Here is a 53,081-nt window from a genome sequence, read left to right on the forward strand (position 1 = left end):
CCAGGACGATGAGCACGGTCATCTTCTCGTCGAACCGGCTCCGGGACTCGGTACGCCGGCGCAGCCGCAGGACAACGACGATCACCAGCAGTACTGCCACGTTGATGGTCAGCAAACGCCCAGCCTCCCCGCCAGAACCGGGGCAGCGGACGACAGCCCCCGGCCTCCTGTGTAGCGGGAGGCCGGCGGCGGTGTGGCTGGATTGTCAGGGAATGGCGGCAATACGGCGTGCTGGCCGAATCCATGCCTCCACCGGTCGGCCCTCCAGCCGTCGGCCGGGGCCTTGGCGAAGCACCGCGGTGGTTGGGTCAGCGGACCAGGCCGTTTGAGTAGGTGTACCCATGTGCTCGCGCGCACCAGGCAGTGCAATGAGTCCATGAACGCGACTCCTCCCCTCGTACCTCCGGCCGTCCGGCGCCCCGCCCCGCAGTGGTGGCTGGCCCCGGCCCTGTTCACGGTGGCGGCGGTGCTGGGCGGTGTCTGGGGATACCGGTCCTCCCCGATCCTTCACGGCACGCCGTGGCTGGCCCTGCCGTACGCCGTACCCCTGGCCCTCGTGGCAGCCTCCTGGCGGCCGCCCTCCCGGCCGGGCGCCAGGACCCGCGGCATGGTCCTGGGCGGGGCCGGCGCCTTTGCGGCCCTGCTCTACGCACACCTGGCGACCTTCGTGCTGTACACAACTGCCCTCCTGTCGTGGGCCTTCCAGGGCGGTGGCTGAGGCCGACCGGGCCACACTGCCTTCTGCCATCGCCGGATGCCGCCCTACAGGTCAGCGAGCGGCCGCGAGTTCCCCGGTCCTCGCCGCGCCCACACCGTTCGTAGACCAATCGCTCCGGCCGTGGGAGTGGGAAACCCGCATGTCCAGGCATCCCGTCTGTCTAGCGGGCGAGGGGACCGCCCGGCCCGCGCACTGTCAGAGCGAGCACAGTGGCTGGGACCGGAAGGGGCGCGGAGTACTGCCCCGCGGGCCGGGACTTGGCCGCGGGCATCGCGTGGGCGCACCTTCTGTGGCCGCGGTCCAAGACGTTTGGGTCGCTCGGTGTTTTAAGACCCAGATCGAGACGCGGCGCACAGCACGGTCAGGGAGTAGGTCGTGGATCCGCCGTTGATGACGATGATCGGACGGCCTTCCCGAGATGCACCAGAATTGCCGTAGTGGGACTCTGATGATAGTGGGACTACATCGAAATCTCTCGCCAGCGACGGGTGTCCACGTAGTCGGCTCCAAGATCCGCGAGGTTCCAAGATGAAACTTGCATATCTCACGGCGGCTGCGGTTCTGCTGGCCCCTATCGCGTTTGTGGCGCAGCCCGCACAGGCATTTAACACTCACACCGTAATCCTCACAGGGACTCTAGAGGTGTACGATCATGGTGGACTCTTTGGGGGCAGTGCCACCAGCACTGATGCCTTCGACAGACGAGTCACGCTTACGCACAATCGTCCGCGAGCAAGTGTGTTGGTCGTGGAGTGCGCAGGTGGTGAGACCAGGGCCGAGCTGCGTGTCACGCTGATGCTGCTTGGCTCCGAAGTGGTTTCCAGCGGGCCAAGGCTGAGGCTGTACGAAGAGTCGCGCTGCGACAACAACGATCTTGACGATGAGAACTGGCCCGTAGCCAAGAACGTCGCTCTCAATACTTCGCGGGGCTGGCGTCTTTATGTGTCTAATGACGAGTGGGGCTCGTATTATGATTCGGCCGATGCCGCCTTTGCTGTGACCAATTGGCCAGGAGCTGGGCCGTGAGGCCGGTGAGGCCGCACGTTGAGGTGCCGCATATTCATTGCTGACCACGACATCTCCGTAAGGGGGGCCGGTCTGAAGGATGTCTTGGCCCGCTGCACCGAAGTGGACACGGCAGCCGGACATGTCCGCGACTTCGGCGAGATACTCACCGACCGCCTCGGCTCCACACTTCCCGCCTGGATCGACGCGGTCGATGCCAGCCAGTTACCCGGCCTCACCGGCTTCGCACTCCACCTGCTCCGAGATCTCGACGCCGTGACAGCTGGGCTCACCCTGGACTGGAGCTCTGGCAGCATCGAGGGCGCCGTGAACCGCATCAAGAAGATCAAGCGGCAGCTCTACGGTCGGGCCGGATTCGAACTGCTCCGCAAAATGATCTTGCTCCAGTAGCTTCTCGCGCCGGTGTTGTTCCGTCGCTGGCGGCACGGGGTCAGAGTTCGGTCGTCCAAATCCCGACAGGGTGCTCACGCGGTGGCAGCCACAGCTGAGGCTGTGACTCCCGATGCCTCACCTCAGCCTGTTCGTCCCAGTGAAATCGTTCATGCGCGTCGGGCCACGCAACTTGCAGCACAGGGAAAGGAGGCCGCCGGTAGAACCCGATGGCCTGTCCGAAGAAGGTCCGGTACCAGCGCAGATCAACCTGCCTGAGCGCGACTTGGCGACCGTCGACAACGTCAGGATGTCTCTGGCCGTCGGCCAGTACACCGCCCGCGGCGGACTTCTCTCCGAGCCTGTTGAGAATGCGGTGCATGACGTGGATATCGAGTCCGAACATGGCGAGCTCAGGTGCGTTGTGAGCGTGCGCGAGGCCGATCGTGTAGGCGAATCCAGGACCGATGTCGTCCTCGGGAACCATCACGACGTGCCATCCGTGCCGCTGCACGTTCTCGATGATCGTCAGATCCATGCGGTCCGCTTCGGCTCGGTCACCGTAGTCATGGCAGAGGACGCAGCGGCACTGGAACGGATCGGCAGTCATACGCGGAGGCTACGAGGTGAGTGTTTGAGCCGGCCAGCTGGGCTCGTGATCACCCTTTGATCGAACGACACTGTCACCCTCTGCGATCGGTCCCCAAGATCTGTGCCAGAACCTGAAACTCATCGACACGCATCAGGACCGCTTCGGGGCCGAGCCCGTCCTCCGGGAACTGCATATCCCCGCCTCGACCTACTACCGCTGGCGCCGCGGTGATCCCTGCCACCACAAGCTCCGGGACGCCGAGCTCACCGAGCAGATCCGCCGCGTCCATGCCGAATCCGACGGCTCCTACGGATCCCCGCGCGTCCATGCAGTCCTCAAACGCGAGGGCGTCAGCACCGGCCGCAAGCGGGTCGAGCGCCTGATGCGCCAGGCCGGGCTCCAGGGCGTCAGCCCCCGCCGGCCCCCCAGCTTCCCAGCTTCACCCGCCGGGATCCGGCCGCCGAGACCGCTGCGGACCTGGCCGAGCGCGAGTTCACCGCGGATGCCCCGAACCGGCTGTGGGTCGCCGACATCACCCTGATCCCCACCGGTGAAGGGCCGTGGTGGCTCCCTTCCATCGGCGACGCCTTCTCCCGCCGGATCGTGGGCTGGCACACCTCCGAGCGGGCGGACGCCGACCTCGCCCTGACCGCCCTGGAATACGCCCTCCAAGGCCGGCCCGTCGAGCCCGGACAGCTGGTCCACCACAGCGACCACGGCTACCAGTACACCTCGATCAAACTGACAACCCGCCTGCTCAAAGCCGGAATCGAGCCGAGCATGGGCAGCGTCGGCGACTCCTTCGACAACGCTCTCGCGGAGAACTTCTGGAGCGTCATCAAGACGGAGTGCGTACGCCGCACCACCTTCGCCACCCGCACCGACGCCGACCTGGCCCTGTTCGCCCACATCGACGGCTGGTACAACACCCGCCGCATCCAGAAACGTCTCGGCCGGCCCGAGCCCGGCGTCGTGCTGGTTGTCTCGTCTCATGGCTCCGGTGTGCGGCCGGCGAGGAGGCGTCGGCCGGCTCTGGGACTCGGCGTCCCGGACGGTGACGCCACGACCTTGGGAGCCGTCCCGCCACGCGATGCGGACGCTGGGCAAGTCCTCCGTGCCGAGTGCTTGCCCAGCGGAACCCGTGCCCGATCGGCGGGCTCCGGAACACCGCGCCGGCCGGACGAGAAGAGCGGCGTGGAGTCCGGCGCGGTGGGGTGCGGCGGTCCGGTCACGCATCGGGCTTCTTCAGCAGCTCGACCACGGAGGAGAAGCTGTCCGTGGCGTGGCCGGCGTCCATGCCGCGCCGGAAGAGCTCGGCAACGGCGGCCGGGAGGGCGGTGTCGACCCCCGCGTCGGCGTTGGTGTGCAGGACGTGCTCGACGCTGGCCAGGCCCATGGCGAGGCGGTCGACGTCGCCGGTGTGCACGCCGGCGTCGATGCGCTCGGCATAGAAGGCGAAGAAGCCGGGCAGCGAGTTCGCGGTCTCCACGGCGTGCGGCAGGATGTCAGCCGCCTTCAGACCGTTGGCGTCGGCGAGGGCGACGGCCTGCCAGTAGCTCAGCATGGAGGTCCAGAACATGACCATGCCGATCTGGTACATGAGCGCGGCGAGCCCCGCGTCCTCGCCGCGGTAGTCGCTCCGTCCCGTGATGGCCCGGAGGGCGGGCCGGTGCCGGTCGTAGACCTCGCGCGGGCCGCTGTAGAAGGTCGAGGACTCGGGCCGTCCGATCCCGGAGGGCGGCACCGTGACGCCGCCGGTCAGCTGGACGGCGCCCCGCTCTGCCGCCCAGCGGGCCGCGGCCCGGGCCTTCTCGGGCGTGTCCGAGCTCAGGTTGACCAGGACCCGGCCGGCCAGCGCGGCCTCGGCGGGCTCCAGGAGGGCGTATACGGCGTCGTAGTCGGTGAGGCTGAGGACTACCAGTTCGTTGGCGGCGAGGGCCTTCTCCACGGTGGGCGCGAGCATCGCGCCGCGGGCGACCAGGTCGTCGGCGCGGGAAGCGGTGCGGTTCCAGAGGGTGACCTCGTAGCCGCGGTCGAGGAAGGCGCCGGCCATGGCCTGCCCCATGGGGCCGAGGCCGATGACGGTGACGGGCTGAGTGGTGCTGTGCATGGGAGCTCTCCGTTTCCTCACTAAAACGAGCGCTCTATTTAGCGCGTGGTGAGAACGTACTACAGCTCTAGAACGAACGCTCTACCCAATGGGTCGGTACGGTGGCCCCATGCAGACCAGTACACGGGACCGGATCGTCGTCGCCGCCGCGCGCCTCCTCCAGCGGCAGGGCTACGTCGGTACGGGAATCAAGCAGATCGCCCAGGAGGCCCAGGCCACCCTGGGCTCCGTCTACCACTTCTTCCCGGGCGGCAAGGAGACCGTCGCCGTCGCCGCGATCCAGCACGGCGCCGCGGAGTTCGGGGCGCTCCTGCGGGAGTCGCTGGACAGCGAGGACGACGCGGCGGAGGCGGTACTGGCCTGCTCCCGCCGGCTCGCCGACGAGCTGCGCACGTCGGGCTGGACCGACGGCTGCCCGGTCACCGCGGCGGCCCTGGAGACGCTCGGCACCGACTCGGAGATCCAGCGGGCCTGCGCCGCCGCGCTACGCGACTGGGAGGGGCTGGTCCGCGACAAGCTGCTGCGCGGCGGCTTCCCCGCCGAGGACGCCCGCGAGGTGGCGACCACCGTCATCTCCACCCTGGAGGGCGCCGAGGTCACCGCCCAGGTCAACCGCAGTGAGGACCCCCTCCTGACGGCCGGGCGCCAACTCGCCCGCCTGGTGCGCTCGTACTAGGCCGTGTTCGAAAGTGGTGCACGATGGGGTCGACCGTGTGGGACCTCCCGGGAGTCTCAAGGGGCGCGGGGTGAGAGCGTGGCACGGGTCTCGGCGGCTGGGCGGCTGTCTGCCGTCTTCGGATTGAGTGATGCAGCTTGTCAACGCGCGGCAGTGGCGACCGGTCTGCTGGGTGGCCCTCGTTCACACGGTGCGGGTGACCGTGACGAGGACGGTGACCGGTGCGGTTGTGCCGTGCTGGGCCAGGAGGGCGGTGACGGCGGTCCGGACGTGTTCGCGGACCTGCTGGGCGACGTGGAGAACGCGGTGGTCTTCGTGCACGACGCAGCGTACTTCCACGTGCCAGTCGCCTTCGGGTGTGTGTTCGGCCCGGATGCCGGCCTCGCCAGGTAGGGAGGCGGCCTGTGCGCGGGAGGCCACGGCGGCCAGCCGGTCAGCAAGGCCCGGCTGGAGTGCGGACACACCGGGAACGCCGAGGGCAGCCAGGGCAGCGGTCTGGTGGACGTCTCGGTTTCTCGTGGAGGTCATCGCTGTCCGCCCCGTTCAGCCGGCCCGCCACCGGACGCGTCGAGGGGGTCCAGCACGGCGTCGATCTCCAGGTCAACATCGGCGAGGGCCAGACCCAGCACGAGGTCCGCGGCATGGAGGACTGCTCGACGTACCTGGGCGGCCTGCTCGGGCAGCGGCTGATCGAGGGCGGTGGCCAGGGTCATGGCGACGTGCACGGCAGGACCGTTTCCGGTGGGGGTGAGGCGGCAGCTGGCGGCGCGGGAGCCGGGCACGGTGTCGGCAGCCTTGCGCAGGACTTTCGCTGCGGCACTCTCGGCGATCCGCAGGTCACGGGCGGGGTCGTCCAGCGGCAGCATCGCGCCGAGCCGCACCTCGGCCCGGACCGCGCTGATCACTCGGTCGGCGAGGCCGTGTCCACCGGGCCGCGCTTGGGCACGCAGGGCGCGGGTGGCTTCATCCAGTGCCGTGAGCCCTTCGACGGCCTGTCGGCAGGAGGGGCAGGAGGCGGTGTGCGGGTCTGGCGTGGCGGCCGTGTCGCGTGCCTGCTCCCAGGCGCGGCTGAGCGGGCGTCCGCAGGGCAGCAGCTCATCGCCGGCGAGTAGCTCCGCTTCAGGGAACACAGGAGCGCCTGCTGCATCGCTGTCTGCGGCCGGCGGCTCGCCGCCAGAGGTGGGGTGCGGCCGGTCTAGCGCCATGGGCGCATCGCCTCCTGCAGAGCGTGCCGTGCCCGAAAGAGTCTGCCTCGCACCGTTTGTTCGCTGGTACCGGTCACGTGTGCGATCTCCTCGTAGTGGAGGCCGTGCAGTTCCCGCAGGACCCAGCAGGCCCGCTGCTCGGGGTTGAGTTCGCCAAGTGCCGCCGCCAGGGCGGCCGTGGCCGCGTCCGTCTCGGCGACGCGCGGTGGTGAGCTTCCCGGATCGTGGGCAGCGGGCTCGGGAACGGTGTCCAGGGGGAGAGCACGGGGGCGGCGGCGCAGGGTGCTGAGGCAGCGGTTGGTGACGATGCGGTACATCCAGGTGCCGAAGGAGGCGCCGTGGCGGAACTCCGGCAGCTGTCGCCAGGCGGCGAGAAATGCGTCCTGGACGGCGTCCTCGGCATCCGCCCGGTTGCCGAGGAGGTGGTGGGCGAGCGCGAGCAGCGGGCTGCTGTGACGGCGGACCAGGACGGCGAATGCGTCGTCATCGCCTTCGCAGGCCCGTACGGTCAGCAGCCCGTCTGTCAGATCGGTGAAAGTGCCCGGCCCGGCTGAGGCGGCGGTATGCGGCGGGGCAGGACCCTCCTGCGGCCGGTCGGTAGCCGGTGGGGGCAGGGGCCCGGTCCGGTCGCGCATCCACCGCTCGCTTCCTTCCGGGACGGTCGTCCCGGCGTTCGCACGCACCCTTCGATTCTATGTGATGCCCATCACGCCAGCGGTGTGAGGATTGCGGCCGTGGTGCGTCTAATCCTTCGACGAGCACCGCACCGGTACCCGCCTGGACATCCTCGGGAGGTCCTCATGTCGGAAACCACCAGCCGCCCCACACCAGGTGAGAGCCAGCCCAGCACCACAGGCAAGACGCTGCAGGGCCGCACCGGCGCCGGGGCCCCGCCCGAAACGCGCGGGCGGACCACCATCGCCGACAGCGTGGTGGAGAAGATCGCAGGAATGGCCACCCGCGAGGTGCCGGGCATCCACAGCCTCGGCGCCGGAATGGCCCGCACCTTCGGCGCCGTCCGCGACCGGGTCCCCGGCGGACATGCCAGCGTGACCCGCGGAGTGAAGGTCGAGGTGGGCGAGCGCCAGACAGCCGTCGACCTCGACGTGGTCGTCGAGTACGGCGTGTCCATCGTGGACGTCGCGGGCGACGTCCGCACCAACGTCATCACGGCCGTGGAACGCATGACCGGCCTGGAAGTCGTCGAGGTGAACATCACCGTCGACGATGTCCACCTGCCCAATGAGGAGGACGAGCAGGAAGAGACCGAGGGCCGCGTGCAGTGACCCCCTCGCATCCTGCCCCGGTGCGGGCACCGCAAGGGGCAGGCAAAGCCGATCGACGTGAAACACGGGTGAGTGAGATGAGCACAGCCACGGTGGGCCTGCTGGCAGGTATGGCCCTGGGCTTCGCCGGCTACTTCGGCGGTTTCTGGGCCTTCCTGCTCGTGGCGGCCCTGGGCGCGGTGGGCCTGGTCGTCGGCCGCATCCTGCAGGGTGACGTCGACGTGTCCGACTTCGTCCGGCCCCGGGACCGGCGGTGACCAGGCAGCCCGCTGCTTCCGCCCGCCCGCCGGGCTCTGTACCCGGGGAAGCCGGGGAGGCAGCCCTGGCCCGTGTGCCGGCGGCCGAGCGCGGCGCGACCGTGATCCCCGACAAGGTGGTGGCCCGCATCGCGGCCCGCGCCGCGCGGGAGGCACTGGCCGGGCAGACGGGCGCGACCCCCGCACGCCTGGGGCTCGCCGCCCCCCGCTCGACGGTCGCGGTCAGTGGCGGATCGGCTCGGCTGGGCCTGTCGCTGGACCTGCCTTACCCGATCGACATCGCCGGCGCATCCCGCGAGGTACAGCACTATGTCGGCGAGCGCGTGGCCCAGCTGACGGGGATGCGCATCACCGAGGTCACCGTGACCATTCAGCAGCTGGTTCCCTCCGGCGGCCTGGAGCACAGACGCATCCAATGAACCAGGACAGCACCCCCACCGGGAAGGAGAGCGGGCATGACACGGGACCAAGAGCCCCCCGCTGAGACGGAGCAATCCGCCCCCACCCGAGAGGCCACCCCGCTGACGGTGTCGCTGCTGGCCAAACAACCGCCGGACGCCGCCCCACCCGAGGCAAGCAGCACGGCGGGGGCCGGCGGGCGCCGGACGCGTCGCCTGTGGTCCGAACGCCGGATACCCGCCGCGCTGACTGCCCTCGCCATCGCCGCCGGCACCGGGATCCTGCTGTTCGACATCTCCATGGTGCGGGCCGGTCACCACGGTGCCGCCTGGCGCACCCGCCTCGCCCACGACCTGGCCACCCGTCCCCTGGACGACATCTGGATGCTCACCGGCGGCGCCCTCACCGCAGCCCTCGGGCTCTGGCTGATCGTCCTGGCGCTCACCCCCGGCCTGCGCCACCAACTGCCACTCAACGCCCCCGCCGGCCAGTGCAAGGTGCGGGCCGTGCTGGAACGCGACGCCGCCGCCCTGATGCTGCGCGATGCCGCTCTGCGCGTCCCCGGCGTCAGCCGGGCCAGGATCCGGGTTCGGCGACACCGCATCAAGGCCCGCGCAGACATACGCTTCCGCGACCCCGGCGAGGTCAAGACCGACCTCACCGCCGTTCTGCACGAGCAACGCGACCGGCTGGCCCTGGCCCACCCGCCCCGGATCACCGTCCGCGTACGCCAGCGCCGCAACTCGCGGGAGACGAAGCCATGAAGAGGCAATCCGTGATCAACCGGATCCTGCTGGCGTCGGCTGGCATCGTCCTGCTCGCAGGCGGCCTCCTCGTCCTCGCCGGTGGCCTCGATCTCTACCGGAGCCGGCACCTGACGCCACCCGACCGATGGCCACTGGTCACCCCGGACGCCGTCCTGCTCAGCGCCGCCGACCGTACCCGCTGGACCGATGAGGGCTGGTGGTGGGCCGTGGTGATCGCTGCCCTGGCCGTCATTGTCCTGCTCGCCCTGTGGTGGCTGCTGGAGCAACTGCGCCGGACCCGCCCAGGACGCATGTCCATCGGCACACCCCCGACAGACGGTGTGGAACTGCACGACCACGCCCTCAGTGACGCGATCGCCGCCGATGCGCGCCAACTGCCCGGCGTCCAGCAAGCACGGGCGCAGATGACCGGCCGGGCCAACCATCCCGAGGCCCGCATCACTCTGATGCTCACCCCGGGCACCGAGCCCGGCTCCGTCCTGCACGCCCTGTGCCACGGCCCCCTGGAACGCGCCCGCCAATCCACCGGCTGGGCCCACCTCCCCACTCAGGTACGGCTGCAGGTCACCATCCACAAACCCCACCGCGCCGAATAGCAGACCGGCCCCAACGCCTCCGCACCGACGTCGGACGGGATGCCCTGGGTGGCGGGGCGGGCTACGGCGAGCCGCCCGGGCCGCAGGTGGGGCTGCGGGCATTCTGGCGGCTGTTCAGCATCCCGGGGCGCGGGTCAGCTGAGTGGGGGGTCCCGGGCTGTCGTCTTCCGGGGCCCCCGCCATGTCTGCCGCTGTCCGGGCCGTCCGCATGGGTTTCGCCGGCGGAGGAAGCCCGGCTGAACCGGTGTGCGTCCGCGCTTGCGGAACGCCCACGGCGGGCACAGCGGCGGCAGGGCAGGTCGTGGGCGCGGGGCGCGACAGAGGCCGGCCGGGTGATGGTGGGCCTCGGCCGGGCTCTGCCTGCGGGTGCTCTATCCAGGAGTCTTCGTCGCGTAGGTCGCGCTTTCGTGGAGCGGGGCTTCCTCGCAGCGCCGCGTGTTCTCCGTCCGGGTCCTTGCCGCGGGAGGGCTGGGCGTGGACCGGGCCCGGGTGTCTGGGGGACAGGTGCCTGTCGCTCCTGAGGTCACACCGTCAGGCGGCCGATGTCCTGGGGATCGAGGCCGGTCAGCTGGGCGATCCGCGGTGCGGGGATTCCGGCGGTCAGGGCACGGTGAACAAGGCCTTCCCAGTCCTGGGTCATGTCCCGGAATTGCAGGAGCTCGGTCTCCATGTCTGTGACGGACTGGGGAGCGCACTCCTGCTGTACTCGAAGCGCTTCCTCTTCACTCAACGGCAGCGGCAGACGCTCGGCACCACTGGGGATGAACGCCTGCGCGTCCGCAGGAAGGATTCTGACCTGCTCCGAGGAAGCCGAGGCCCCGTGTGCCTGAAGCCACCCCTGGACTGCTGGCGTTGCAGCGCACTCCAGGGGGGAGACGGCAGCAAGAGCAGTTCCCAGCCGAGGATGCCGGTCGGGGAGGAGAAACAGGTATGCGTCATCGGCCATGCGCGAGAGCCTTCCCTATCGGGCGGGTAAGACGGCTGATGCTAGCGCCCGGCAGGGGTGTCGCGTTCGCCATCGTAACGAGCCCCATACCCTCTGTTCGGTCTCAGAAATGTCGGGGCGCTGCCGCTGCGGCCGGTCAGGGAGACATCAGACAACGGAGCCTCCTGGGAGGGGACCGCGTTGACGGTCTGCATCAGGTGCTGGGCGACCGCGGTGTCGAGCCGTCGTGGGCGCAGCCGGTGCGCTGTCCTTCGCCACCTACGTCGACGGACGCGAGGAGATCATCCGCAGGCAGAGCCGCCAGCTGCTGGAGGTGTCGACGCCGGTGGTACGACTGTGGCATCACATCCTTGCCGTCCCGCTGATCGGCACCCTGGACACGGCGCGCACCCAGGTGGTGATGGAGAACCTGCTCCAGGCCATCGCGGAGCATGAAGCGCAGGTCGCCATCATCGACATCACCGGCGTGCCGACGGTCGACACCGCGGTCGCCCAGCACCTGATGCAGACCGTCAACGCGGTGCGGCTCATGGGAGCGGACTGCGTCATCAGCGGCATCCGGCCGACAATCGCGCAGACCATCGCCCAGCTGGGAATCGACTTGTCCACCATCCTCACCAGGGCCACCCTCGCCGACGCCCTTTCCGAGGCCGTGAAGATCACCACCGGTGCCGGGCCGGACACCCGCACCCTCGCACCCCGGTGACGGCCCGCCCCGCCGTCGCGGTTCCCATCCTGCGCCTGGGTGACGTTCTGGTCACCAGCCTGCTCAACGAACTCGACGACAAGGCCGCTGTGGCATTCGCCCAGGAGCTCACCGAACGCATCGCGGACGACCGGGCCCGCGGTGTGCTCATCGACATCTCCCGGCTCGAGGTCATCGACTCCTTCGTGGCACGCGCCCTCATGGAAGTCACCACCATGGCCCGGCTGCTGGGAGCCCGGGTGATCGTGGCCGGCATGCGGCCCCCGGTAGCCATCACCCTGGTCGAACTGGGCCTGGAACTCGCCGGTGTCGAAACCGCGCTCCACGCGGAACAGGGTATGACCGCTCTGGGATGGCACCAGGGCCAGCAGCCCCGAAAGGGGCCCTAGATGACACAACTCGCTGACAGCTCCCGCACCCTCACCACCGGCGCTGCCGCGCCTGCCTTTCTGTCCGAGCCCGTACGCCTTGCCCTGCGCAGCGAGGAGGACCTGCTGTCGGTACGCCACGCCGTACGCACCGCAACCCTCAAGGTCGCCTTCGGGATCGTGGACCAGACGCGGGTGGTCACCGCTGCCAGCGAACTGGCCCGCAACGCCTACATCCACGGCGGAGGAGGGACGCTGCTCATCGAATACCCGCACCAGGACGGCAGGGAAGGGCTGCGGCTGACGATAAGCGACGACGGCCCCGGAATCGCCAATCTGGAGGAAGCCCTCAATGACGGGTTCACCACCGGGGGCGGGCTTGGGCACGGGCTGGGCGGTGCCCGGCGCCTGATGGACGACTTCGAGATCCACAGCACGGTGGGCGGGGGGACGACAGTGACCGTCACCCGGGGGGCACGCACGTGACGCCCTACTTCACGGCCCCGACCACACGCGTCCCCATCGATCACTACAGTGCCGTCCATCTGGCGGCGGAGACAGCTCGATCGGTCGCGGTGGAGTGCGGCCTGCCCGGAGCCATGCCTGATCAGGCAGCGGTCGTGGCCTCCGAACTGGCGAGCAATATAGACAAGCACGCCAGCGACGGTGCCCTGTACATCCAGCCACTGCCTCTCGGCGGCGGCCTGGAGATTCTTGCCGCCGATCACGGCCCCGGCATGCCCGAACTTCAACTGTGCCTCAGCGACGGCTACAGCACCACCAACACCCTCGGCGCCGGCCTGGGGGCGGTCAGGCGCATCGACACCGCCTTCACGATCGACACCCGGGCCGGCACCGGGACCCTGGCCTGTGCCAGGCTCGCCCTCCCCGACGATCCCCAAGCATCCCGTCAGGACGTAGGGCTCGTCTGCCTGCCCGCCGAGAACGAACTGCACAGCGGGGACGCCGCCGCGGTCCTGGACACCGGCGCCGTCCGCACCGCCGCCGTCATCGACGGCCTGGGCCACGGCCCCGACGCAGCCGAAGCCGCCCAGACGGCCCTGCGCTCATTCCGCACGACCGTCGAGCGGCCTCTTCCCGACATCGTGACAGCCATGCACCGCGCCCTGCGCCACACCCGAGGCGCCGCGGTCGGCCTCGTGCGCCTGCATGCGGAGCGAGCCGAATACTGCGGCATCGGCAACGTGCGCATGGTGGCCCTTTCCCCGGGCACCGTGCACCACCGCCTCACCGGCAAGCCGGGTATGGTCGGCTGGCGACTGCCCGCTCCGCACACACGCCGACTGCTCCTGCCGACAGGAGCCGCCGTCGTCATGCACTCGGACGGCATCGACCTGCGATGGGCGCACACCCCTGCGGACTTTCTGCTGCGTCTGCCGATGTCCCTGCTTGCCGCCGCCGTCGCCCATCGCCATCGCCACGTCCGCGACGACGCCACCGTGCTCGCGGCCGGCTCCCGGCTGAGGAACCCGTGACCACACACCGCTTCTACACGCTGGCTCCGCTGCGCCGGGCCGTGCGCCGCCTCGCCCGCGCTCACCAGCTGCCGGCAGATGTCCGAGGCCGTCTCCTGCTGTCGGTGACCGGCCTTGCCACGACAGAGTTCCAGGCAGGCCGGCCCGTCGTTCTCACCACCTCGGGTGAGAGCGGACCGGGCAACGGATGCTCCCTCCTGGCCGTCACATTCCAGGCACCCCGGTCTGACGGAGGCCTCGCCGCCGACGACTTGCCGCTACCCGCACCGGTGCTCTCCGGCAATTCGGCGACCTGGCACATCCCGGTGCCCGATGCCGACCCCCGCCCCCGTACCCGGCCCACCCTGCCCTCCTCTTTGTCGCCGCCAGCCGAAGCCCGTGACAGTGACGAAGAACTGCGCGCCGCTCTCGCCCTCGCCGACACGCTCGCCCATGAGCACCGCCTCCTCAAGCACGAACTCGCCGAGACAAACGCCGGAGTCGTCGCCCTCTACGTGCAGCTCGAAGAACAGGACGAACAAGTACGCAAGGCCCACGGCCAGGTCCTGCGGGAACTCGAGGATGCCCTGCGACCGCCGCCGCCCCATATCGCGGGCCTCGAGCTAGCAGTCCACTACGCGCCCGCCGACCCCGGCGCCCCCACCGGCGGCGACCTCTACGACTGGTTCACCCTCCCCGACGGCACCCTGCACATCACCGTCGTCGACGCGGTCGGCCACGGCGTACGCAGCACCCCGCAGCGCCCTCAACGTCACCCACGCTGTGCGAACCCTGGCCCTGGAAGGCCACCCGCTCCAGTCGATCCTGGCCCGCACCCACGACATCCTCATGCCACTCGACCCACACCTGATGGCGACCGTACTCCTGGCCCGGATCGACCCCGTGACCAGAGAACTCCAGCTCGCCAACGGAAGCCACCCTCCGGCCCTGCTGCTGCGCGCCGACGGCACCCCCCAGTACCTTGAGGTACGGGGCCGAGGCGTGGGGTTTCCCCTTCCCGGCAGCGAACGCCTGCTGTCTGCCCAGCTCAGCCCCGGAGACCTGCTTCTCCTCTACACCGACGGCCTCACCGAAAGCCGCCGAGACATGTGCGAAGGGGAGATCCGGCTCGTCCAAGCCGCGCAACCCCACGCCCACCGTGTGCTGGCCGACATCCCCACCGCCATCGCCGCCGACATGCACACCGTCGTCCACCACGCCGACGACACCCTGGCCCTGGCGCTGCGCATCACCGTGCCGTTCGCGTGAGGAGGCGCATCTGCTGCGGGCAGGTTTCGCTCCCGGCGTCACGCACCGAGATCCACGCCGAGCCTGAGCCGACGGGGACAGAAGTCGCCCGGCCAACTTCACGCGCCCCGGTCAGAGTTCGGCCCCCTGGCGTCCTGCCGAGCGTCGGCTCTCACCCCGCCCCCTCGGCAGGACCGGGGCTGCATGCCACGGGGGCGGCTGACAAACAGGCTTTCGGGTGTCACAGTGGGCAGATGCCTCGAGCCCTGCCGTCCGTCAGCCATGACCAGGTGGCCCTGGAGACATGCGCTCTCCTGGAACTGCTGGAGGTCCTGTGGGGCCGAGGCAACGAAGCGCCCGACCTTGGCCCCATCTCCCCGTCGCAGCTCCGTGCGCTGACGGTGATCGAGAAATGGGAAGGCGCCAATCTCCGTGACCTCGGAGAGGCACTCGGCTCGACGCCGCCGTCAGTGAGCCGGCTGTGCGACCGGCTGGAAGCAGCCGGCCTCCTCGAGCGGTCCCGGGGAACGACCAACCGCCGAGAAGTCGAGCTGAGGCTGAGCCGCCGCGGTCATACGGTCCTTGCGAACATGCGAGCCTGGCGATCCAGGGAGGTCGAGACCGTACTGTCGAAGCTTCCCGCAGCGCATCTCGGCGCGCTGGCCGAGGGCCTGCACGCCTTCCGCACGGCGGCAGCCCTGCATGTGGGCCTCGGAGAGACGGGCAGCGAAGACCAGGTCCCGGACAGCGCCTAGCATCCTCCCGTGCCGCGCGGCCGTCATCGCGCATGGCTCAGCGACTTCCGGCACAGACAATAGTTGCTGGGCGACAAGTATCCTGAGAGAGGCGAGCGCGACGACTCCCGCCAGGGTGCTCGGCAGTTCCAAGCAGGCATCCAGTCCCGCCTCCGGTCACGGAACCGGACGCGTGAGAAGTTCAGGGCGAGGGGATGCTTGTACGGGCCAGAGCCTCCCGCTCACCCGCAGCGGGCTCCTACAGGCGATGAGGAAGTGGCCATGAGCAACCATCCCGACGCCTGGCTGGGGGCTGCGGAAAGCGCCCTGCGGGCCGCACCCCCTACGTCGCTGCCGTCAGCGGCCGCGGAGCTGCTGGCCACCTACGTGCGGGCGAGCGAGGTGACGGTACTGCTGGCGGACTACGGGCTGTCCGTCCTGCAGCCGATCACACAGCTGCCCCTCACGCGAGCGCAGGTGGCTGTCCGTGACGGCGCCCCGGCCGGCCGCGCTTTCTCTTCGGAGGCTCCCTTCGTGGAGGTCACCGACGAACCCGGCATTGTGATCGCCCACCTTCCGATCACCGTGCGGGGTGACCGGCTGGGAGTGCTGTCCGTGCGTCTTCCCGAGCCCGCCGAGGGCGCCCCCGGGGTGCTGGAGCTGGCGGCCTTCGCCACCGCCCTGGGGCACGAGGTGATCGTGGCCGAGCGGGACACCGATCTCTACCTGCAGGCCCGCCGCCGGCGCAGGCTCACCCTGGCCGCCGAGATGCAGTGGCAACTCCTGCCGGGTCGCGGATTCAGCCGCGACGAATACACCCTCGGAGCCCACCTGGAGCCCGCCTACGCCATCGGCGGCGACAACTTCGACTGGAGCACCACCGACGACTCCCTGACCATCACGGTCACCGACGGCCAGGGCGGCGGCATCGGCGCCGCCCTGCTCACCAACCTCGCCGTCAACGCACTGCGCAACGCCCGCCGGGCGGGCGTCCCCCTCGAAGACCAGGCCCGCCTCGCCGACCAGGCGATCTACGCCGAATACGGCGGCGAAAGGTACGCGCCCTCACTACTGCTGCGCTTCGACCTGGCCACCGGCACGGCCCAAGCGGTGGACGCCGGATCCCCGCAACTGTTCCGCCTGCGCGACAACATCGCGGAGCAGGTGACATTCGAGGCTCAAATGCCTCTGGGTATGTTCGAGGAAACCGAATACCACAAGCAGCCCTTCAGCATCGCCCCCGGGGACCGCCTGGTGATCGTGAGCAGCGGTGTGCACGGCTCCCCGTCCAAGGACGGCAGCGCCTTCGGTGAACGCGCACTGCGCGAGACCATCGCCGCCACCCGCACCTCCTCGACGCACGAGACCGCTCGGGCACTCGTCGACGGCCTCATGCAGTACCACGGTGGCTACGACCTCCCCCAGGACGCCGCAGTGGTCTGTCTGGACTGGCGAGGCAGCCGACAGCCCCCCACCCGCTGACATGGGATCCGGTGGGCGGACGTCGGACACCGAGGCGATTCCCCCTTTCCTTGGCGTCCCCGGAGGGAAAGGGCGGCCTCGATCATTTTCCGTGGGAGGGTGAGGCCCCGTCCGCCGCCTGAGCGAAGGCCTGCAGGCCATGCAGGAGTTCGTGGCCCTGCCCCTGCGGCACGTGTTTGAGGACCTCGTAGACGGCCCTCGTACGCCGTTCGGACAGAAGCTCCAGGGTCTCGCGGCCGTGCTGGGTCACCGTCAGAACGATCTCGCGCCGGTCGTCGTCGGCGCGATCGCGGCGCAGCAGCCCGGCGGCTTCCAGCCGGTCACACAGCCGGCTGGTGGCAGGTGTCGTCGCACCGATCTCGTCGGCGAGCCGCGTGAGGTTGACGCCGGGGCAACCCCGCACCGCCGTCAGGGCCCGCAGCTGGAGCGCCGACAGGCGCGGGGAAGCACTCTGCGACGCGCGCTCGCAGGCATCCATCAGAGCACCCGCGGCATCAGCCACCGCACGGGCCGTCTCATACAGGGGATCTTCGGATGGTCCCGGACGACTCACTGGTGGCGTCACTCCCCGTAGGTGTGCAAATCCCCCCAGGAAAGGCGCCGCCGGTGACAGGACTCCATCTGAACGGATACGCCTCGTCTACCCTCTCTGAGAGCATTATCCCCACTGAATGGCATGAACGTCCCACCGGCGCAGCCCGCACACCATGCCCCGCGCCGACGAAGCCATGACCGTACGGCGACGGGTCCGCTGCGCGGCTATCGCGGCACCGCAACCCAGCGCCCCCGGCGAGTGGACAGCCATGCGGGTATGGCCACCTCGGGGAGGCATCGCCGGCCGCGGTCGAACGAGTGTGCCGCCGAAATCCGCGCGTCGGGTTCAGGCTGCGGACGGCCGGCCGAACCAGTCCATGCACATGACCAAGGCGTCGTCATCGGCGTCGGAGTCACGGTACGCCGCCAGTTCCTGCAGGATCGCACGGGGCACAGCGGCGGCCGGAAGCAGACTGGTGGCGTGAATCGCCCGGGCCAGAGCACGCTCGCTGTACGCCTCCCCACCCTCACTCGCGGCCGCGTACACCCCGTCACTGACGAAGATCAAGCGGTCCCCACGCAGGACCTGGAAGTCCTGGGCGATGTAGGGCGACTCCTCGAACATCCCGAGAGGAAGCTGCGCCTCGAATTCGAGGCGCTCGACGGATCTGTCCCGGTACCGCCACAGCTGCGGAGATCCGGCATCCACGACCTGACCGCGCCCGGTGGCGAGCTCGAAGGACAACAGGAGAGTGGACACGTACTCCCGCCCCCGGTACTGCCCGTAGACGGCCTGGTCGGCCAGCGCCGCTTGATCTGCGATGCCGATCCCGGCCCTCCGGGCGTTGCGCAGGGCGTTGATCGCAAGGTTGGTCAGGAGGGAGGCCTGGATGCCCTCGCCCATCCCGTTGGTGACCGTCAGGGTGAGCGTTTCCGCATTCGTGGACCAGTCGAAGTTGTCACCGTGGATGTCGTAGGCAGGCTCCAGCTGGGCTCCGATGGCATACTCCGGGCGGGCGCATGCCCGCGCGGGCAGCAGCTGCCACTGCATTTCGGCGGCCAGGGTGAGGCGGCTGGCACGCCGCGCCTGGAGGTACAGGTCGGTGTCGCGCTCAGCCACGATGATCTCGTGTCCCAGCAGCTCCGCCAGATCGGTCAGTTCACCGACGGTTTCGCGAGTGCACGCGGCCTCGGGCATGCGGACCGTGAGGATCCCCAGCCGGTCGCCGCGGACGGTCACCGGCAGATGAAGGTCCACGGCGCCATCCTGAGCCGCGTACTGTCCGAAGGGTTCCTGGCTGCCGAAGGCCCGGCCTTCGGAGCTGGTCTGCACGGGCAAGGGCTCCGCAGTGTGCGGCAACGCGGTGACCGGCTGCAGCACGGTGAGGCTGTAGTCCGCCATCAGCAGTTCGACCTCAATCGCATGGAAGTGCTCGATGAGGGCGGCGCGGACCGTACGGAAAAGGTCGTGAGGAGCAGCCGTGCGCAACGCACGCTCCACAGCCAGGAAATGCGTCATGGCAGAGTCATTTCTTCGAAATGTGGCGGATGGCGAGCCGACGCACCCGGGCGCGGACGTGGGACAGAGGTGACCGCGCTCAGGAGCCTCCCACTTACAGGCGGACACTCAGGACCCGACGCCCGGAACGGCATAGCCCCGTCAGCCAAATAATTGCCCTACGACAACTATGCATACTACCGCCACGTGCCGCTCCGGGCGCCGGACCGTCACAGTCGGGCGGGGACGCAACGTCACACGGTGCGCCCGCCAGGTGAAACGGGGAATTTCATCCGGGCCGCCCGGATTTCGGCGCGGGACGGGCGAACAGGGTGCGCTCTGCGCGTCGCAGGCCCTCGAGGACCTTGTCGTTGTCGCGCAGCAGGGCCCGCGCTGCGGTGTTGTCGTTGCCCATCCCTGCGGCCTGGACGATCGCCCCTGTGGATCAGGGGCGCAAGCGGCCTCGACCAGCGCATCAGGAGAGTGGCTTACGCTGGCTGCCGCCTGCCGGCGCGATGCTGGTGGGGCACCGGCGTGGGGATGAGAGCACCAGCGCGTGAGAATGGTGCAGGGCGCGAACGCGGGATGGGACAGGTGGCTGGCTTGAGCGGGTCTGAGGGGGGCGCCGCCGAGGCGGCGGAGGGGCTTGTGCGGCTGTGGGAGTGTGTCGATCGCCGTGTCGCTCCTGCTGTTCCGCCCGCTCAGTTCCGTGTGCTGAGGGTGGTGGGCGCTGTCGGCGTCATCACCTCCACGAAGATCGCTGAGGCGACCGACGCGATGCCGTCGTCGATCAGCCGGCTGATCGGCCGACTGCAAGGCGCCGGGCTGCTGGTGAAAGAGGAGAACAGCAACAACCGCCGGGAGACCCTGATCAGGCTGTCCGCTGCCGGGCAGGAGCTGTTGCGCGAGGTGGAGGAGCAGCGCCTGGATGAGCTTCGCCGCTTGTTCAAGCCGCTGGGGCTGCGCGGTGGGCAGGCTCTCCTGCAGGGCATGATCGCGTTGAATCAGTCGCCTGCCTGGGAGGACGCGGGCGAGAGGGCCTCAGGTGGATAGTGCAGCGGATGCACATCTGACTGCCGTCCGGATCGTTAAGATTTGACAATCGTTGTTCCGGGTTCAGAATGGCATCCGGAAACCGGGGTAGAAGTCCACGTCCTCGTGTGCAGGCAAGGCGTGTCCGCCTTCGGAACGGGGAGCGGGATGGTCGAGACAGCCTCAGGCCCCGCGTGCTGTGCCCGCTGGAGGGGGAGCCTCGGCGGCGGTGACGGCGGCTACGGCGGACAGACCGTCCAGCAGCGCGTCGCGGTCGCGGCTGGGCAGGGCTTCGACGATCGGCATCAGGGCTTTGCGGCGCTCGGTTCGCAGCCGCTCCAGGTAGGCGCGTCCCGGGTCGGTGAGCTGTACCTGCACTTCCCGCCCGTTGTGCGGGTTGGCGGCGCGTTCGAGGAAGCCGACTGCCTCTATCCGGTCGCAGAGCTGGCTGGTGGCCGCAGAGGTGATCGACAGTGTCTGCGCGAGAGTGCGTAGGTTCGTGCCGTCGTGGTCTTCGAGCGTGTACAGCACGCGCAGTTGCGAGGGCGACAAAGGGGCAATGCTCACCCCGGACCCGTTCGCCCACCTCTTCTCCATCAGCTCAAGAGCGCGGCTGGCAGCCTCGGCGACGTGGGTGGGCAGAGCGGGAGAGTGGGTCACCTGCCCACTGTGTCATCCCGCGGCCGACCTGTCTGCCACAGGCCACCCCGACGTTCATGGCCTGGTGAAGTCGTTCGCACATCCATGCGTGTTTCTCCCAGCCGCACCGGGCGGCTGGCGATCTGTGAAGGCGGTCCACCGAAGGTGAAGACTCTTCTTGCGCTGGAGCGGGCTCTGCAGAGCGCGGCTCCGCATCAGTTGCTGGACACGTTGCGTGACCTGCTGGCCCGGCACTGGGATGCGGAGCCGGTGGAGCTGCTCCTGGCGGACTACGGGATGACCGTGCTGCAGCCGGTGACGATTCCGCCCTACACGGGAAAGCCGATCTCCGCGTTCACCGGGGAGCTGGGCCGACTTTTCGGCTCGCAGGAGACCACGGTCCGGGACGTCGCGCCGGGGCGGGTGGAGGCGCTGGTCCCGGTGACGGTGCGCGGTGACCGGCTGGGCGTCCTGCGCGTGACGCTGCCCGCCGAGGCGTGCGATGTGGACGAGCTGGAGGTGATCGCGGGCATCCTGGGCCGGGAGCTGGTGATGTCCGAACGGGACACGGATCTGTATCTGCAGGCGCGCCGCACCCAGCGGCTGACGCTGGCAGCCGAATTGCAGTGGCAGCTCCTGCCGGCCCGCGCCTGCGCCCGTCCCGAGTACGAGCTGGGCGCCCAGCTCGAGCCGGCCTACAACATCCACGGCGACAACTTCGACTGGTGCGCCGAGGCCGACTACCTGACGCTCACGGTGACCAACGGGATGGGGGAGGGCATCGACGCCGCCCTGCTGACGAATCTCGCGGTCAACGCCCTGCGCAACGCACGCCGGGGCGGCACCGCGCTGGCAGGCCAGGCCGCGCTCGCCGACCAGGCCCTCTACGCCCAGTACCAGGGGCGCATGCACGTCTCCACACTGCTGCTGCGCTTCGAGCTTTCCACCGGGCAGGTGGAAGTGGTCGACGCCGGCTCCCCCCAAGCTTGGCTGCTGCGCGACGGGACGGTCTCGCTGGTGCCCTTCGATGCCCAGCTTCCTTTGGGCATGGTGGAGGAGACGCCGTATGACGTTCAGCACATGCACGTGCTGCGCGGGGACCGGCTGCTGTTCGTCAGCGACGGCATCTACGACGCCGCCTCGGCGGAGGGCGAGAAGTACGGCGAGCGTGCCCTGGCCAGGGCTCTGAACGACACCCGGCTCCTGCCCGCCGCCCAGGTCCCGGCAGCGGTGCTGCGCGCGCTCGAGGAGTGGAGAGGCACTCCGGCGCCGGCCGATGACGCGATGGTGGTGTGCCTGGACTGGCGGGGTGGATCTGCAGAAGTGGAGTGAGTGCGAGCCCCGCGTTGCAACTATTAAGGTGCGACAAGTATTCTCTCGCGGAGCCGCCGACAGGGTGGGTGGGGTGGAGGGAATCACGGTGGCTCGTCAACGCCGTCTGCCTCGACGTCATCGACGGCGGGAGGGCGCGGCGCCGGGTCCCCGCCGGGAGCCGGTGGCCCCCGCCTCTGCGGGCGCGGACAGTGCACGCAGGCTCAACGCAGCTAAGGAGTATGCGGATGGAGCAACAGGTAACGGTGCTGCAGGACCAGGACGGCGTACGCGTCATCGTGTGCGCGGGGGAGTTCGACCAAGACACCCTGCCTCCGCTCAAGGCCGCCACCACCGAGGCCGCCGCCGACCCGGCCCTGCACCGGATCGTCCTGGACGTCAGCCGGGTCGCCTTCGCGGACTCCGCCATGCTCAACCTGATGCTCATGCTGCTGCGCTCCGGCCGCCTGGTGCTGGCCGGCCCGATACCCGTGCAGCTGGACCGGCTGCTGGAGATCACACAGTGCCGCCCATTGTTCACGACCGTCGACAGCATCGAGGCGGCCCGCGCGCTGCCGCGCCCCCGATGGACGAGCTGGGCCCGGGAGGCCCGCCCCCCTGGCCATAAGCAGCCGGTGAACGGCGGCTGCGGGTAAATCGAGGAGCACCAGGGACTGTTGGGAGGCGGCCCTGCCCTGCGCAGGCACCAAGGTGATCATTCGCCGGTCGCGGGTAGGTTTTCCTCCCTACATGTTCGATGGCGGAAGAGGCAGCACATGGCGGCGCAGCGGCACGACAACGAGGGTGGGGGGCTGCCGTCGGCGGTGGTGGACTGCGCGCTGTACGAGGACGGGAAGCGGATCCCCGGGCAGGTGAACCTGGGCCAGATCATGGAGCGGATAGACCCGGAGGCGGGCCCCTTTGCGTGGATCGGACTGTACGAGCCCAGCGAAGAACAGCTGGAGGAGGTCGCCGGGGCCTTCGGCCTGCACCCGCTCGCGGTCGAGGACGCCGTCCACGCGCACCAGCGGCCCAAGCTGGAGCGCTACGGCGACATGCTGTTCCTGGTCCTGAAGACGATCGTCTACGTCGACCACGAGAAGGTCACCGCGACCAGTGAGATCGTTGACACCGGCGAGATCATGGTCTTCGTCGGCCCCGGCTACGTGATCACCGTCCGCCACGGCAGCGCCCCGTCACTGGACGGCGTGCGCCAGCAGCTCCAGGACGACCCGCGGCAGCTCGGGTGCGGTCCCGCGGCAGTCCTGCACGCGGTCGCGGACAACATCGTCGACCGCTACGTCGAGGTCGCCGATGCCTTCGCGGGCGACGTCGACACCCTGGAGAGCGAAGTCTTCTCCCCCGACCACCCCGTCGACGCCGGACGCATCTACCAGCTCAAGCGCGAACTCCTCGAGTTCAAGCGCGCCGTCATGCCCCTGGCCCCTGCCCTGCAGCGCCTCAGCGAGGGCACCATCCCGCAGATCCCCAAGGAGGTGGCCACATACTTCCGGGACGTCGCCGACCACCACCAGCGGGTCTGCGAGCAGATCCTGTCCTTCGACGAGCTGATCACTGGGATGCTCAGCGCCAGCATCGCCCAGCTCGGAGTCCAGCAGAACGCAGACATGCGCCGCATCAGCGCCTGGGCCGCCCTCATCGCCGTCCCCACCATGATCGTCGGTGTCTACGGCATGAACTTCGACCACATGCCCGAGCTGAAGTCCCCGTACGGCTACCCGGCCGTCTGGGTGCTCATCCTCACCGCATGCACGGTCGTCCACCGGGCCCTGCGCCGCAACAAATGGCTCTAGCCGCCCGGCCCTCCTCGAACAGCGTCCGGACCCGCCCGGCCTACCGGCTGGTGGACATCAAGACCGCAGGCAGCCTCCCTGCTGGTGTCGCTACCGACGATGCTGGTGGCCTTCGCCCGCTACAGCCCCGATGGGCGGCAGCATCGGCGGTACGCTCACTCCTGCGCGATGGGAGGGGACCCTGGTGATGCAGCCGCTGGAGGCCGGTGATCCGGAGCGGATCGGCACGTACGAACTGGTGGGCCGCCTTGGCAGCGGCGGCATGGGAGAGGTGTTCCTCGGCCGTTCCGCCGACCAGGGGCTCGCCGCGGTCAAGGCCGCCCATGCCGAGTACGCACACGACGCCGAGTTCCGGCGTCGCTTCGCCCGCGAGGTCGAGGCCGCCCGACGTGTCGACGGCCGCTTCACGGCCGCGGTCCTCGACGCCGACCCCAGCGCCCCGCGGCCCTGGATGGCGACCGAGTACATCCCAGGTGTCTCCGTCACCGAGGCCGTCGTCTCCGTCGGTCCGCTGCCGGAAGCCTCCCTGCGGGCGCTCGCCGCCGGGATCGTCGCCGCCCTGGAGGCGATCCACAGCGCCGGCCTCACCCATCGCGACCTCAAACCCTCCAATGTCCTGCTGGCCGACGACGGCCCGCGCGTCATCGACTTCGGCATCGCCCGGGCCGGCGACCACACCCAGATCACCACGACCGGCATGACACCGGGGACTCCCGGTTACATGGCGCCCGAGCAGCTCCGCGGCGGTGACGTGGGTCCGGCCGCAGATGTCTACGCGCTCGGCGCCACCCTGGTCTACGCGGCCACCGGCCACGGCCCGTACGGGCAGGGCGATGCGCTGGCGATGATGTACCGCACCATCGAGAGCGCACCACAACTGGACGACGTGCCCGCCGCGCTGCGCCCGACCGTCGCCCGCTGCTTGGCCAAGGACCCTGCCGACCGCCCCACGGTCCCGCGGCTGCGGGCCCAGTTCGCGGTCGGCTCCACCCTCGGGCACGGAGGGTGGCTGCCGGCCCGGCACAGCACGATGGTGCTGGGACGGAGGGAGTCGGCCCACGCGGCGGCCACGGTCGTCCGGCCCTCCTCGCGCACCGGCCCCGCCGACGTGTCGGCGCTGGGAGTGTCACCCCGGCGGGGCCCGTCCCGGCGCTCCATGCTGCTCACCGGGGCAGGCGGAGCCCTGGCGGTCAGCGGCGGGGCGGTCGCCCTGCTGTTCTCGCTCGACGGCCAACCGGGCGGCAAGACTGGCGCAGCCGCCGGGAGTCCGAGCCCGTCTGGGGCCACCGACGTGAACGGGACGCGTTCCCCGGGCGGCTCGACCTCGCCGGCAGGGGCCTCGTCGCCGGACGGCACGGCTTCAGCGGGCGGGCCCGCCGGGGGCGGGGCGCTGCCCGTGATCACCTCGGGCCAGGGCTTCGGTGAGAAGCCGACCCTCGCCGTGGGGAGCGGCCCGGCCCCCACCGAACTCGTCGTCCGGACCCTGGTCCGGGGCAGTGGTGCCACCATCGGCAAGGGCGACTCCGTAACCTGCCACTTCTTGCTGCAGCCGTGGGACAGGGCCGAGGTTCTCGACAGCTCGTTCGCCCGCGGCGAGCCGTTCACCGCGCAGATCGGCGTCGGCCACCTCATTGAGGGCTGGGACACCGCGCTCCTGGGCCAGCGGGCGGGCAGCCGCCTGCAGTTCGCGGTGCCGCCGGCACAGGGATACGGATCCCAAGGGCAGGACAAGATCAAGGGCACGGACACGCTGGTGTTCGTGGTCGACATCCTCGTCGTGAGCAGGTCGTAGCCGAGCGTCGGTATCAGCGGATAGTTCACCTGACCGACGCCGCCCTGGACGTAGGCACTTTCTGTGAGCCATGGAATCACCGCCGTAACGGACTGGGGTGGCTGCGAGCGGACCTTCCGGCAGATAGGTGAAAGGCCATGGCATCTGGGTGAATCCTGCCCGGGCTGTGCACGCGCCTGCGTTCGCGCGCCATGACACTCGCCAACAGGGTCCGTTGATCATCGCTGCGCGGCGAATGCACTCGCCCGGGCCCTGCCGCGGCAACTCCCGTGGCTGGTAGACGTGTCCCGAGCCGGAGGTAGACCGCCCGTGGCGGTGAACGGAAACCCGACCGTCAGACGACGTCGACTGGGCGCGGAGCTGCGCCGGCTCCGCCTGGCCCGGGGTCTGACCAGTACGCAGGTGGCCAAGGATCTGTTGATCTCCCAACCCAAGATCAGCCAGTTGGAGAACGGCCGCCGCACCATCAAGCCCCGCGATGTTCGGGACCTGTGCGCCCTCTACGGAGTCACCGATCCGCAGGTCGTCGACGCGTTGATGCAGATGGCCAGGGAAGCGGACCGCGAGGGCTGGTGGATCGCCTGCGGCGAGGTCCCGTACGCCGTCTACATCGGTCTGGAGACGGCAGCCGCCTCGATCCGTTCCTACGAGCCCCTGGTGATCCCCGGCCTGTTGCAGACACCCGCCTACGCCCGGGCCGTCATCGAGGAAACGATCCTTCCGGCCACCTCTGAACAGATCGCCGTACGCCGTGAGGTCCGGTTGCGCCGTCAGTCCCGCGCCCACCACCCGGCCCGGCCTTTCCACTTATGGGTCGTACTGGACGAATCCGCACTGCGCCGCATCGTCGGCAGCCCGCAGATCATGCGCGAACAGCTTGCATGCTTGAACCACCTCGGCGCGCAGCCGCACGTCACCGTGCAGGTCCTCCCACACAGCGCGGGAGCCCACCCGGGCGTCTCGGGACAGTTCTCCATCCTCGACTTCCCCGACGCTCCCGGGGCGGGGACGGTGTACTTGGAGCGGTTCACCAGCGACCTCTACTTGGAGAAACGATCCGATGTGCGGCACTTCAGCACCATGTTCGACCATCTTCAGGCGCAGGCCCTGAACCCGGAGCGCACCCGCTGCTTTATCACCCGCGCCGCTGAGGAGTTGCCGGGCGCCGCATCGCCCCCCAGGGCGTGAACGCCGCCGACGCTGGCCGCAGGTCACTGTGTACAGCCGCTGCGGTGTTCGCGACCGCGTCCAGGCCGGCCAGCAGGGGCTTGATCAACAGCTCGGCACGCATCCTAGCCCTGCGCCGGGTTGCTTCGCAGCTTGCGCTGTTCCCGGCGGTTGGGGTGGCGGATGATTACTCCCCCCATGCCGCCGGCCCCGGTGAGCCGGATCAGCGGAGTTCCTGGAAGCCGGTCGGGAGTGGTCTTGTCCGTCAGGCCGCCGACGCCGGGATCCATGCCGTTGGTGTCTGCGGTCCAGCCGTCGGGGATGACGATCGTGACACCAGATGTCTCCCCGTACGCCTCCACCGCGACCTCCGTGAGGCGGCACTCAACCCGGGTGAAGTCAACCTTCACACCCCCCACGCCTCCGTGAGCGATCACGTGCCCGGGAACCTCCCAGCGCCCGGGGCCTCGAGACGCGCCACTCATGCCGCCCTTGAGCACCAGCAGCGGATGGCTCTCAGCGGACTTCGGCCTCGGCAAGTCGGCGGTCAGGACGGCCAACTCGGCGTGCGTCTTGGACGTCAGCGCCTGCTCCAGGCGTGAATCCAGCTCATCGAGATCGATTCGCCCCTCGGCTGCCGCATCGCGCAGCTGCTCCACCACTGCTTCCCGGTCGTCGTGAGAGGCGCGGAGCTCTCCTGATGGAGCAGGGCGCGGAGAGGGCTCCGGAGGCTGGGCAGTCATGGTCACAAGGATAGGCAGCCAGCGGACTGAGCGGACTGAGCGGACTGGGACTGTACATCTCACACCGCCTGGGGTCCCGTCCGTAGCGGGTCGTCCGAGGGAACGGAAATGACTGGTCCGCCGGTCTCGTAGGCCCGTAGCATCCGCCCATGACCGAGGAGGGGGCAGGGACTGTGGTGGGGTGCGTTGCGGGGAAGGGACTGGAGGAGGACGGGGACGCGGGGTCGCGTCGGGAAGTTTGCTGGCAGGGTAGAGGCGTGGCCTTGGCGCCCCTCGACGTCGACGATGCGGAGCTGGTCCACGCCTGGCGCGCCGACCCTGTGGCCGCCCACGAGGTGGGCATGTGGCCGCGTTCCCTCTCTGCCGTGCGCGAGCGCATCGAGCGCGACCGCGACGAGCACGACCGCGACGACTTCCTCGTCCTGCTTCCCGACGGCACGCCGATCGGCCATATCGCCCTGACCGGCCAGGACCTGGTTGACGGCACGGCCGAGATCATGCTGATGCTCGACCCGGATCACCGGGGCCAGGGCCATGGCTCCGACGCCGTGGACGCGCTGGTCGACCTCGCCTTCGGCGAACTGCCCATGCACCGCGTCCAAGCCGTCACCCACACCACCAACACCGCGGCTCTCGGCGTCCTGGCCAGAGCCGGGTTCGTCCAGGAGGGGGTGCGCCGCTCCGCCTGCCTGCACCGGGGCCGCCGGTACGACGTCTCGGTGCTGGCCCTGCTCCGGGATGAGTGGCAGGCGCTCGCTCGGCCCCGGTCCTGGGACCTGCTGGTCCCAGGCCAGTGACCGAGTCGAGGGTTCCTCGGTAGTTCATGCCCGGAGGGCGTGCTATAGGTTGCGCGGCATGACTGAGCTTGGACCCGTCGCCTGGCCACCTGCCCCGATACGGACCGAGCGGCTGGTGCTCCGCGAGTCCGAGGCCCGGGACCGTGCGGCGTTCATCGAACTGTTCGCATTGCCAGAGGTGCGCACCTACCTCGGTGGCCCTCGACCGCGTGATGAACTCGAACGCGCGGTGCCTGCGGTGCCCGGGCGGCGCCCTGGCCTTTTCGTGATCGATCTCAACGGAGCGATGATCGGCACGATCACGCTCGATCGGCGCGACGCAGAGCGTCCGGGGCACCTCCGTCCGGATGCCGGAGAGGCCGAACTCGGTTACATGTTCCTGCCGAAGGCGTGGGGACGCGGGTACGCCGCCGAGGCGTGCGCGGCGGCACTCGACTGGTTCGCCAACGCGCTTCCCGGCGAGCCGGTGGTGCTCTGCACCCAGACCGCCAACGACCGCTCGATGCGTCTCGCGGCGAAGCTGGGGTTCACCGAGGTGGAGCGGTTCGAGGAGTACAGCGCCGAGCAGTGGTTCGGCGTGTGGTCCTCGGTCATGCCGTCCGGTTGAGCTCGTGCTCGACGGCGCGGAGCCACGAGGCCACCGATCGGTCGTCGACGTCGGTCAGCTGTCCATGATCAGGCCGGTCCCGGCCAGGCAGCCGTCGCGGCTTTCTTACCAGCGGCCAGGTCTTCTTCCGCCTCTCGACCGCGTCGTCGTCGCGTTCGATCGCCCGCCGGGCCGGCTGCTGCCAGGACCAGCCGTGCCGCTTCAGCGGCTGCCAGGTGCCCTCCACCGTGTAGCTCACGTGGTACAGGCGGCCGATCAGCGTCTTGATCCACGCGCGTGTCCACCGCTGATCGGCCCAGCCGTGAACCAGCGGTCCGCGCTCCAACTCCCGTTCCAGCCTGGCCATCTGTGAATCGCTCAGCCTCGGTCGGCCCGGCGATCCCTTCGACAGGACTCCGGTCTCACCACGCTCGCGCCACTGGCGCCGCCATCGCTCCACGGACTGCTCGCTGACCCGTGACGCGGCAGCGACTTCCCGGTTCTTCTGCCCGCCCTCGAAGCGTTCCACGGCCTGCAGCCGGACCCGCTCTGGTGTGACGGTACCCAGCAGCTTTCCGGTCGCAGGGTCCAGGATCTGCACGCCGATCCCTCGGCCTACGTAGTAGGCGGAGTTCGTGCGCCAGGTGGCCATGAACGGTGTGCGCAGCGGGTTGCCTTCGGCGGGCGGCGTCTTCCATGCCTGGGCGAGCTGGGCCGGGACGAAGGGCCCCTTCGGTGCGGCGCTGCTGCTCTCGGCGGCGGGACGCGGGGTGGTGTCGCTGCAGGCGGTCGCGCCGGCGAGGAGAAGGGCGGCGGTGGCGGTGGCGGCGAGGATCCGGCGGCCGTGGTCCCGCAGGAGTCTGCTGCACTCCGGTGGAGGTATGAGGCCGAAGTCCTCGGCGGGGTACGACTGCGGGTGGTGCGCCATGCGGAGATGTTCCTCTTCGTTTCGACGGATGAACTGCACGGCACCCTGCGGCAGGCTCGTTGCACCCGGCTCTGCCGCTCTTCCGTGACGGCTACGCCTTGCGTCAGTGTGTGGCCAGGGCGCTTGGGGGTGTGACCTTCAGCCGTGGCGGTCGTTCACCGGCAGTGGGGAAGATCATCACCGTAGGAGCGCGGGGCATGCGCGTCTCGACGGCGTCGCCGGCGGAACGGTTGACTGCCAGGTCGGCTGAACCATGCGCCTGACCCGCGCCGTCTGCATCGCGACCGTCGCCCTGCTGATGACGAGCTGCGCCGATCATCCGACCGCATCCCCACAGCGTGAGATCCCGGCCGGCGAACAGGCCCAGGACGACCTCATCAGATCCGCGCAGCTCACCCTCGTCACCCGCTGTCTTTCCGGGCAGGGGCTGGCCGTGCCATCCCTACGGCAACGCCCGAAGGCCGCCACCGCCGAGGACGAGCGGTTCGAGGCCGCCTATTTCGGCACGGACCCCCGCGAGCTGTCCCTCACACTCCCCACCGGGCACACGGTCACCGCCAACACGGATGGCTGCCTCGCCAACGCGCAGCGCGTCCTCTACGGCGATCAGAAGCGGTGGTTCGAGGCCGAGGTGGTCGTCAACAACCTGCGCGCGGAAGCGCAGGCCCGGATGGCGACCGACCCCGAGCACCGCGCCGCGATGGCCCGCTGGAAACGCTGCACCGGGCACCCGTCCCGAACGCACCCGGACCGGCCGGACCCGGCCATCACGGATCGCTGCAACCGCGAGAGCGGTCTGGCGGAGGTCGAATCCCGCCTGGAGCCCACCCTGCTGGCCAACGTACGTACCGAGCGGCGCGAGCAACTGACCGCCTACCGACAGCTGCGCACGATCGCCCTGCAGCGCGCCGTCAACCTGACCTCCGCCGCGCAGGCTCCGCAGGGGCCCGGTCGGAGAACCGAACCAACCACCGATCTGAAACCGACCGAGCCGAAAGGGCACCACCCTTCATGACCATGCAACGCATCATCACGTCCGCCGCCGCGGCGCTCCTGGCCATGACCGGAGCCCTGACGGTCTCCACCACGGCCGGCGCAGCCGACTGTCCCAGCGGACACTTCTGTGCCTGGACGGATGCCGACTACGCCGGCCAGCGCGCCAACTGGTCCGGTGATGACGGCTGGTGGGAGAGCTACATCGCCGACGAGGACTCCTCGTGGGCCAATCACGGAAATTTCCGGTCCGGGCGTCAAGGACCACGTCAAGGTGTACTCCCGGGCGCACCAGGGCGGCCACCTGACCATCTGCCTGACTCCCGGCCAGGAGGTCGCCTACAACGGAGCTGCCAATGACAACGGAGACTCCCACACCTGGTCGATGAGCTGCTGATTCGGGCCCCGGCCCGCAAGGACGACCGGTCGGCCCCGGTCTCCTGTCCCTGACCAGGGTGCAAGATAGCGGCGGTCACAGAGGCTCGCCTTCATTGGCCGGCCGCCGCCGGGGGTTCGGCCCGAGACGGAACGTACGATGGGACATCGGGCCGAACGGAGAGCTGCGAGGACTTGAGTGGCTGGCGAAATGAGCAAAGAGCTGATCGTCAGCCCCCGCAGCGAGCGCGTACGAGAGGAGCTGGCGGAAGCCGCTGCCTGGAGCGCGTACGCGGCGGAGCTTCGCAAGGTGCTCGGAGCCGCGATGGAGAAGAGCGGCGCAGACCTCCTGGAGGTGGGCGGGCTGCTGGTGAGCGAGCCCCTTCCCGAAGAGCACCGCGGCCTGCGCAACGGTGCGGAGGTCCGGCCGCTGCAAGCGATAGGTCTCGCCGAGGGAATGGCAGCCGGGCACGGGCCGTATTGTCAGCTCGCCGCACCCGGGAGACTTCAGATCGAGTCGGGATGGGACGGAGCGGTACACCTCTTCACCACATCAGCATTCCTGTGGCGAGACGCGGTTCCTGAACCCATGGAGGTCTCGGACCCCGTCGTCGCCGTCGCGGACGCGGATTTCTGGGCGAGGGTGGCGCAGGCGTCCGGGCGCCTGACCCTGGTCTGCGAGCGCTGGGCGTACGGCGCTCACGGGTGCAGATGGTTCCGCGTGACGCCGGAGAGCACAGCCGAAGTGGCCCGACTGCTGCGGCCGCGCTCGCTGGTTTGCGTGGCCACCGAGCCGGAGCTGAACCCCAGAGAGGAGCTGCTGCAAGACGACTTCACCGCCTTCGTGGCCCCGCTGCCGCAGGGCGAACTGGCCCACCGGAACTACCCCGGTGGAGCCGACACACTCTCCGAGGTCACGGATGACGGTTTCCCCCTCATGCTGGCCGATGCGGCGCTGGGCGACTGGTGCGCCGTCGTACCGGACACGGACGGAGTGGCCAGGGGGCAGTGGGAGAGTCTGGCGAGCGGATCAACAAGGTCGAGCTCTACCTAGCCGGTGGCCGGCGAACCGGACGTCTACCCGAAGCTGACCCCGGCACTGACTCGCCCCCTCCGCTGGGAGCTCCTCGCCCAGCAGTACGACCAGATGATCAAGTACGCCACCGCGGTCCGTACCCGCACCGCCTCCACCGAGGCGATCCTGCGCCGCTTCACCCGCAACGCCTCGCACCCCACCTACGCGGCGATGCTGGAGGTCGGCCGCGCGCAGAAGACCATCCCGATCAGATGACATCAGACCCATCACCGCTGACCGGCCGGCCACGGAGACACACTGACGGACTCCGACATCTTCAGGACCTCCCCGGCCCCGGATGAACGAGGCAGCGTGGCGGACGCATTCGCGTCGTCGAGGGTGGAGAACGGAGGGGGTACGGTCGGTGCCGTTCCGAGAAGACCGATCAGACCGCGAGCGTGTTATGCCAAACCATCAGGCGGGTACGGCACCGAGCAGGCCGCCGTCGATGACGAGATCCTGGCCATTGATGTAGGACGCGTCGGACGAGGTGAGAAACGCCACGGCGGCGGCGACCTCTTCCGGGCGCCCGAAGCGGCCGGCGACGATCTGCCCGGTGACCGCCTCTGCCTCCGATTCGGTCAGCGCGTCTGCGGGGTACATCGGGGTGTCGATGTAGCCGGGGCTGACGGAGTTGACGCGGATGCCGCGCGGGGCGAGTGAGGCGGCGAGGGTTCGGGCCAGGTTGTGCACGGCGGCCTTTGTTGCCGAGTAGAGGGTCAGGACGCTGTTGCCCCGGTGGAGGGTCCAGGAGGCATTGATAACGATTGAGCCTCCGTCCGCCAGCAGCGGAAGTGCCTTTTGAACGGTGAAGAACACGCCCTTGAAGTTGACGTCGACGCCGTGGTCGAAGTCTGGTCCGGTGATGTTCTCGAACGGCAGGAATGTCCCGGTACCCGCGTTCGCGAAGAGGCCGTCGAGCTGGCCGTGACGGTCCCGTACGGTCTGCACCAATGCGTCCACCGCGCCAAGGTCGGCGGCGTCGGCCACGACTCCCGAGGCCCCCGGGCCGAGTTCCTGGACGGCGGCGTCCACCCGTGCGCGGGTACGGCCGGTGACGACGACGTGGGCGCCTTCGGCGACGAGGCGGTGTGCGGTCGCCAGGCCCATGCCGCTGGTACCGCCGGTGATGAGGACGGTCTTGCCGGTGAAGCGGTTCATGCCGGTGCTCCCGTCAGGATGTGCGTGAAGTGGTCACTGAGGTGGGGCAGCCAGTCGGGCCGCGCGTTGCCGAGGAGGTGGTCCCCGTGCGGAACGGACAGGTAGCTGCCGTTCGGCGCCAGGCGGGCCAGAGCCTCACCGTTCGTCACGCCGGGGATGATGTCCTGGTCTCCGTCCACGACCAGCAGCGGGGCCGCGATGCGGGGTGCCAGGGCGGCGAGGTCCACGTGACGTACGAACTCGTGGGCGGCGTCGGCACCCCCCGCGCGTTGGGCCATGATCTCTTGTACCGGCGGGGGCAGTTCCTCCCAGTCGAGGCGGAAGGGGCCGCTGACGGTGGCGACCGCCGCCACGCGCGGCTCCAGGGCCGCGGCCCGGGCCGCGAAATAGCCGCCCAGACTCAGACCGACGAGTCCGATGCGTGCGACGCCGAGGGCCTCGATGACCCGGCCCACGACCCGCTCGTAGTCCGGCACGAAGGTCGTGGTGGCCGCGAGCACGCCCTGTCCGGGGCCGTCCATCGCGAACACCGCCAGCCCCCTGGCCAGCAGGGCGGAGGCCAGGTCGAGGAATTCCTCCTTGGCCGAGTCCAGACCGGGAACGACGACCACGGTCCCCGGTGCGTTGGAGGGACCGCGCAGCCAGCCGGTGAATCCCTCGCCGCTCACCCGCCGCGCACCGGGCTCCAGCACCGTGAGCGCCCGGCTCAGGGCGTGGTCCGCCTCGGCGGCAGCACGGGAGGCGTCCGCGTACGGCGCCAGGGTGGCCAGGTGGAACCAGCGGGCCGCCGTCAGCAGGTACTCACCCGCGGAGAGGGACGATCCCGCGTCCTCCGCGCGCTGGAGGTAGCCGTGTCCGGTGCGCAGGAAGGACGGGCCCCAGTCGGCGACGGAGGTGAGGCCCTCGGTGATGCGCTGGTACTCGTGAGGGTCCACACCTGTGCCGGTGGCACGTGTCCACCGGGCGGCGGCGAAGTCGGTGGTGGTCATCGTGCTCCTTGGGTCAACAGGACGGCCTTGCCGCGTATCCGGCGCTCTCGCAGGTCGACCAGGGTGTCGGCGGTCTGTGCCCAGTCGGTGGCGCGGCCGATCTCCGGGTGCAGACGGCCCTGCTCCACGAGGCTCACCAGGGCTGAGAGATCGGAACCGTACGGGGCGCCGGCGTAGTGGAAGTGCTGGATCGTGACGCGCTCGGGCCCGCCGAGGAGTTGGAAGAAGTCGAGGGTCACCGGGGTGCGGCTCGCCTGGCCGAACCAGACGAGCGTGCCGCCCGGGCGCACCTTCGACAGGGCCAGTGGCAGTTCCGGCCCGCCGGTGGACTCCAGTACGACATCGAACGGCCCCTGAGCCGCCCCGATCTCGTACACCACCTTCGCGCCCAGCTCCGCAAGGCGCTCGCCGCGCGTCGGAGTGGCTGTCACCGCGGTCAGATCGGCTCCCGCACCGACGGCCAGCTCGGTGACGTAGTGGCCGACGCCACCCGAGGCGCCGGTCAGAAGCACCCGTCGGCCGACCAGGGAACCGGCCGTACGCAGCAGCCGCAGGGCAGTGATCCCGGCCAGGGGAAGGGCCGCCGCCCGTACGTTGTCGATGCTGTCCGGGAGGACCGCGAGCGAGTGCGTGGGAACGGCGGCGTACTCGGCCCAGCCGCCCTGCGCCGGATGCCCGACCACGCGGGTACCGATGCCGGGGCCGGAGCCGTCCGCTGCTGCCTGTACGACGAGCCCTGCGACGTCCTTGCCCGGCAGCACCCCCGGCCGGGGATGTTCGAGAAGGAACATCTCACCCCGGTTCGGGGCGAACGCCTCGACTTTGATCAGTGTCTCGCCGGGCTCGGGCACGGGCTGGGGGAACTCGGCGAAGGCGACCGGGCGCGCCGCTTCTCCCGTGGGAATCAGTCTTTGCATGCGGAGGATGCAACCCCCGCGGCCACCCCGTGATCCAACAACGCACAGGCAAGGCCGACAACTATCGGTTGTCACCTATGGTAGGAGCCATGGATCTCGACGTGGCGCAGGTACGTGCCTTTGTGCGCACCGCCGAGGAACTGCACTTCGGGCGGGCGGCCGGGACGCTCGCCATCTCTCAGCAGGCGCTGTCGAAAAGGATCGCGCGGCTGGAATCTCTGCTCGGTACCGAGCTGTTCCACCGCGGCGGCAACGGCGTACGCCTCACCGAGGACGGACAGCGTTTCCTCCTGCCGGCCCGACAGGCCGTGGCCGCCGCCGACTCCGCAGTCGCGGCGGTGGTCGGCAAGGACCGTCCGCTGCGCGTAGACGTCTGGGGGCACCTCTACGCGCCGATGCGGACGCTGGCCCGGGTCGCCGGACGGGCCGGAGAGCTGGCGTTGGGGCACGGGCGCGATCTTCCGTCGGTGACGACGGCACTGCTGCACGGCGACATCGACGCGGCCTTCGGCCGGGTCCACCCCCCGCTGCCCGCCGGCCTTGCCCACCGTCTCGTCCGCCTCGAACCGGTGGACGCCGTACTGAGCGCGGACCATCCGCTCGCAGCCGAACCGGCACTGCGGCCGGACCAGTTGCGCGAGAGTGTGCTGTGGGCACCCGGTGCGCTGGACCGACTCGACTTCCTCCATCAGTTCGCCGACCGATTCGGCATCCAGGACGCAGCCACGAGCGTCAACCTGGGGCTCACCCATTTCCTCACCGAAGTGGCGCAAGGGCCGCGACGCTTCTCGCTGCTGCCCGCAGATGTGCCGCTGCCGGAGGTCCCCGGATTGCGCTCCGTCCCCCTGGTCGATCCCACGCCGCTGTACGCCTGGTCGCTGCTCTGGCGCACCGGCAACGGGCGCCCGGGGCTGAACAGCCTCGCCGCCGCCTGTGCCGAGGAAGCAGGGCGAAGCCGATGGCTGGAGTACGACCCGACCCGCGACTGGCTGCCTGAACCACCCGCGAGCGGTCCCGGCCCGGGATCAGAATGACCTCGTCAAGGCAGACGGAGCGGCCTGGCCGCAGTGCCACCGCGTTTCATAGGTGGTCGCAGTCGCGGTTCGTGAGCGACGACTTCAAGCGCGTGGAATCGCACGCGTGCCCGATGTCCACCTGTGCAATCCCGGCGGGCTCGCCGTGCCGCACGGGTAAGGGCAAGGCGGCCATCCAGTACCACACAGTCCGCGTCACCCTCGTTGTCCACGAACACGAGCGGCTCGGCCGCGGCATCGAACTGGCGACGCTGGCCGAAGAGCTGACGAGCTGACGAGCTGACGAGCTGACGAGCTGACGAGCTGACGACCAGTGACGTCGGCCTTCAGTTCCTCACCGGTGACCTCCAGGGCTCGCACAACCCCTCCGGCGTCGTGTTCACGGTCTGGGCGGCTCTCTCCGGCATGGAACGCGAGTACATCCGCGACCGCACCCTGCAAGGCCACGAGTCCGCCCGCAAGCGCGGCAAAGCAATCGGCGGCGCGGGCGTCACCGGGACCGGTTCATTGGGCGCCCGCCCGACCTGTCTTCACATGTCTGTTTGCCGACAGGGTGGGAACATGCCACGGCAGCCCGGCCTGCGGTCGGGTGTTACGCCCGGCCGATGCGCGTGAGTCGGCGAGGCCGGGGGCGGTGCTCAGCGGTAGGCGGCGAGGAAGACGCGGGCGCCGGCGGCGGCGTAGCGGTCGAGGTCGGCCTCGGTGTGCTGGACGCTGCCGGTGAACATGGCCTTGTTCACCGGGATCCACAGCAGCAGGCCGGAGAAGTGGTTCGCGGCCAGGAGTGTGTCGTCGATGCGGAGGAGCCCCTGGTCGGCCAGGCGCTGGAAGGTTGCCGCCAGCGTGGTGAGTCCTCGTTGGAAGCCTCGCTCGTACCACTCGGTTCCCAGGTCGGGGAAGACGTCGGCATTGGCGATGATCAGGCGTCGCAGCTGGATCACTCGGGGGTCGGTGAGGGCGGTCAGGAACTGACGGGCGAGCCGGGTCAGGTTCTCCTCCAGGTTGGCGTCGTCGGTGGGGAGGTCGGCCAGCAGGTCGATCGTGGTGTCGAGCCGGTCGGTGGTGGCCAGGACGATGTCGGCGAAGAGCTTCTCCTTGTCGGAGAAGTGCTTGTAGACGGTTTGTTTGGACACCGCGGCCAGCTTCGCGATGTCGTCCATGCTCGTTCCCGCGTATCCCTTGTCCAGGAAAACGCTGGTCGCGGCTTCCAGGATCGCCTCGTGCTTGCGCGCTGAACGGCTGTCCATCATCGGCTCCTTCTCCATGCGTCTGAACCTCCTGTGAAGAGTACTGGACTGACCAGTACCCATGTGGGTACTGTACCGTCCAGTTCCGAAGAGGGCGGGGCTTCCGGCCCTGCGCCCCCCGCAGATACATGGAGTGGTTCCTTATGGACAAGGTGTTCTCTGCCGACGGCACGGCCATCGCCTACGAGCGGCAGGGCTCAGGCCCCGCGGTGGTGCTCGTCGGCGGCGCTTTCATGACGCGCGGCGATTCCGCCGCACTCGCTGGCCTGCTGGCCGAGCACTGCACCGTCATCACGTACGACCGCCGGGGCCGCGGCGACAGCGGGGACAGCCCGGAGTACGACGTACAGCGCGAGGTCGAGGACCTGGACGCCCTGATCGAGCGCGCGGGCGGCGAGGCGATGGTCTTCGGCATGTCCTCCGGCGCCGTGCTGGCGCTGGAGGCCGTCGCCCGGGGCAGCGCCGTCTCGAAGCTGGCCATGTACGAGCCGCCCTTCATCACCGACTCCAGCCGCCCACCGTTGCCCGCCGACTACGTCGCCCACCTGGCGGACCTCGTGAAGCAGGGGGCGTACGGCGATGCCGTGGCCTACTTCATGACCACAGCCGTGGGCATGCCCGCCGAGGCCGTCGCCGGGATGCGGCAGGCCCCCTTCTGGGCAGGTATGGAAGCCACCGCCCGCACCCTGCCTTATGACGGCCGGGTCATGGGTGACACCATGTCCGGTCGGCCGCTGCCCGCCGACCGGTGGCGGTCTGTGACGGTGCCCGTCCTCGTCGGCAGCGGGGACGCGGGCGCCCCGCACATGCTCACCGGCGCGCGGGAACTCGCCGCACTGGCTGACAACTTCACCCTGCACGTCTTCCCCGGCCAGGAGCACAACATCGGCCCAGAGCTCCTCGCCCCCGTCCTGACCGGCTTCTTCACCACCGGGGAGCAGGCATGAGCAAGGTCTTCGCCAGTCTGGGCATGTCCCTGGACGGCTTCATCGCCGGCCCCGATTCCCGTCCCGACAACCCGCTCGGTGACGGCGGAATGCGCATCCACGAATGGGTCTTCGGTGTCGAAAGCTGGCGGGAGCGCCAGAGCATCGGCGGCGGGCAGACCAATCAGGACGACGACATCGTCCAGGAAACCTTCTCCCGCGCCGGCGCCTACATCATGGGGCGGCAGATGTTTGCCGAAGGGGAGGTCGGCTGGCCCGACCCGCCGCCCTTCCGCGCCCCCGTCTTCGTCCTCACCCACACCCCGCGGGAACCATGGGTACGGCAGGGTGGCACCACCTTCACCTTCGTGACCGAAGGGATGGGCAGCGCACTGGCCCAGGCTCGCCGGGCCGCAGGGGACAAAGACGTCCAGATCTCCGGCGGTGCAGACACCGTACGACAGTTCATCGACGCCGGACTGCTGGACGAACTCCAGATCCACCTCGCACCCCTCGTACTCGGCTCGGGCGTCCGGCTCTTCGACGGCGTCTCACCTGGTCTCGGCCTCGAGCCCACACGGGTGGTCGGCTCCCCCCAGGTCACTCACCTCACGTACCGGATCACATCGTCCTAGGCTGCTCCGGAAGCCATGACGGCGACACCTGCGCGTCCTGGGTTCTCGCTCAGCTCTTGCTGGTCGTCTCGGTCCCGAGCCGGCTTGTGGCGGGACTCCTGCACGGTGAGCTGGCGGTTCATCTGCCGCCGGCAGGTGTCGTCGACCGGGTCGACCACCCGCAGCAGGTGCTCGGTCTGGGCGATCCGCCCGTACTCGGCGAACGCCGGTCCCAGCGGGGTCGGGCGCCCGTCACGGCCGCACATGCGCAGCAGGTCGTGGGCGCGGACCTGGTGGGTGACCAGGGAACCCGCCACCTTCAACATGTCCGGCCGTGCGTGATCACCTTGTTCAGGTTCACGCGGTTGCGGGCCAGGTCCTCCACCGCGCCGTACGGGCCCGTCTCGACGCCGGCCATCGTGGCCCGCCAGAACCGCTGGTCGTCCAGGTCGCGGAAACGCGGGCTGACGTTGTAGCCGAGGATCTTGAACAGGCCGAACATCATGTCGGAGTACGAGGCGTTGTCGGTGGCCACCATCTCCGGCTTCACGCCGCCGTCCAGGTTCAGCAGCGCGTCCAGTAGGTGCAGGGAGTCGCGCGGGGTGCCGGGGACGACCATCTGGTGGGCCCGCAGCTCAATGACGCTGTGTGAGCGGTCTGGGATGATCGCGCGGTGACTGATGCGAGGTTGATGGCCGCGGAGGCCGTTGAGTCCCATGTTCGGGCGTTCTTCGAGGGGCATTCCTTGGAGGTCGTCGATTGCGACCTCGGGCCGGAACGGCGAGAGATAGTGCCCGATCTGCGCGTTCTCGTGGTGGGGCCTGGTCCCCGCAGCGACAGCTGGGCCTATGTGACCGCCGGGTGCTGGGCCGCGACGGAGGAGGATGGCCATGGGCTTGAGTTCGTCATGACCGCCCCTGTCCGCGACCCGCGGTTCATCGAGTTGATGTCGATGATCGCCTCGTACCACTGCGGAGGGCATCAGCTCGACCTGGAGCACAGCATGCCGATCGGTGAACCGTGGGTGCCGGGTTCGGCCTGCGACCACCTGCTGATCAGCCTGCCCTGTCTCCACGGCCCAGACCTTGAACACTGCCCGCTGCCCGGGGGACACGCCCGCATCCTGTGGACCCTGCCTGTGACGACCGCCGAGATCGACTTCCGCAGGCGCCAGGGTCATGACGCCTTGGAGCAGCTCTTCGACGAGGCAGAGATCATTCCCACGGATCCGTTCCGGGCGTCGGTTGCCTGAAATCCCCCCGCCTGTCCGGCATGGAACGCGAGTAGATCCTCGGCCTGGAATTCCTCACCGGCGAACTCCAGGAACGTCGGACGCCTTGAGTTCTTCGGGGAGGGTGGCGAGGTCGATGACGCGGCCGAGGCGCTTGTGCTCGTGGACGACGAGGGTGACCGCGACGCCGCAGGCGCGCAGTTCCCGGGCGAGCGTCACGACCTGGTCCAGCTCGGGCCGCTTCGTGGCCCGGGTGGAGATCTTCTCCGAGAAGATCCGGGTCACGCCGGCCTCGGCGAGGGAGTCGAGTTGCGTGTCGAGGGACTGTCGGGCGGACTGTTTCACAGGTGAACACCTATGAAACGCCACCCGTTGGTGTGCGGCGGGTCCGTGGCGGATCAATGCCCGTTGTGCCGCATCGCCTGCTCGCGAAGGGAGCGGATGAGCGTCGTGACGTGGGGCCGGTCACGGCCCCTGATTGTGGCGACGCCGATGTGCCGGATCGGGCCCGGCGACTTGATCGGGACGGTGCTGAGGCCCGGGATTTCGGGGGCGAGCGCGATGGAGGGGATCAGGGAGATTCCCATGCCAGCGGCGACGAGGGAGCGGGCGAAGAAGTAGTCGGTGGTGGTCCCGCGGATTTCCGGATCGAAGCCGGCGTGCTCAGCGTAGCGGCGCAGATATGCCTCGGTCTTCAGGCAGCCGAGCACCCAGGGTTCGGCTGCCAGATCGGCGAGGTCGAGCGCGTCGTGGCTCGCGAGCCGGTGTCCCTGCGGCAGGACGACGTGCAGGGGGTCTTCCAGGAGCGGCGTCCACTCCAGGCTGGAGCTCGGGCCTGGTCCGACGGGGAGCGGGCCATCGAAGTGGTAGGCGAGGGCGAGGTCCACGGCGCCCTGCCGGACGAGGGGAAGGGTGTCCTCGGGTTCGCCCTCCCTGACATGGAGCACGGTGCGGGGATGCGCTGCCATGAGCTGGGTGAGAGCGGCGGGCAGCATGAGCCTGCCGCCACTGGTGAAAGTGGCGACGGTGAGCTGGGTGCGGCCAGTGCTGAGCTCGGCAACCTGCTGGTGTGCATGTTCAAGCTCCGCGGCGACGGATTCGGCGGCGCCGACCATGATCTGGCCGGCCCGTGTGAGGGAGACGCCTCGGGTGCTGCGCGCGACGACCTGGGCACCGAGGCTGCGTTCCAGGGCAGCCACCTGCTGGGAGACGGCCGAGGGGGTGAGGCGGAGAACCGCGGCCGCCCGGTTGAAGCTGCCGTGCTCCGCCACCGCCCGCAGGACCCGGAGCCGCTGCACATCGATCAACAGTTTTCCTTAATAAGCACCAAGTAAGTCAGGACTTCTGCTGATGACGATAGGTCTCCAGGATGGGGGGCATGCAAAAGATCTGCGTCATCGGCGGAAGCCGGTACTTCGGAAAGCTCCTGGTAGAGCGCCTGCAGGCCGCTGGCCACCAGGTCACCGTGATCAACCGCGGCTCCACCCCACCGCCCGCCGGCGTCGAGCACCTCGCCGTCGACCGCAACGACGAGGCCGCCCTGACAGCCGCACTCGACGCCCGCACCTTCGACGTCGTGGTGGACCAGGTCTGCTACACCCCGGTACAGGCCGCTATCGCCGCCCGCGCCTTTGCCGGCCGCACCCGGCGCTACGTCATGACCTCCACGATCGAGGTCTACGACCCCGCGACCGCCGCGCTGCCGACCGTGCCCACGGGGACGCCCGTGCCCGAGGAGAGCGTGGACCCGGCCACCTGGCAGGTGGCCATGGACCTGCCCTGGCACGACGACTCCTACCTGGAGGCGCACTACGCCGAGGGCAAGCGGCAGGCCGAGGCCGTCTTCGCCCACGCCGGCAGCTTCACCTTCGCCACTGTGCGCAGCGCCCATGTGCTCGGCGGCGGCGCGCAGGAGTTCACCGGCAGGCTGGCGCACTATGCCGGGCGCATCACCCGGGGCGAAGAGGTCACGGTGCACGCGAAGGCGCTGCCCACGGTCTTCATCCACTACGAGGAGGTGGCGGACCTGCTGTTGTGGGCGACCGCAGCCGACTTCACCGGCCCGGTCAACGCCTGCTCCGACGGCCCGCTCGATGTGCACGGCCTCGCTGAGATCGTCGCCACGCAGGCCGGCCGGGAGGCCGTCTACCGGACAGTCCCGGCGGGCGTGGGGGCTTCACCGTTCTCCTTCGACCGCCACTACGCCATGAGCAATGCCCGTGCGAAGGCACTGGGCTTCTCTTTCTCCCGCACCACCGACTGGCTGCCCGGCGCCGTCGCCGAAGCCCTCGCCATATCCGCTGCTCCCACCGCTTGAGGAACAAGGCCACCATGCAGTACCGCACCATCGCCCACACCGCAGTCAGCGCCGTCGGCCTGGGTGCCATGCCTCTGTCCATCGAGCACCGCCCGGACGAGGCGCGGGCCATCGCCACCGTCCACGCCGCCCTCGACGCCGGCGTCACCCTTATTGACACCGCCGACAGCTACCACTGGCACGCCGACGAGGCGGGCCACAACGAGCTGCTGATCGCCCGCGCCCTGGCCCGCTATGGCAGCGACACCTCCCATGTCTTGGTGGCTACCAAGGGCGGCCGCGGCCGCCCCGGCGACGGCAGTTGGACCGTGACCGCCACCCCCGCCCACCTCAAGCAAGCCGCTGAAGCCTCCGCCAAGCGCCTGGGCGTCGACGCGATCGGCCTCTACCAGCTGCACAAGCCGGACCCGACCGTGCCCTGGGCGGAATCCGTCGGCGCGCTGCGCGAGCTTCTAGACGCCGGCACCATCCGCGCCGCCGGCATCTCCAACGTCACCACCGCCCAGATCCGCCAGGCACATCAGATCCTCGGCGACGGGCTCGTCTCCGTACAGAACCAGTACTCGCCCGCCGTCCGCGACAGCGAGCCCGAGTTGCAGCTGAGTGAACAGCTGGGGCTGGCCTTCCTGCCCTGGAGCCCACTCGGCGGAATCTCCCGCAGCTCCCTCGACGGCCCCTCCGGCCCCACCTCCATCGGCACAGCCTTCCACCGCATCGCCACCGAACGCGGGGTCAGCCCCCAGCAGATCGCCCTGGCCTGGCTGCTCGCCCACTCCCCGGCGATGGTCCCGGTACCGGGAGCCAGCCGCCCGGCCTCCATCACCGACTCCGCCAGGGCCGTGGAACTCACACTGAACACGCAGGAACTGGTGGAACTTGAGGACGTTCTGCCGGGCTGAGCTGGGTCACGGGTCGCTTGCCGACCTTGACCGCGTCTGGCTGTGCCCTGCGGCCCGCCGCTGCCCGGGCACCATTGCCGAGGAGCCCAGGTCGAGGCGCTTGTCCAGCGCGGACTGCAGCAGGTACAGCGCGAGCATGCTGGTCTCGGCGTGCTCCTTGTCGGGTCCGGTCAGGGCGCCGCCCTTGCCGTAGTGGAGCACGGTGTTCGCCGAGTTCCAGTTCTCCACAACCTGCAGCCCACCGCGGGTGAGCCGGCGCAGTACCTGCTCAGCCTCCGCAGTCCCCAGCGGGAGCGCGGTGGCGTACTTCACCACCCCTGTTCGTGCCCAGCGCGAAGAGGGCCAGCCGCAGCCGGCGCTGCAGGTCGGCCGGTCGATGCGCTCGTACGCGGCGATGGAGGGGAATTCGTCGGTGAAGCCGGACAAGAAGTCGGCGTTCTTCAGCACATTCCCGCAGATCGAGCACGCCCAGCGGCGCACGACCTTGGCTTCGGGTCCGCTTCGCGATACATCTGGACCGCCCGCCGGCGCAACTCGGGCGGGTACTTCATCGGTGCAGCCATCGCACAAGGCTTCCTTTCTCACGGCCCATCAGGCCATGAACGGCGACCTTCCGCAGGTCGGGGGAACCTCAGGCCGACGTCGTAAGCGGGTGGCGGGCCGTTGACGCACGTCGTAGGACACCTGGGGTCATCCCATCCCCGCGGGCGCGGGGAGCAACTGCTCGACACCGCGGCCCGGCACTTTCACGGGATGTGCCGGGCCACGCCTCGTACGGGGCAGAGCGCTGCCCGCAGTACCTGCCGGGATCACCTCACCCCGGCAGCCCGCACCAGCGCCCCCTCCCGAACCTCTATCGGCGCTTGCGCATCTGGAGCACCGCGGGCACAGCAGTCAGGCAGAGGCCCGCTGCCGACAAGAAGCCTGCCCCGGCAGAACGGATCACTGACGGGAGGCCGACGCCCGCGAGGCTTTCCACCAGGCCGGCGGACACGCCGACCGTCGTCGAGAAGAAGGTCATGATCAGCAGCCAGAGCGGCCACACGGGCATCGCCCTGGGGACGGCAACGGGGTCGGGGGTGTCGGTAGTGGTGGCGGTGGCGGTGGCGGTCATAACGCGGTGGTTCCTTTCGGATCGTTCGCAGGGCAGGCCGTGCCGGAGCGACGTACGGGTCGTCGGCGGTGCGAGGGAGAGGTCATTGGTGAGGTCAGTCAGCGTCGGGTCCGGCTCGGTCAGAAGCGGCCGAGGGTGTGGAGCTGCGGCGCCTGGGTCATCAGCTGTTCGGCGAGCAGGACACGGGTCTTGGTGACCGCCTCCGCCAGGTCCTGGTGGGCGCGCGCCTGTTCCTGCAGGGCGGCGAGCAGTTCCGCGATCCGCCGCTGCTGCGCCGGCGGGGGCAGCCGTACGGTCATGCCGCCGAGCACGGCGGTGCTGATCGACGGGGTCGCGGTGGCGGCCGAGCGGTCCACGATCCAGGCGAGCGACTCCGGCCGGCCCAGCCAGCGGAGCAGGTACTCCGGATCCACCTCCCGGCCCTCCCGTACCCGCAGCCGGATCACGTTCGGGCTCATCAGCCAGCCCGACTGGTCGGCTCGTACCAGCGCAGGCGGCACGGCCTTGCCGGACCGGACGCACAGGATGTCGCCCGGCTGGATCTGGTAGTGCCGATGCCGGTCCGCCAGTTCCCGGGAGACGCGCTCCGCCCCCGTGTCGGTGACACTGCCCTCCCTCAAGTGCCGCGGCATCACGACCGGCACCGGCCCGTCCGGGCCCCGGTCCTTCTTGCCCACCCGTGTGAACGAGGGGCCCGCCTTGATCTCGCAGAGTTCGGCGAGCTTCGCCTCGACCCAGTCGCCCCCGCCCGTCCCGGCCTCGCCGCGCAGCAGCGCCACGTGCGCGTCCGCCCGGCTGCTGGCCTCCGTCAGCAGTTCGACTTCGTCCCAGGCCCGTGCCGACGCCTCCTCGACGGTTCCGGCTTCCCCTCCCGCGGCCGCACCCTGTGCGGAGATGTGGTCGAGGGGATTGAGCGAGCAGTCCCGGTCGAGGATCTGCTGACGGTCCACCATCGCGCTCGGGACGTGCCACGGCTCGTGCGGATCCTCGTACGGGTGCGGGGCGAGGGGGCTGTACGCCGCTTCGTACGTGCCCAGTACGGCCCGGACGTCGTCCTCCCCCAGCACGCACCGCCGGCCCTGCTTGACGCCGAGGTGGCGTGCGTCGAGGAAGAGGACGCGGTCGCAGGGGTCGCCGGGGTGGCGCAGCAGCCATACGGACACGGGGACGGCCGTGCCGCTGAAGAGCTTGGCGGGCATGCCGATGACGCACTCCACGACGCCCGCCTGCACCATCGCCCGGCGGATCGCCGTCTCGGCGGCGCTGGAGGAGTTGCCGGCCTTGGTGGGCATGACCACCGCGGCCCGTCCGCCGGGGCGGAGCGAGGCCAGTGCGTGCTGGACGTAGGCGAGGTTGTCGTTGTCGATCGGCGGAGCGCCGTACGTCCACGTTCCCGTGCGGCAGGTCTCCCCCGCCGAGTCCTTCATGTTGAACGGCGGATTCGTGAGGACCAGATCGGCCGCCGGCCGTTTGCCGTCCCGGAACCCGGCCCACGGAGCGTCGCGCAGCAGACGGACCCGGGGCTGTACGCCGAGCAGCGCGAGGTTGAGGCCGGCCAGGAGCGCCGCGTCGGGGCCGGTCGTCTGCCCGAAGACCGTGACGGGCGGGAGATCGGGCTTCCTGCGCCGGCTGCGCTCGGAGACTGCCACCGACTCGGCGAGGAACTCGCCGCCCCGGACGTAGGGGTCGTACACGGTGCGCGGGACCCGGCCCAGGGACGTGCGCGCGATGGCCGCCACGAGGCGCACCACCGCCTGCGGGGTGAAGAACTCGCGGCTGCGCAGCCGGGCGTGCCGCTCGTATTCGTCGATGATCAGCTGGAAGGCGTTGCCGCCGAGCCGGTCCACCAGGTCCACCACGCGTGCCAGGTCGCTCGCCTTCCTGGGTGTCAGGTGCGACAGCGACGCCGTGAAGCTGCGCAGCATTCCCAGGCGCTGGACCTCGTCGTCCACCGTACGACCGATGAGGTCGAGCAGTTCGCCGGCGGCTGCCCCGCTGGTGGCGCCAGAGCCCGTAGCGCTGCTGCGGCCACGGCCGTTCTCCGCTCTGACGGCCGCCTCGGACCTGACGCGTACGGTCTCCCACCGGTCACCGGAGGCGGCCCGAAGGTAGTGCAGGGCGACGAGCAGGTGTACGTAGTTCACCATCGAGCCCGACCCGCGGATCTGGTCGGCCAGCCGCCCCATGAGCTCCCGCACCACCTCGCGATCTCTTTGGTCCGGCCCTTCGTCCGCCGAGGGGCGGGAGGGGCGGATGGTGGAAAGGGCGGCGGGCGGGGCCGACGCGCCCGGCTGTTCCGGCGCGACGCCGGCCAGGGAGCGACGCGCTCTGGCACCGTACGTGGCCTCAGTGCCCTCGCCCGGCAGCCGGAGGTGGAGCGGAACCGGGCGGTTGTCGAGCCAGTGCAGGATGTCGGACTGGAGGAAGTAGGCGGTGACGCCGGCCTTCCGGGGCGTGGGGAAGTCCGCCGAGCGGCGCTCCCAGATGGTCACGGTCGGCCGCGTCACGGCTGTCAGCTCTGCGATCCGCCTTCGTGTGATCTGCGGGTCGTCGCCGTAGTCCGACGACCGCTCGGTGCTGCTGCCCATGTTGCTCCCCCTACATGTTCGAACTCTGCCCGAAGGGCTTGGTGTTGAAGACGAACATAGGAGGGGGGCACCGGTGTTGTCGTGTGCGCATTGCGGGTACTCAAAGAGGTTGTCGGTCCACACTGCTTCCACCGGCGAGTCGAGCATGTGAGAGACACCCAGCGATACCAGGGATTCAGCCATCAGAAAGTGCCTGAACCCAGGCCGCCCCTGCCCACCCATCGGACCTGAGCAACAAGGGGGTTAACACCTAGCGCATCGAGTCACGGACATCGACACCGCCCAGCCTGTGCGTGCGGCGAACCGCGTGCCTCTCCCCCGCCGCCGGTGTGCGAGCCGAGGGACCAGAGGCTGCGCAGACCGTCGGGTGCGAGCTGCTCCGGGCGGGATCCGGGCTCGACCACCTGACGGATGCCGGCCCGTACGCGGGGAGCCGTACCGGCGCGGTCGCGTCCCGCGGACGGCGAAGACCGCCCAAGATCGCCACGAGCACTGATGGTTGAATCTTCGATTGTCACGGTTCGGCTATTGCCGCACCTTCCGGCCGGCGCACCCCTACGGTGACCGCATTCGCACCGCTTCCTGTGGGGGTTCCATGACTCAGCAGTTCCCGCCGCCCGGCCAGCAGCCTCCGCCCGGATACGGCTACCCTCCCCCGCCTGCCGCCCCGAAGTCGAACACGGGGAAGATCGTCGGGTTCTCGTGCCTCGGCGTGGTCGGCGTGCTCGTGTTCCTCGGGATCCTCGTCTCGCTCTTCGGCGGGGCAAACACCACCAGCACGCCGAAGGACCCGACGCCGGCCGCATCGTCGGCGCCGACGGCTGGGGGTACTCCGTCGGCCGAGCCGGAGAAGAAGGCCGCGGTGGCGGTCACCGCGAAGAAGACGGAATTCGTCAAGAGCATCCTCGCGCAGGACGGCGAGTACACGAGCGTTTCCGTGACCGTGACGAACAACAGCTCGAAGACGATCGACGTGAACCCGCTGTACTTCACGATCACCGACACCAAGGGTGGCAAGCACACCGCCGAGTTGGGTGCCGACAAGGACCAAATCGCCACGGTCGAGCTCGCGCCGGGTGAGAACGTGACCGGGACGGTCACCGGCAAGGGGGCGTTCACAGCGAAGACGGTGACATACACCGATGGGCTGATCGGGGACAGCGTCCGCGGCGACGTGTCCTGATCGTCTGCTGTTGCGCCCCCACCCCACGGACGTACGGCGGTGAGGGCGCAGCGTCTGCACGTACCCGTGCCGTTCTCCGCCGGAGATACTGCTCCGGCTGCTCTGTCAGCACTCCGAACCCGGCCCGGCCGACGGTCGCCCGGGCAGCGACCACAGTGCGGTGTGAGGGGCGGATGGGTGCGCTCGTTGCACTGCCGGCGCTGCAACGCGGAAGGGTGATCACGAACCGTCGGCCGGGCGAGGTCTTCGGATCGATGGGTCGGTGGGCATGCCGCGAGGACGCGGCTGACGGCGATGCACGGGCCGAAGCCATGTCGATCGGGGGGGCCTCCCCACCCGCGACGAGCAGGCCACACGCAACCGAAGCGACCGTCCCCGTGCAGGCACATCCCCGTGTGCGCAGGGAGCGGACTTCGTGACCTGGAATTCTAGGTGGGGCCGTGGGCGGGTAGCGAGCACTTCGCTGAATACGACATTCAGAAGGTATTCCACCGATGAGCCCCACCGTCCCGCTGTGGAGGGGGCGAGCGCAGCGGCTTCTCACGGTGCACCAACGTTCTGCTGCCGATGGCCGCTGTCGGCCCTCGCGTCCGTGCTGACCGGCAGCCAAGTGGGGGACGCACCCGCCTGTGTACCAACCCGATGGAGTTGAGCAAGGAGCTGCAGGAGCAGCTGGGGGACCTGAGCAGGGTCATGTCCCTTGGTGTGGTGTAACGGATCATTCGGCAGTGCCGGGCAGGCAGGTGGCGTTGTCTGAATAGAGGTTGTCCATGCTTTCGATGGAGAGGTAGCGCCGGGGAAAGGCGATCCACTCGTCGTGGAGCTCGACGGGGACGGCCGTGGCCAGGCGGGTGACGGCGGCGGTGTTCGGGAAGACCTGGACGACATCTGATCGTCGTTTGATCTCCCGGTTCAGACGTTCGAGCGGGTTGGTCGACTGGATTTTCTTTCAATGCTGGTTGGGGAAGTCCGCGAACGCGGTCAGGTCCTCCTTCGCCCCCAGCAGCATCTCCTTGACCTTGGGGAACTGGCGGCCGAGCATGTCCGCGACCGTATCGAGCCGGGCCCGGACCGCATCGGCGGTGGGCTGGGCGAAGACCGTGCGGATCGTGGCGGCGACCATCTCCGCGGACCCCTTCGGGATGACGGAGAACACGTTGCGCACGAAGTGAACGCGGCACCGTTGCCAGCCGGCCCCGATCATGACTTTGCGGATCGCTTTGACCAGGCCGCTGTGACTGTCGGAGATCACCAGGCGGACACCGTTCAGGCCGCGTTCACGCAGCGAGCGAAGAAACTCGGTCCAGAATGCCTCCGTCTCGCTGTCGCCGACCATGACACCGAGGACTTCACGGCCGCCGTCCTCGGTGACACCGGTCGCGATGACGACGGCCTGGGACACGATCTGATGGTCGACGCGGGCCTTGACGTAGGTGGCGTCGAGGAAGACGTACGGAAACCGGGTGTGATCAAGGGGACGGGCCCTGAACGCGTCGAGCTGTTCGTCGAGGCCGGCGCAGCTCCGGGAGACCTCGCTCTTCGATATGCCGGTATCCGAGTCGAGGGCTTTCACCAGGTTGTCGACCGAGCGGGTCGACACCCCGTGAACGTAGGCTTCCATGACGACCGCGTAAAGCGCCTGGTCGATGCGGCGTCGGCGTTCCAGCAGGCTGGGGAAGAAGCTCCCGGCCCGCAGCTTGGGGATCGCGAGTTCCAGGTCTCCGGCCTGCGTGGTCACGGTCTTCTCCCGGTGCCCGTTGCGCCAGGTGGTGCGGGTGTCGGTCCGCTCGCCCCACTCCGCACCGACCCGGGCGGTGGCCTCGGCCTCGATCAGTTCCTGGAGCAGCCTTTCGTCGACTTCGCGGACGAGTTCAAGACCATCCGCTGAACGTAGTGACTCGAGCAGGCGAAGTAGGTCATGCTGGGACAAGGCCACCGGGCACCCCCTTGGAACGAACTGGCAGTTCACCAAGGACAGTTGCACGGTGGCCTGCCCCGTTTCAGGGAGCATTCACCAGCAGTCGATGCACGCGAGGGCACACAAGCGGCGCACTTCCCAGCCAAGAACTGTTACACCACTCCGTGGGACGCCATGCAATGTCACGCTTGACCACCGGTTCACTCCGGGGCAGAAGCCTCTGATCTCCAATGCCCGTCAAGCGGACCAAGCCCGACAAAAACCCCGGCTCATCGGGCAGTTTCTGTGTGCGCTCTCAGGTCAGCGCAGGCCATCTGTGTCGTCGGACTCTTCGCCGACCGGGAGTGGCTGATGGTCGCCCTCCAGGGTCTCGCCATAGACGACCGAGGAGACCGCCCTGTCGTATGCCTCGTCGAGGCCGTTCCCGCTTGTGCCGAGGATGTTTTCCCAGTCAATTCCCATACCTACGATCCTATCCGCACCGCCCGACAGTCTCCAGGATGCGGGACACTGCGCCCGTGCGGCTGCACGGCCTGGGGCTACATCTGATCGACGGATCCATGGGCCCGTGGCCAGCCGAAGGCCAACCAGGACAATGCGCGTCGGCGGACGATCATGCGGCAGTCGTACAGGCGAAGTAGGTCTTGCTGGGACAAGGCCACCGGGCACCCCCTTGGAACGAACTGGCAGTTCACCAAGGACAGTTGCACGGTGGCCTGCCCCGTTTCAGGGAGCATTCACCAGCAGTCGATGCACGCGAGGGCACACAAGCGGCGCACTTCCCAGCCAAGATCTGTCACACCACTCCGTGGGACGCCATCCTGAGCAGGTGGGAGACGGCCGGAGAAGCGTGGGACAGCACATACGCGGTCGCCCCGGAAGAGTTCTACGGGGACCATCTGTCCATCGCTCCTGGCTGGAAGGCGGGTGGCTGGACTCGCTGGGGCCTCGCCGATCCCATGCCCCGGGTCTGCTCCGAGTGCGGCACCGAGGCGGTGCCGCTGCTCACCATCGCAAGCACCGAAGGGAGCTCGGGCAACGAGAGCTGGATCTCCGAGGAGGAGGGGGCCGATCCCACGCCACTGCTCCCCGGCACCCCTCCGGGGAACATCACCATGATCGTCATAGCAAGCGGCTACGACCTGCAACTTCACATCTGCCCGGCATCCCCGGGTCATCCGCACATCGAACTGATCCAGTGAGCGGATTCTGGAGCCCTTCGCGACGCCATCTGCATCACGGGAGCAGGGGGTGAGATTCGTCGGACTCACCACCGGGAGGCCTGTGCAGCCTGGGCACAGGTATCTTGCGGACGAGGGCCGCTCGGAACGCTGCCTCCATGCTTTCGGGGCTCTCGTACTTCGCCGCGAGCGGGTGCAGCCGGTACGGGTTGCCGTTGCGCTCTTCGCTGCGCGGCCTGAGCACGATGTCGGGGGCTCCCGTCGGTGAGCCGGCCGACCACGCCATCGGTCGAGCCCCGGCACAAACGCCAGGTGGCCGGGGGCAGACTACGTGGGTGCTGATCAGACGAGAGACCTCCGCCGACCTGGCCCCTGTCCGTGCGGTGACCATCGCCTCCTCCTACAAACCGCACGAGGAGGAGCCTGTGGAGGCGATTCTGCGGCAGGCATTGCGCAAGGGAGAAGCCTGGATTCCGGCTCTCGCGCTGGTGGCCGAGAGCGAGAACGGCGCGATCATCGGCCATGCTCTGTGCACCTGGGGCCGAATCGGTACTGCCCGAGTCCCGAACCTCAGCCTCCTCGGTGTTCACTGCGACCACCGCCGTCGCGGCTGCGGAACTGCCCTGGTCCACGCCTCGCTCGCCGCAGCGGACGCCCTCGACGCTCCGATGGTCGTTGTCCTCGGCGACCCCGACTTCTTCGGCCGGTTCGGCTTCCGGCCGAGCACCGACTTCGGCATCGTCGGCGAGGAACCGGCCTGGGAACACCTGTTCCAGATCCGTACCCTGGCCGCCTACGACCCGTCCGTACGAGGCGAATTCATCTACCCCGAACCCTTCGGCAGCATCTGACGCCCCTGTCCAGCACCTCAGCAGGTCCTGGAGCACGACCAGGATCTGGTAGAAGGTCAGGCCGGCGTGTGTGCTTTGGGGTCGAGCCGTCGCAGGGTGAGGAAGGCCTGGGCCGCCGTGACGAGGGTGACGTGGTGGTGCCACCCGCACCGCACGCGCCGATCCTGGGGCAGTGACCACCAGTTTCGGAGTCCGGTGCCGGACAGCAGTGGCCGATCGCTAGGGAAGACGCCGAAGCTGAACCAGGCTGAGCCAGGTCTTCGGATCCGGTTCCACATATGCGGCACGAACCGCATAGCGCCCTGGCACCAGTTCCACCCGCAGATGGTTCTCTGGCTCCAACTCGTCACCCGGCCAAGCCGAGTCGAACAAGACCACTGGCCCCGGCACGTCCCAAAGTTGCTCAGGCTCCCACGCGGCATCAGCGAGCGCGGCATCAACGCTGCCGAGAAGCTCCTCCTCCGATTCGGCGGCGCACCACCGCACGAACAGGCCGTGCTCCGGCAGGAAGGACGTCGAGGCGGGGTCATCACCAAGGACCAGGGCCTGCGATTGCGCGACCGCCACCAGGCCGGCATACCCTTCGACGCCGCAGGCTCTGTCGTAATCGGTTTCAGACTCGTCGCTGTCTGCGCCGGACCACGAAGACAAGACCCCTTCGGGCACG

62 protein-coding genes and 6 pseudogenes (2 of these 68 cut by a window edge) are annotated in these 53,081 nt (G+C 69.3%); 41 read left to right on the forward strand and 27 right to left on the reverse strand.

The genetic code is table 11. The features are described 5' to 3' along the window. Positions 1–115 carry the 5' portion of a hypothetical protein gene (locus tag ACFWUZ_RS26515; RefSeq protein WP_384377795.1) on the reverse strand. It extends 95 nt beyond the left edge of the window, so 115 of the gene's 210 nt are visible here — the first part of the coding sequence; the start codon lies at positions 113–115; its stop codon lies off the left edge, out of view. Between the two features lie 261 nt (positions 116–376). Between ACFWUZ_RS26515 and ACFWUZ_RS26520 the strand changes: the two genes are divergently transcribed. From ACFWUZ_RS26520 to ACFWUZ_RS26530, 3 genes are all read left to right on the forward strand, one after another. After that, positions 377–718: a hypothetical protein gene (locus ACFWUZ_RS26520; RefSeq protein ID WP_384377798.1), complete on the forward strand. Its 342-nt coding sequence runs from the start codon at positions 377–379 to the stop codon at positions 716–718. A gap of 528 nt (positions 719–1,246) precedes the next feature. Next, positions 1,247–1,744, forward strand: coding sequence for a hypothetical protein (locus tag ACFWUZ_RS26525; RefSeq protein ID WP_384377801.1), 498 nt, complete (start codon positions 1,247–1,249; stop codon positions 1,742–1,744). An 84-nt stretch (positions 1,745–1,828) separates the two neighbouring features. Continuing rightward, complete coding sequence (locus ACFWUZ_RS26530; RefSeq protein ID WP_384377804.1) at positions 1,829–2,134, forward strand: transposase; 306 nt, start codon at positions 1,829–1,831, stop codon at positions 2,132–2,134. A gap of 40 nt (positions 2,135–2,174) precedes the next feature. Here the strand turns inward: ACFWUZ_RS26530 and ACFWUZ_RS26535 are convergent, their stop codons facing one another. Next, a complete protein-coding gene (locus tag ACFWUZ_RS26535; protein WP_384377807.1) occupies positions 2,175–2,723 on the reverse strand; it encodes a DUF4262 domain-containing protein in 549 nt (182 codons plus the stop codon). A 175-nt stretch (positions 2,724–2,898) separates the two neighbouring features. Here ACFWUZ_RS26535 and ACFWUZ_RS26540 point away from each other — a divergent pair, with 175 nt between their 5' ends. Together ACFWUZ_RS26540 and ACFWUZ_RS26545 are read left to right on the forward strand one after the other, a co-directional pair. Further along, positions 2,899–3,246 carry an IS3 family transposase gene (locus ACFWUZ_RS26540; RefSeq protein WP_384378018.1) on the forward strand — a complete coding sequence of 116 codons (348 nt, stop codon included), beginning with the start codon at positions 2,899–2,901 and terminating at the stop codon, positions 3,244–3,246. Further along, a pseudogene (locus ACFWUZ_RS26545) lies at positions 3,159–3,659 on the forward strand (IS3 family transposase); the annotation flags it as partial. The gene ACFWUZ_RS26540 and the pseudogene ACFWUZ_RS26545, both read left to right, overlap by 88 nt. 274 nt (positions 3,660–3,933) lie before the next feature. Here ACFWUZ_RS26545 and ACFWUZ_RS26550 read toward each other — a convergent pair. Beyond that, the gene (locus ACFWUZ_RS26550) at positions 3,934–4,815 is read right to left on the reverse strand and encodes an NAD(P)-dependent oxidoreductase (RefSeq protein WP_384377810.1); all 882 of its coding nucleotides are present in this window, start codon (positions 4,813–4,815) and stop codon (positions 3,934–3,936) included. A gap of 109 nt (positions 4,816–4,924) precedes the next feature. Between ACFWUZ_RS26550 and ACFWUZ_RS26555 the strand changes: the two genes are divergently transcribed. Continuing rightward, positions 4,925–5,491 carry a TetR/AcrR family transcriptional regulator gene (locus ACFWUZ_RS26555; protein WP_384377813.1) on the forward strand — a complete coding sequence of 189 codons (567 nt, stop codon included), beginning with the start codon at positions 4,925–4,927 and terminating at the stop codon, positions 5,489–5,491. Positions 5,492–5,674: 183 nt separating this feature from the next. Here ACFWUZ_RS26555 and ACFWUZ_RS26560 read toward each other — a convergent pair whose 3' ends face one another. The 3 genes from ACFWUZ_RS26560 to ACFWUZ_RS26570 all read right to left on the reverse strand — a co-directional run bounded on the left by ACFWUZ_RS26560 (position 5,675) and on the right by ACFWUZ_RS26570 (position 7,379). After that, positions 5,675–6,019, reverse strand: coding sequence for an Asp23/Gls24 family envelope stress response protein (locus ACFWUZ_RS26560; RefSeq protein ID WP_384377816.1), 345 nt, complete (start codon positions 6,017–6,019; stop codon positions 5,675–5,677). Continuing rightward, a complete protein-coding gene (locus tag ACFWUZ_RS26565; protein ID WP_384377819.1) occupies positions 6,016–6,621 on the reverse strand; it encodes a hypothetical protein in 606 nt (201 codons plus the stop codon). The genes ACFWUZ_RS26560 and ACFWUZ_RS26565 overlap by 4 nt, the downstream gene beginning before the upstream one ends. A 65-nt stretch (positions 6,622–6,686) precedes the next feature. Beyond that, complete coding sequence (locus ACFWUZ_RS26570) at positions 6,687–7,379, reverse strand: RNA polymerase sigma factor (RefSeq protein WP_384377822.1); 693 nt, start codon at positions 7,377–7,379, stop codon at positions 6,687–6,689. Positions 7,380–7,496: 117 nt separating this feature from the next. Between ACFWUZ_RS26570 and ACFWUZ_RS26575 the strand changes: the two genes are divergently transcribed. The 5 genes from ACFWUZ_RS26575 (at position 7,497) to ACFWUZ_RS26595 (ending at position 10,001) form a co-directional block, all read left to right on the forward strand. Beyond that, a complete protein-coding gene (locus tag ACFWUZ_RS26575) occupies positions 7,497–7,982 on the forward strand; it encodes an Asp23/Gls24 family envelope stress response protein (protein ID WP_384377825.1) in 486 nt (161 codons plus the stop codon). Between the two features lie 77 nt (positions 7,983–8,059). Next, positions 8,060–8,239 (forward strand): hypothetical protein, encoded by a 180-nt coding sequence (locus tag ACFWUZ_RS26580; protein WP_215145589.1) that lies wholly within the window; start codon positions 8,060–8,062, stop codon positions 8,237–8,239. Between the two features lie 74 nt (positions 8,240–8,313). Next, positions 8,314–8,658 carry an Asp23/Gls24 family envelope stress response protein gene (locus ACFWUZ_RS26585; protein WP_384377829.1) on the forward strand — a complete coding sequence of 115 codons (345 nt, stop codon included), beginning with the start codon at positions 8,314–8,316 and terminating at the stop codon, positions 8,656–8,658. A gap of 36 nt (positions 8,659–8,694) precedes the next feature. Beyond that, positions 8,695–9,402, forward strand: a complete 708-nt coding sequence (locus ACFWUZ_RS26590; RefSeq protein WP_384377832.1) for a DUF6286 domain-containing protein — start codon at positions 8,695–8,697, stop codon at positions 9,400–9,402. Beyond that, positions 9,399–10,001: an alkaline shock response membrane anchor protein AmaP gene (locus ACFWUZ_RS26595; protein ID WP_384377835.1), complete on the forward strand. Its 603-nt coding sequence runs from the start codon at positions 9,399–9,401 to the stop codon at positions 9,999–10,001. The genes ACFWUZ_RS26590 and ACFWUZ_RS26595 overlap by 4 nt, the downstream gene beginning before the upstream one ends. Before the next feature lie 523 nt (positions 10,002–10,524). Here ACFWUZ_RS26595 and ACFWUZ_RS26600 read toward each other — a convergent pair. Continuing rightward, a complete protein-coding gene (locus ACFWUZ_RS26600; protein ID WP_384377838.1) occupies positions 10,525–10,947 on the reverse strand; it encodes a DUF6003 family protein in 423 nt (140 codons plus the stop codon). A 223-nt stretch (positions 10,948–11,170) separates the two neighbouring features. Here ACFWUZ_RS26600 and ACFWUZ_RS26605 point away from each other — a divergent pair. From ACFWUZ_RS26605 to ACFWUZ_RS26620, 4 genes and pseudogenes are all read left to right on the forward strand, one after another. Next, positions 11,171–11,653, forward strand: a pseudogene (locus ACFWUZ_RS26605) (STAS domain-containing protein); the annotation flags it as partial. Further along, positions 11,650–12,042 carry an STAS domain-containing protein gene (locus tag ACFWUZ_RS26610; protein WP_384377841.1) on the forward strand — a complete coding sequence of 131 codons (393 nt, stop codon included), beginning with the start codon at positions 11,650–11,652 and terminating at the stop codon, positions 12,040–12,042. The pseudogene ACFWUZ_RS26605 and the gene ACFWUZ_RS26610, both read left to right, overlap by 4 nt. After that, the gene (locus ACFWUZ_RS26615) at positions 12,043–12,507 is read left to right on the forward strand and encodes an ATP-binding protein (RefSeq protein WP_384377844.1); all 465 of its coding nucleotides are present in this window, start codon (positions 12,043–12,045) and stop codon (positions 12,505–12,507) included. A 113-nt stretch (positions 12,508–12,620) separates the two neighbouring features. Then, a complete protein-coding gene (locus tag ACFWUZ_RS26620) occupies positions 12,621–13,517 on the forward strand; it encodes a SpoIIE family protein phosphatase (protein ID WP_384377847.1) in 897 nt (298 codons plus the stop codon). A 257-nt stretch (positions 13,518–13,774) separates the two neighbouring features. Here the strand turns inward: ACFWUZ_RS26620 and ACFWUZ_RS26625 are convergent, their stop codons facing one another. Next, positions 13,775–14,053, reverse strand: a complete 279-nt coding sequence (locus tag ACFWUZ_RS26625) for a hypothetical protein (RefSeq protein ID WP_384377850.1) — start codon at positions 14,051–14,053, stop codon at positions 13,775–13,777. A gap of 226 nt (positions 14,054–14,279) precedes the next feature. Here ACFWUZ_RS26625 and ACFWUZ_RS26630 point away from each other — a divergent pair, with 226 nt between their 5' ends. The 3 genes from ACFWUZ_RS26630 to ACFWUZ_RS26640 all read left to right on the forward strand — a co-directional run bounded on the left by ACFWUZ_RS26630 (position 14,280) and on the right by ACFWUZ_RS26640 (position 16,960). Continuing rightward, positions 14,280–14,765 (forward strand): PP2C family protein-serine/threonine phosphatase, encoded by a 486-nt coding sequence (locus ACFWUZ_RS26630; protein ID WP_384377854.1) that lies wholly within the window; start codon positions 14,280–14,282, stop codon positions 14,763–14,765. A 233-nt stretch (positions 14,766–14,998) separates the two neighbouring features. Beyond that, positions 14,999–15,499 (forward strand): MarR family winged helix-turn-helix transcriptional regulator, encoded by a 501-nt coding sequence (locus ACFWUZ_RS26635; protein WP_384377857.1) that lies wholly within the window; start codon positions 14,999–15,001, stop codon positions 15,497–15,499. Positions 15,500–15,760: 261 nt separating this feature from the next. Continuing rightward, positions 15,761–16,960 carry a PP2C family protein-serine/threonine phosphatase gene (locus tag ACFWUZ_RS26640; RefSeq protein ID WP_384377860.1) on the forward strand — a complete coding sequence of 400 codons (1,200 nt, stop codon included), beginning with the start codon at positions 15,761–15,763 and terminating at the stop codon, positions 16,958–16,960. Positions 16,961–17,042: 82 nt separating this feature from the next. On the opposite strand, the gene ACFWUZ_RS26645 is transcribed toward ACFWUZ_RS26640, so the two are convergent. The 3 genes from ACFWUZ_RS26645 to ACFWUZ_RS26655 form a co-directional block, all read right to left on the reverse strand. Next, positions 17,043–17,438 carry a MarR family winged helix-turn-helix transcriptional regulator gene (locus ACFWUZ_RS26645; protein ID WP_384377863.1) on the reverse strand — a complete coding sequence of 132 codons (396 nt, stop codon included), beginning with the start codon at positions 17,436–17,438 and terminating at the stop codon, positions 17,043–17,045. A gap of 402 nt (positions 17,439–17,840) precedes the next feature. Next, on the reverse strand, positions 17,841–19,013 hold the full coding sequence (locus ACFWUZ_RS26650; RefSeq protein WP_384377866.1) for a PP2C family protein-serine/threonine phosphatase: 1,173 nt from the start codon (positions 19,011–19,013) through the stop codon (positions 17,841–17,843). A 268-nt stretch (positions 19,014–19,281) separates the two neighbouring features. Next, positions 19,282–19,407, reverse strand: coding sequence for a hypothetical protein (locus tag ACFWUZ_RS26655; protein WP_384377869.1), 126 nt, complete (start codon positions 19,405–19,407; stop codon positions 19,282–19,284). 188 nt (positions 19,408–19,595) lie between these two features. Between ACFWUZ_RS26655 and ACFWUZ_RS26660 the strand changes: the two genes are divergently transcribed. After that, on the forward strand, positions 19,596–20,045 hold the full coding sequence (locus tag ACFWUZ_RS26660; protein WP_384377872.1) for a MarR family winged helix-turn-helix transcriptional regulator: 450 nt from the start codon (positions 19,596–19,598) through the stop codon (positions 20,043–20,045). Positions 20,046–20,207: 162 nt separating this feature from the next. Here the strand turns inward: ACFWUZ_RS26660 and ACFWUZ_RS26665 are convergent, their stop codons facing one another. Further along, complete coding sequence (locus ACFWUZ_RS26665; protein ID WP_384377875.1) at positions 20,208–20,684, reverse strand: MarR family winged helix-turn-helix transcriptional regulator; 477 nt, start codon at positions 20,682–20,684, stop codon at positions 20,208–20,210. Positions 20,685–20,828: 144 nt separating this feature from the next. On the opposite strand from ACFWUZ_RS26665, the gene ACFWUZ_RS26670 reads away from it, so the two are divergent. The 5 genes from ACFWUZ_RS26670 (at position 20,829) to ACFWUZ_RS26690 (ending at position 26,768) form a co-directional block, all read left to right on the forward strand. Further along, positions 20,829–21,995 carry a PP2C family protein-serine/threonine phosphatase gene (locus ACFWUZ_RS26670; protein ID WP_384377878.1) on the forward strand — a complete coding sequence of 389 codons (1,167 nt, stop codon included), beginning with the start codon at positions 20,829–20,831 and terminating at the stop codon, positions 21,993–21,995. 227 nt (positions 21,996–22,222) lie between these two features. Continuing rightward, positions 22,223–22,630: an STAS domain-containing protein gene (locus ACFWUZ_RS26675; RefSeq protein ID WP_384377881.1), complete on the forward strand. Its 408-nt coding sequence runs from the start codon at positions 22,223–22,225 to the stop codon at positions 22,628–22,630. A gap of 120 nt (positions 22,631–22,750) precedes the next feature. Further along, entirely contained in the window at positions 22,751–23,788 is a 1,038-nt protein-coding gene (locus tag ACFWUZ_RS26680) for a magnesium and cobalt transport protein CorA (protein WP_384377884.1), read from the forward strand. A gap of 187 nt (positions 23,789–23,975) precedes the next feature. Next, positions 23,976–25,580: a protein kinase gene (locus ACFWUZ_RS26685; RefSeq protein WP_384378020.1), complete on the forward strand. Its 1,605-nt coding sequence runs from the start codon at positions 23,976–23,978 to the stop codon at positions 25,578–25,580. A gap of 309 nt (positions 25,581–25,889) precedes the next feature. Continuing rightward, on the forward strand, positions 25,890–26,768 hold the full coding sequence (locus ACFWUZ_RS26690) for a Scr1 family TA system antitoxin-like transcriptional regulator (protein ID WP_384377887.1): 879 nt from the start codon (positions 25,890–25,892) through the stop codon (positions 26,766–26,768). A gap of 104 nt (positions 26,769–26,872) precedes the next feature. Here ACFWUZ_RS26690 and ACFWUZ_RS26695 read toward each other — a convergent pair whose 3' ends face one another. Beyond that, entirely contained in the window at positions 26,873–27,490 is a 618-nt protein-coding gene (locus tag ACFWUZ_RS26695; protein ID WP_384377890.1) for a DUF1707 domain-containing protein, read from the reverse strand. Between the two features lie 257 nt (positions 27,491–27,747). Here ACFWUZ_RS26695 and ACFWUZ_RS26700 point away from each other — a divergent pair, with 257 nt between their 5' ends. Both ACFWUZ_RS26700 and ACFWUZ_RS26705 read left to right on the forward strand, forming a co-directional pair. Next, the gene (locus tag ACFWUZ_RS26700) at positions 27,748–28,287 is read left to right on the forward strand and encodes a GNAT family N-acetyltransferase (RefSeq protein ID WP_384377893.1); all 540 of its coding nucleotides are present in this window, start codon (positions 27,748–27,750) and stop codon (positions 28,285–28,287) included. 58 nt (positions 28,288–28,345) lie between these two features. Continuing rightward, a complete protein-coding gene (locus ACFWUZ_RS26705) occupies positions 28,346–28,894 on the forward strand; it encodes a GNAT family N-acetyltransferase (RefSeq protein ID WP_384377896.1) in 549 nt (182 codons plus the stop codon). On the opposite strand, the gene ACFWUZ_RS26710 is transcribed toward ACFWUZ_RS26705, so the two are convergent. Beyond that, a complete protein-coding gene (locus ACFWUZ_RS26710) occupies positions 28,878–29,411 on the reverse strand; it encodes a transposase (protein ID WP_384378023.1) in 534 nt (177 codons plus the stop codon). The genes ACFWUZ_RS26705 and ACFWUZ_RS26710 overlap by 17 nt on opposite strands. A gap of 643 nt (positions 29,412–30,054) precedes the next feature. Here ACFWUZ_RS26710 and ACFWUZ_RS26715 point away from each other — a divergent pair. From ACFWUZ_RS26715 to ACFWUZ_RS26730, 4 genes and pseudogenes are all read left to right on the forward strand, one after another. Next, positions 30,055–30,816, forward strand: coding sequence for a hypothetical protein (locus tag ACFWUZ_RS26715; protein WP_384377899.1), 762 nt, complete (start codon positions 30,055–30,057; stop codon positions 30,814–30,816). A gap of 2 nt (positions 30,817–30,818) precedes the next feature. Further along, a pseudogene (locus ACFWUZ_RS26720) lies at positions 30,819–31,191 on the forward strand (peptidase inhibitor family I36 protein). A gap of 189 nt (positions 31,192–31,380) precedes the next feature. Next, positions 31,381–32,223 (forward strand): hypothetical protein, encoded by an 843-nt coding sequence (locus ACFWUZ_RS26725; protein ID WP_384377902.1) that lies wholly within the window; start codon positions 31,381–31,383, stop codon positions 32,221–32,223. Then, positions 32,224–32,448: pseudogene (locus ACFWUZ_RS26730) on the forward strand (Tn3 family transposase); the annotation flags it as partial. Positions 32,449–32,658: 210 nt separating this feature from the next. Here ACFWUZ_RS26730 and ACFWUZ_RS26735 read toward each other — a convergent pair. Genes ACFWUZ_RS26735 through ACFWUZ_RS26745 form a run of 3 tightly spaced genes read right to left on the reverse strand, consistent with a single transcriptional unit; the run spans position 32,659 to position 35,311 of the window. Then, entirely contained in the window at positions 32,659–33,405 is a 747-nt protein-coding gene (locus tag ACFWUZ_RS26735; protein WP_384377905.1) for an SDR family NAD(P)-dependent oxidoreductase, read from the reverse strand. Further along, a complete protein-coding gene (locus ACFWUZ_RS26740; RefSeq protein WP_384377908.1) occupies positions 33,402–34,394 on the reverse strand; it encodes an alpha/beta hydrolase family protein in 993 nt (330 codons plus the stop codon). Before ACFWUZ_RS26740 ends, ACFWUZ_RS26735 begins: the two co-directional genes overlap by 4 nt. Further along, positions 34,391–35,311: a zinc-binding dehydrogenase gene (locus tag ACFWUZ_RS26745; protein WP_384377911.1), complete on the reverse strand. Its 921-nt coding sequence runs from the start codon at positions 35,309–35,311 to the stop codon at positions 34,391–34,393. Before ACFWUZ_RS26745 ends, ACFWUZ_RS26740 begins: the two co-directional genes overlap by 4 nt. An 89-nt stretch (positions 35,312–35,400) precedes the next feature. Here ACFWUZ_RS26745 and ACFWUZ_RS26750 point away from each other — a divergent pair, with 89 nt between their 5' ends. The 3 genes from ACFWUZ_RS26750 (at position 35,401) to ACFWUZ_RS26760 (ending at position 36,960) form a co-directional block, all read left to right on the forward strand. Further along, positions 35,401–36,345 (forward strand): LysR family transcriptional regulator, encoded by a 945-nt coding sequence (locus ACFWUZ_RS26750; RefSeq protein WP_384377914.1) that lies wholly within the window; start codon positions 35,401–35,403, stop codon positions 36,343–36,345. 71 nt (positions 36,346–36,416) lie between these two features. After that, entirely contained in the window at positions 36,417–36,620 is a 204-nt protein-coding gene (locus tag ACFWUZ_RS26755; RefSeq protein ID WP_384377917.1) for a hypothetical protein, read from the forward strand. A gap of 28 nt (positions 36,621–36,648) precedes the next feature. Further along, positions 36,649–36,960 (forward strand): recombinase family protein, encoded by a 312-nt coding sequence (locus ACFWUZ_RS26760; protein WP_384378026.1) that lies wholly within the window; start codon positions 36,649–36,651, stop codon positions 36,958–36,960. 23 nt (positions 36,961–36,983) lie between these two features. Here the strand turns inward: ACFWUZ_RS26760 and ACFWUZ_RS26765 are convergent, their stop codons facing one another. Continuing rightward, positions 36,984–37,610, reverse strand: coding sequence for a TetR/AcrR family transcriptional regulator (locus ACFWUZ_RS26765; RefSeq protein ID WP_384377920.1), 627 nt, complete (start codon positions 37,608–37,610; stop codon positions 36,984–36,986). Between the two features lie 125 nt (positions 37,611–37,735). Here ACFWUZ_RS26765 and ACFWUZ_RS26770 point away from each other — a divergent pair, with 125 nt between their 5' ends. Both ACFWUZ_RS26770 and ACFWUZ_RS26775 read left to right on the forward strand, forming a co-directional pair. Then, on the forward strand, positions 37,736–38,539 hold the full coding sequence (locus ACFWUZ_RS26770; protein ID WP_384377923.1) for an alpha/beta fold hydrolase: 804 nt from the start codon (positions 37,736–37,738) through the stop codon (positions 38,537–38,539). Next, positions 38,536–39,153 (forward strand): dihydrofolate reductase family protein, encoded by a 618-nt coding sequence (locus ACFWUZ_RS26775; protein ID WP_384377926.1) that lies wholly within the window; start codon positions 38,536–38,538, stop codon positions 39,151–39,153. The genes ACFWUZ_RS26770 and ACFWUZ_RS26775 overlap by 4 nt, the downstream gene beginning before the upstream one ends. A 74-nt stretch (positions 39,154–39,227) precedes the next feature. On the opposite strand, the pseudogene ACFWUZ_RS26780 reads toward ACFWUZ_RS26775, so the two are convergent. Next, positions 39,228–39,751, reverse strand: a pseudogene (locus tag ACFWUZ_RS26780) (Tn3 family transposase); the annotation flags it as partial. A 54-nt stretch (positions 39,752–39,805) separates the two neighbouring features. Between ACFWUZ_RS26780 and ACFWUZ_RS26785 the strand changes: the two are divergent. Continuing rightward, a complete protein-coding gene (locus tag ACFWUZ_RS26785; RefSeq protein ID WP_384377929.1) occupies positions 39,806–40,384 on the forward strand; it encodes a suppressor of fused domain protein in 579 nt (192 codons plus the stop codon). Positions 40,385–40,438: 54 nt separating this feature from the next. On the opposite strand, the gene ACFWUZ_RS26790 is transcribed toward ACFWUZ_RS26785, so the two are convergent. Further along, complete coding sequence (locus ACFWUZ_RS26790; RefSeq protein WP_384377932.1) at positions 40,439–40,732, reverse strand: recombinase family protein; 294 nt, start codon at positions 40,730–40,732, stop codon at positions 40,439–40,441. Between the two features lie 29 nt (positions 40,733–40,761). After that, positions 40,762–41,670 (reverse strand): LysR family transcriptional regulator, encoded by a 909-nt coding sequence (locus ACFWUZ_RS26795; RefSeq protein WP_384377935.1) that lies wholly within the window; start codon positions 41,668–41,670, stop codon positions 40,762–40,764. Between the two features lie 71 nt (positions 41,671–41,741). Between ACFWUZ_RS26795 and ACFWUZ_RS26800 the strand changes: the two genes are divergently transcribed. Both ACFWUZ_RS26800 and ACFWUZ_RS26805 read left to right on the forward strand, forming a co-directional pair. Then, complete coding sequence (locus ACFWUZ_RS26800; RefSeq protein WP_384377938.1) at positions 41,742–42,680, forward strand: NAD-dependent epimerase/dehydratase family protein; 939 nt, start codon at positions 41,742–41,744, stop codon at positions 42,678–42,680. Positions 42,681–42,694: 14 nt separating this feature from the next. Continuing rightward, positions 42,695–43,579, forward strand: coding sequence for an aldo/keto reductase (locus ACFWUZ_RS26805; RefSeq protein WP_384377941.1), 885 nt, complete (start codon positions 42,695–42,697; stop codon positions 43,577–43,579). A 6-nt stretch (positions 43,580–43,585) separates the two neighbouring features. On the opposite strand, the gene ACFWUZ_RS26810 is transcribed toward ACFWUZ_RS26805, so the two are convergent. From ACFWUZ_RS26810 to ACFWUZ_RS26820, 3 genes are all read right to left on the reverse strand, one after another. Continuing rightward, positions 43,586–44,026 carry a hypothetical protein gene (locus tag ACFWUZ_RS26810; protein WP_384377944.1) on the reverse strand — a complete coding sequence of 147 codons (441 nt, stop codon included), beginning with the start codon at positions 44,024–44,026 and terminating at the stop codon, positions 43,586–43,588. Positions 44,027–44,432: 406 nt separating this feature from the next. Beyond that, positions 44,433–44,693: a hypothetical protein gene (locus tag ACFWUZ_RS26815; protein ID WP_384377947.1), complete on the reverse strand. Its 261-nt coding sequence runs from the start codon at positions 44,691–44,693 to the stop codon at positions 44,433–44,435. A gap of 119 nt (positions 44,694–44,812) precedes the next feature. Continuing rightward, entirely contained in the window at positions 44,813–47,281 is a 2,469-nt protein-coding gene (locus ACFWUZ_RS26820) for an N-6 DNA methylase (RefSeq protein ID WP_384377950.1), read from the reverse strand. A 712-nt stretch (positions 47,282–47,993) separates the two neighbouring features. Here ACFWUZ_RS26820 and ACFWUZ_RS26825 point away from each other — a divergent pair. Beyond that, positions 47,994–48,464 (forward strand): DUF4352 domain-containing protein, encoded by a 471-nt coding sequence (locus ACFWUZ_RS26825; protein ID WP_384377953.1) that lies wholly within the window; start codon positions 47,994–47,996, stop codon positions 48,462–48,464. Positions 48,465–49,182: 718 nt separating this feature from the next. Here the strand turns inward: ACFWUZ_RS26825 and ACFWUZ_RS26830 are convergent. Together ACFWUZ_RS26830 and ACFWUZ_RS26835 are read right to left on the reverse strand one after the other, a co-directional pair. Further along, positions 49,183–50,400, reverse strand: a pseudogene (locus ACFWUZ_RS26830) (IS256 family transposase). A 282-nt stretch (positions 50,401–50,682) separates the two neighbouring features. Then, complete coding sequence (locus tag ACFWUZ_RS26835; protein WP_384377956.1) at positions 50,683–50,844, reverse strand: hypothetical protein; 162 nt, start codon at positions 50,842–50,844, stop codon at positions 50,683–50,685. A 497-nt stretch (positions 50,845–51,341) separates the two neighbouring features. Here ACFWUZ_RS26835 and ACFWUZ_RS26840 point away from each other — a divergent pair, with 497 nt between their 5' ends. Both ACFWUZ_RS26840 and ACFWUZ_RS26845 read left to right on the forward strand, forming a co-directional pair. Then, the gene (locus ACFWUZ_RS26840; RefSeq protein WP_384377959.1) at positions 51,342–51,584 is read left to right on the forward strand and encodes a hypothetical protein; all 243 of its coding nucleotides are present in this window, start codon (positions 51,342–51,344) and stop codon (positions 51,582–51,584) included. 314 nt (positions 51,585–51,898) lie between these two features. Further along, positions 51,899–52,414, forward strand: coding sequence for a GNAT family N-acetyltransferase (locus tag ACFWUZ_RS26845; RefSeq protein ID WP_384377962.1), 516 nt, complete (start codon positions 51,899–51,901; stop codon positions 52,412–52,414). A 219-nt stretch (positions 52,415–52,633) separates the two neighbouring features. Here the strand turns inward: ACFWUZ_RS26845 and ACFWUZ_RS26850 are convergent, their stop codons facing one another. Next, positions 52,634–53,081: the 3' portion of an immunity 21 family protein gene (locus tag ACFWUZ_RS26850; RefSeq protein WP_384377965.1), read on the reverse strand. Its footprint extends 65 nt past the window's final position; the window shows 448 of its 513 coding nt (coding positions 66–513); the start codon falls outside the window, past its right edge; its stop codon occupies positions 52,634–52,636.

This window comes from Streptomyces sp. NPDC058646, from assembly GCF_042716875.1.
GTDB lineage: Bacteria > Actinomycetota > Actinomycetes > Streptomycetales > Streptomycetaceae > Streptomyces.

Bases quoted from the DNA above. Each gene is read 5' to 3' on its own strand.
- ACFWUZ_RS26705 (WP_384377896.1), top strand. From the start codon at position 28,346: ATGACTGAGCTTGGACCCGTCGCCTGGCCACCTGCCCCGATACGGACC.
- ACFWUZ_RS26635 (WP_384377857.1), top strand. From the start codon at position 14,999: ATGCCTCGAGCCCTGCCGTCCGTCAGCCATGACCAGGTGGCCCTGGAG.
- ACFWUZ_RS26615 (WP_384377844.1), top strand. From the start codon at position 12,043: ATGACACAACTCGCTGACAGCTCCCGCACCCTCACCACCGGCGCTGCC.
- ACFWUZ_RS26740 (WP_384377908.1), bottom strand. From the start codon at position 34,394: ATGACCACCACCGACTTCGCCGCCGCCCGGTGGACACGTGCCACCGGC.
- ACFWUZ_RS26735 (WP_384377905.1), bottom strand. From the start codon at position 33,405: ATGAACCGCTTCACCGGCAAGACCGTCCTCATCACCGGCGGTACCAGC.
- ACFWUZ_RS26775 (WP_384377926.1), top strand. From the start codon at position 38,536: ATGAGCAAGGTCTTCGCCAGTCTGGGCATGTCCCTGGACGGCTTCATC.
- ACFWUZ_RS26595 (WP_384377835.1), top strand. From the start codon at position 9,399: ATGAAGAGGCAATCCGTGATCAACCGGATCCTGCTGGCGTCGGCTGGC.
- ACFWUZ_RS26575 (WP_384377825.1), top strand. From the start codon at position 7,497: ATGTCGGAAACCACCAGCCGCCCCACACCAGGTGAGAGCCAGCCCAGC.
- ACFWUZ_RS26770 (WP_384377923.1), top strand. From the start codon at position 37,736: ATGGACAAGGTGTTCTCTGCCGACGGCACGGCCATCGCCTACGAGCGG.
- ACFWUZ_RS26580 (WP_215145589.1), top strand. From the start codon at position 8,060: ATGAGCACAGCCACGGTGGGCCTGCTGGCAGGTATGGCCCTGGGCTTC.
- ACFWUZ_RS26600 (WP_384377838.1), bottom strand. From the start codon at position 10,947: ATGGCCGATGACGCATACCTGTTTCTCCTCCCCGACCGGCATCCTCGG.
- ACFWUZ_RS26620 (WP_384377847.1), top strand. From the start codon at position 12,621: ATGCCTGATCAGGCAGCGGTCGTGGCCTCCGAACTGGCGAGCAATATA.
- ACFWUZ_RS26715 (WP_384377899.1), top strand. From the start codon at position 30,055: ATGCGCCTGACCCGCGCCGTCTGCATCGCGACCGTCGCCCTGCTGATG.
- ACFWUZ_RS26590 (WP_384377832.1), top strand. From the start codon at position 8,695: ATGACACGGGACCAAGAGCCCCCCGCTGAGACGGAGCAATCCGCCCCC.
- ACFWUZ_RS26675 (WP_384377881.1), top strand. From the start codon at position 22,223: ATGGAGCAACAGGTAACGGTGCTGCAGGACCAGGACGGCGTACGCGTC.
- ACFWUZ_RS26680 (WP_384377884.1), top strand. From the start codon at position 22,751: ATGGCGGCGCAGCGGCACGACAACGAGGGTGGGGGGCTGCCGTCGGCG.
- ACFWUZ_RS26800 (WP_384377938.1), top strand. From the start codon at position 41,742: ATGCAAAAGATCTGCGTCATCGGCGGAAGCCGGTACTTCGGAAAGCTC.
- ACFWUZ_RS26525 (WP_384377801.1), top strand. From the start codon at position 1,247: ATGAAACTTGCATATCTCACGGCGGCTGCGGTTCTGCTGGCCCCTATC.
- ACFWUZ_RS26835 (WP_384377956.1), bottom strand. From the start codon at position 50,844: ATGGGAATTGACTGGGAAAACATCCTCGGCACAAGCGGGAACGGCCTC.
- ACFWUZ_RS26640 (WP_384377860.1), top strand. From the start codon at position 15,761: ATGAGCAACCATCCCGACGCCTGGCTGGGGGCTGCGGAAAGCGCCCTG.
- ACFWUZ_RS26725 (WP_384377902.1), top strand. From the start codon at position 31,381: ATGAGCAAAGAGCTGATCGTCAGCCCCCGCAGCGAGCGCGTACGAGAG.
- ACFWUZ_RS26840 (WP_384377959.1), top strand. From the start codon at position 51,342: ATGCCCCGGGTCTGCTCCGAGTGCGGCACCGAGGCGGTGCCGCTGCTC.
- ACFWUZ_RS26535 (WP_384377807.1), bottom strand. From the start codon at position 2,723: ATGACTGCCGATCCGTTCCAGTGCCGCTGCGTCCTCTGCCATGACTAC.
- ACFWUZ_RS26805 (WP_384377941.1), top strand. From the start codon at position 42,695: ATGCAGTACCGCACCATCGCCCACACCGCAGTCAGCGCCGTCGGCCTG.
- ACFWUZ_RS26750 (WP_384377914.1), top strand. From the start codon at position 35,401: ATGGATCTCGACGTGGCGCAGGTACGTGCCTTTGTGCGCACCGCCGAG.
- ACFWUZ_RS26765 (WP_384377920.1), bottom strand. From the start codon at position 37,610: ATGGAGAAGGAGCCGATGATGGACAGCCGTTCAGCGCGCAAGCACGAG.
- ACFWUZ_RS26555 (WP_384377813.1), top strand. From the start codon at position 4,925: ATGCAGACCAGTACACGGGACCGGATCGTCGTCGCCGCCGCGCGCCTC.
- ACFWUZ_RS26645 (WP_384377863.1), bottom strand. From the start codon at position 17,438: ATGGATGCCTGCGAGCGCGCGTCGCAGAGTGCTTCCCCGCGCCTGTCG.
- ACFWUZ_RS26820 (WP_384377950.1), bottom strand. From the start codon at position 47,281: ATGGGCAGCAGCACCGAGCGGTCGTCGGACTACGGCGACGACCCGCAG.
- ACFWUZ_RS26685 (WP_384378020.1), top strand. From the start codon at position 23,976: ATGCAGCCGCTGGAGGCCGGTGATCCGGAGCGGATCGGCACGTACGAA.
- ACFWUZ_RS26520 (WP_384377798.1), top strand. From the start codon at position 377: ATGAACGCGACTCCTCCCCTCGTACCTCCGGCCGTCCGGCGCCCCGCC.
- ACFWUZ_RS26655 (WP_384377869.1), bottom strand. From the start codon at position 19,407: ATGGGCAACGACAACACCGCAGCGCGGGCCCTGCTGCGCGACAACGAC.
- ACFWUZ_RS26745 (WP_384377911.1), bottom strand. From the start codon at position 35,311: ATGCAAAGACTGATTCCCACGGGAGAAGCGGCGCGCCCGGTCGCCTTC.
- ACFWUZ_RS26550 (WP_384377810.1), bottom strand. From the start codon at position 4,815: ATGCACAGCACCACTCAGCCCGTCACCGTCATCGGCCTCGGCCCCATG.
- ACFWUZ_RS26815 (WP_384377947.1), bottom strand. From the start codon at position 44,693: ATGACCGCCACCGCCACCGCCACCACTACCGACACCCCCGACCCCGTT.
- ACFWUZ_RS26695 (WP_384377890.1), bottom strand. From the start codon at position 27,490: ATGACTGCCCAGCCTCCGGAGCCCTCTCCGCGCCCTGCTCCATCAGGA.
- ACFWUZ_RS26560 (WP_384377816.1), bottom strand. From the start codon at position 6,019: ATGACCTCCACGAGAAACCGAGACGTCCACCAGACCGCTGCCCTGGCT.
- ACFWUZ_RS26650 (WP_384377866.1), bottom strand. From the start codon at position 19,013: ATGACGCATTTCCTGGCTGTGGAGCGTGCGTTGCGCACGGCTGCTCCT.